This window comes from Streptomyces tardus (assembly GCF_018101125.2).
Lineage (GTDB): Bacteria > Actinomycetota > Actinomycetes > Streptomycetales > Streptomycetaceae > Streptomyces > Streptomyces tardus.
Window position 1 is genome coordinate 71071 of the sequence record NZ_JAELVF020000005.1, and the last position, 47027, is coordinate 118097.

23 protein-coding genes (1 of these 23 running past the window's edge) are annotated in these 47027 nt (G+C 71.3%); 15 read left to right on the forward strand and 8 right to left on the reverse strand.

The window, feature by feature from the left end; all coding sequences use genetic code 11:
• A protein-coding gene (locus JGS22_RS25600; protein WP_216815184.1) for a type I polyketide synthase crosses the window boundary here: on the reverse strand, positions 1-11641 show its 5' portion. The gene continues 16952 nt to the left of window position 1, outside the view; 11641 of the gene's 28593 nt are visible here — the first part of the coding sequence; it begins with the start codon at positions 11639-11641; the stop codon falls past the left edge of the window.
• Positions 11642-11925: 284 nt separating this feature from the next.
• A complete protein-coding gene (locus tag JGS22_RS25605; RefSeq protein WP_211039004.1) occupies positions 11926-12960 on the reverse strand; it encodes a GDP-mannose 4,6-dehydratase in 1035 nt (344 codons plus the stop codon).
• Positions 12961-13641: 681 nt separating this feature from the next.
• Here JGS22_RS25605 and pglW point away from each other — a divergent pair.
• Positions 13642-18321 carry a BREX system serine/threonine kinase PglW gene (pglW, locus tag JGS22_RS25610; RefSeq protein ID WP_211039003.1) on the forward strand — a complete coding sequence of 1560 codons (4680 nt, stop codon included), beginning with the start codon at positions 13642-13644 and terminating at the stop codon, positions 18319-18321.
• Positions 18322-18427: 106 nt separating this feature from the next.
• Positions 18428-22144, forward strand: coding sequence for a BREX-2 system adenine-specific DNA-methyltransferase PglX (gene pglX, locus JGS22_RS25615; protein WP_211039002.1), 3717 nt, complete (start codon positions 18428-18430; stop codon positions 22142-22144).
• A gap of 46 nt (positions 22145-22190) precedes the next feature.
• On the opposite strand, the gene JGS22_RS25620 is transcribed toward pglX, so the two are convergent.
• Positions 22191-22373: a DUF397 domain-containing protein gene (locus JGS22_RS25620; protein WP_211039001.1), complete on the reverse strand. Its 183-nt coding sequence runs from the start codon at positions 22371-22373 to the stop codon at positions 22191-22193.
• Entirely contained in the window at positions 22370-23224 is an 855-nt protein-coding gene (locus tag JGS22_RS25625) for a helix-turn-helix domain-containing protein (protein ID WP_211039012.1), read from the reverse strand. Before JGS22_RS25625 ends, JGS22_RS25620 begins: the two co-directional genes overlap by 4 nt.
• 109 nt (positions 23225-23333) lie before the next feature.
• On the opposite strand from JGS22_RS25625, the gene JGS22_RS25630 reads away from it, so the two are divergent.
• From JGS22_RS25630 to JGS22_RS25640, 3 genes are all read left to right on the forward strand, one after another.
• Entirely contained in the window at positions 23334-23690 is a 357-nt protein-coding gene (locus JGS22_RS25630) for a hypothetical protein (RefSeq protein WP_211039000.1), read from the forward strand.
• A gap of 157 nt (positions 23691-23847) precedes the next feature.
• Entirely contained in the window at positions 23848-24156 is a 309-nt protein-coding gene (locus tag JGS22_RS25635) for a hypothetical protein (protein ID WP_211038999.1), read from the forward strand.
• On the forward strand, positions 24153-24602 hold the full coding sequence (locus tag JGS22_RS25640; RefSeq protein WP_308405901.1) for a hypothetical protein: 450 nt from the start codon (positions 24153-24155) through the stop codon (positions 24600-24602). The genes JGS22_RS25635 and JGS22_RS25640 overlap by 4 nt, the downstream gene beginning before the upstream one ends.
• Positions 24603-24805: 203 nt before the next feature.
• On the opposite strand, the gene JGS22_RS25645 is transcribed toward JGS22_RS25640, so the two are convergent.
• A complete protein-coding gene (locus tag JGS22_RS25645; protein WP_211038998.1) occupies positions 24806-25057 on the reverse strand; it encodes a hypothetical protein in 252 nt (83 codons plus the stop codon).
• Positions 25058-25091: 34 nt separating this feature from the next.
• Positions 25092-25394: a hypothetical protein gene (locus tag JGS22_RS25650; RefSeq protein ID WP_211038997.1), complete on the reverse strand. Its 303-nt coding sequence runs from the start codon at positions 25392-25394 to the stop codon at positions 25092-25094.
• A gap of 260 nt (positions 25395-25654) precedes the next feature.
• Here JGS22_RS25650 and pglY point away from each other — a divergent pair, with 260 nt between their 5' ends.
• The 4 genes from pglY to JGS22_RS25670 all read left to right on the forward strand — a co-directional run bounded on the left by pglY (position 25655) and on the right by JGS22_RS25670 (position 36134).
• Positions 25655-29548, forward strand: a complete 3894-nt coding sequence (pglY, locus tag JGS22_RS25655) for a BREX-2 system ATPase PglY (RefSeq protein WP_211038996.1) — start codon at positions 25655-25657, stop codon at positions 29546-29548.
• Positions 29548-32502, forward strand: a complete 2955-nt coding sequence (gene pglZ / locus JGS22_RS25660) for a BREX-2 system phosphatase PglZ (RefSeq protein ID WP_211038995.1) — start codon at positions 29548-29550, stop codon at positions 32500-32502. Before pglY ends, pglZ begins: the two co-directional genes overlap by 1 nt.
• A gap of 79 nt (positions 32503-32581) precedes the next feature.
• Positions 32582-33934 (forward strand): BREX system ATP-binding protein BrxD, encoded by a 1353-nt coding sequence (gene brxD, locus JGS22_RS25665; protein ID WP_211039010.1) that lies wholly within the window; start codon positions 32582-32584, stop codon positions 33932-33934.
• 52 nt (positions 33935-33986) lie between these two features.
• A complete protein-coding gene (locus JGS22_RS25670; RefSeq protein ID WP_211038994.1) occupies positions 33987-36134 on the forward strand; it encodes a DEAD/DEAH box helicase in 2148 nt (715 codons plus the stop codon).
• Between the two features lie 828 nt (positions 36135-36962).
• Here JGS22_RS25670 and JGS22_RS25675 read toward each other — a convergent pair.
• Positions 36963-37499 (reverse strand): SMI1/KNR4 family protein, encoded by a 537-nt coding sequence (locus tag JGS22_RS25675; protein ID WP_211038993.1) that lies wholly within the window; start codon positions 37497-37499, stop codon positions 36963-36965.
• 389 nt (positions 37500-37888) lie between these two features.
• Between JGS22_RS25675 and JGS22_RS25680 the strand changes: the two genes are divergently transcribed.
• The 5 genes from JGS22_RS25680 (at position 37889) to JGS22_RS25700 (ending at position 43000) form a co-directional block, all read left to right on the forward strand.
• Positions 37889-38380: a Pycsar system effector family protein gene (locus tag JGS22_RS25680; RefSeq protein ID WP_211038992.1), complete on the forward strand. Its 492-nt coding sequence runs from the start codon at positions 37889-37891 to the stop codon at positions 38378-38380.
• A gap of 43 nt (positions 38381-38423) precedes the next feature.
• Positions 38424-39083, forward strand: a complete 660-nt coding sequence (locus tag JGS22_RS25685) for a Crp/Fnr family transcriptional regulator (protein WP_211038991.1) — start codon at positions 38424-38426, stop codon at positions 39081-39083.
• A gap of 102 nt (positions 39084-39185) precedes the next feature.
• Positions 39186-40001 carry a hypothetical protein gene (locus JGS22_RS25690; RefSeq protein WP_211038990.1) on the forward strand — a complete coding sequence of 272 codons (816 nt, stop codon included), beginning with the start codon at positions 39186-39188 and terminating at the stop codon, positions 39999-40001.
• A 51-nt stretch (positions 40002-40052) separates the two neighbouring features.
• On the forward strand, positions 40053-42302 hold the full coding sequence (locus tag JGS22_RS25695; protein WP_236074458.1) for a hypothetical protein: 2250 nt from the start codon (positions 40053-40055) through the stop codon (positions 42300-42302).
• 89 nt (positions 42303-42391) lie between these two features.
• The gene (locus JGS22_RS25700; RefSeq protein ID WP_308405902.1) at positions 42392-43000 is read left to right on the forward strand and encodes a hypothetical protein; all 609 of its coding nucleotides are present in this window, start codon (positions 42392-42394) and stop codon (positions 42998-43000) included.
• A 729-nt stretch (positions 43001-43729) separates the two neighbouring features.
• On the opposite strand, the gene JGS22_RS25705 is transcribed toward JGS22_RS25700, so the two are convergent.
• The gene (locus tag JGS22_RS25705; RefSeq protein ID WP_211038989.1) at positions 43730-45073 is read right to left on the reverse strand and encodes a class I SAM-dependent RNA methyltransferase; all 1344 of its coding nucleotides are present in this window, start codon (positions 45071-45073) and stop codon (positions 43730-43732) included.
• Positions 45074-45518: 445 nt separating this feature from the next.
• Between JGS22_RS25705 and JGS22_RS25710 the strand changes: the two genes are divergently transcribed.
• Positions 45519-47009 carry an SDR family oxidoreductase gene (locus tag JGS22_RS25710; RefSeq protein ID WP_308405903.1) on the forward strand — a complete coding sequence of 497 codons (1491 nt, stop codon included), beginning with the start codon at positions 45519-45521 and terminating at the stop codon, positions 47007-47009.
• Positions 47010-47027: the final 18 nt, after the last annotated feature.

The window sequence follows — 47027 nt, forward strand, 5'->3', positions numbered from 1 at the left end:
GGAGTTCGGCGCCCATGCCGGCCCACTGGGAGCCCTGGCCCGGGAAGACGAAGACGGTGCGGCCGTCGGTGTCGGCGGTGCCGTGCACCACCTGGGCGGTGGGCGTGCCGGTGCCGAACTCGGTGAGCGCGTCGAGGAGTTCGGCCGTGTCGGTGCCCAGGGCGACGGCCCGGTGCTCCAGGACGGAGCGGGCGGAGATCAGGGTGTGGCCGACGTCGACGGAGTGCGGCGCGGTGCCGGTGGCGAGGTGGGTGGCCAGGTGCGCGGCCTGGTCGCGCAGGGCGGCCGGGGCGGCGGCGGACAGGATCCATGGCAGGGTGCCGCCCGCGGGGAGGGTCGGCTCGGCGGCCGGGGCGGTTTCCTCGACGGCGGGCGCCTGCTCCAGGACGGCGTGCGCGTTGGTGCCGCTGATGCCGAAGGAGGAGACGGCGCAGCGCAGCGGCCGGTCCTCGTGGCTCCACTGCGTGGGCTCGGTGATCAGGCGGACGGTGCCGCTGGTCCAGTCGATGTGCCGGGAGGGCGCGTCGGCGTGCAGGGTGCGCGGGAGCTGCCCGTGGCGCATCGCCATGACCATCTTGATGATGCCCGCGACGCCGGCGGCGGACTGGGTGTGCCCGATGTTGGACTTCACCGAGCCGAGCAGCAGCGGGTGTTCGGGGTCGCGGTCCTGGCCGTAGGTGGCGAGCAGGGCCTGCGCCTCGATCGGGTCGCCGAGCGCGGTGCCGGTGCCGTGGGCCTCGACGACGTCGACGTCGGCGGTGGTGAGCCCGGCGGCGCCGAGGGCCTGCCGGATCACGCGGATCTGGGAGGGGCCGTTGGGCGCGGTGAGGCCGTTGGAGGCGCCGTCCTGGTTGATGGCGGAGCCGCGGACGACGGCGAGGACCTCGTGGCCGTTGCGGCGCGCGTCGGAGAGCTTCTCCAGGACGAGGATGCCGATGCCCTCTGCGAGGGTCATGCCGTCGGCCTCGTCGGAGAACGCCTTGCAGCGGCCGTCCCGGGCGAGGGCGCGCTGGCGGCTGAACGCGATGAACGGCATCGGGTTGGTCATGACGGTGGCGCCGCCGGCCAGCGCGAGGGTGGACTCGCCGTTGCGCAGCGACTGGCAGGCCAGGTGCAGCGCGACCAGGGAGGAGGAGCAGGCGGTGTCGACGGTGACGGCGGGGCCTTCGAGTCCGAAGGTGTAGGCGAGGCGCCCGGAGAGCACGCTGGGGCTCGACCCGGTGACGGCGTGGCCAGCGGACCCGTCGTCCATGCTGACGCCGTAGTCCTGGTAGGTGGAGCCGATGAAGGTGCCGGTGGGCGTGGAGTGGACCGACGCGGGGTCGATCCCGGCGTGTTCGAAGGCTTCCCACGCAGTCTCCAGGAGCAGCCGCTGCTGCGGGTCCATGGAGACGGCTTCGCGGGGCGAGATGCCGAAGAACCCGGCGTCGAACTCGCCCGCGTCGTGCAGGAATCCGCCCTGCGTGGAGTAGGTGGTGCCGTGCCGGTCGGGGTCCGGGTCGTAGAGGGCGTCGGCGTCCCAGCCGCGGTTGACGGGGAACTCGGAGATGGTGTCGGTGCTGTCGGCGACGAGCCGCCAGAACGCGTCGGCGGATCGGGCGCCGCCGGGCATGCGGCAGCTCATGCCGACGATGGCGATGGGCTCGTCGGCGGCGGGCGCCGGGAGGACGACGGCGGCGGGGTCGGCGGTGCCCAGGAGTTCCCCGCGCAGGTGGCGGGCGAGGGCGACCGGGTTGGGGTAGTCGAAGACCAGGGTGGTGGGCAGGGCGAGGCCGGTCAGGGCGACCAGGCGCTTGCGCAGGTCGACGGCGGTCAGCGAGTCGAACCCGGCGTCCCGGAAGGCGCGTTTGGCGGGAACGCCCTCGGCGGAGGTGTGGCCGAGGACGACGGCGGCCTCGGAACGCACCAGGTCGACGAGGAGGCGCTCCTGCTCCTCGCCGGTGAGCCCGCCGAGCCGGACGGCGAGTTCGGAGGCGGTGCCGGTGGCGGTGCCGCCGGCGGGGGCGGCCAGGGCGGCGACCGAGTCGAGGGCGTCGAAGAGGCGGCTGGCGCGGGAGGCGGTGAAGACCGGGTGGTACTGCTCCCAGTCGACGTCGGCGACGGTGACGGTGCTCTCGCCGCGCACGACGGCCCGGCGCAGTTCGGTCATGGCGGTGCCCGGGTCGAGCAGCCGCAGACCGGTGCGCTCGAAACTGTCGGAGACCGACCGGTGGGCGCTGGCCATACCGACCTCGGCCCAGGGGCCCCAGGCCACGGAGGTGGCGGCGAGGCCGCGCGCGCGGCGCTGCTCGGCGAGGGCGTCGAGGTAGGCGTTGGCGGCGGCGTAGGCGCTCTGCCCGGCGCTGCCCCAGACTCCGGCGATGGAGGAGACCAGGACGAAGAAGTCGAGGTCGTGGCCTTCGAGAAGGGCGTCGAGGTGGGCGGCGCCGAGGGTCTTGGCGGCCATCGCGGCGGCGACGTCGTCCAGCGGGGTCGCGGCGAGCGGCGCGGCCTGGCCGACACCGGCCGCGTGCACGACACCGGTGAGCGGGGCGTCGTCGGGGACGGCGGCGAGGACCGCCGCGAGGGCGTCGCGGTCGGCGCTGTCGCAGGCGGCGAGGGTGACCCGGGCGCCCGACTCCTCCAGTTCGGCGCGGAGTTCGGCGGCGCCGGGGGCGTCGGGTCCGCGGCGGCTGGTGAGGATCAGGTGGTCGGCTCCCGCGTCGGCGAGCCAGCGGGCGGCACGCGCGCCGAGGCCGCCGGTGCCGCCGGTGACCAGCACGGTCCCCGAGGCGGTGAAGGCGTCCTCGCGGGGCAGTTCGTCGCCGGGGTGGCGCACCACGCGGCGGGCGAAGGTGCCGCCGACACGGACGGCGAGCTGGTCCTCGCCCTCGCGGGTGGCCAGCACGCTGACCAGGCGCTGGGTGGCGGGCGCGTCGAGGACCTCGGGCAGGTCGACGAGGCCGCTGAACCGGTCGGGGCACTCCAGGGCGGTGACCCGGCCGAGGCCCCAGGCGGCGGCGCGCGCGGGGTGGGTGAGCGGGTCGCCGGGACCGGTGGAGACGGCACCGCGGGTGACGGTCCACAGCGGGGCGGTGGCGCCGATGTCGGTGAGGGCCTGGGCGAGGACGACACCGAGGGCGAATCCGGCGGGCAGCGCGGTGTCCGGGCGGGCCGGGTCGGCGAGCGGGAGCAGCGAGATCACGCCGTTGACGCCGTCGGGGGTGTCGGTGGCGGCGCGCAGGGCTGCGGCGAGTTGGTCGCGGTCGCGGTGGGTGTCGTCGAGGTCGAGGCGTTCGACGACGGCTCCGTGGCCGCGCAGCGCGTCCAGGACGTCGGTGCCCGCGCCGCCGGTGGTGACGGCGAGCCAGGTCCCGTCCAGGACGGGGGCGCCCTCGGCGGCGGCCGGGTGCCAGCCGACGCGGTAGCGGGCGGCGTCGAGGACGGCCCGCTCGTGGCGCGCGCGCCGCCAGGAGGACAGCGACGGCAACAGCGCGTACAGCGAGGCGTGTTCCTCGTCGCGCAGGCCGAGCAGCCCGACCAGGGAGGCGGTGTCGCCGGACTCGACGGCGCTCCACAACTCGGCGTCCGCGGGGTCCGCGGCGTCCGCCGGGCCGCCGGCGCGGCGGACGGTGGGCGCGGCGGTGTCGGGCCAGTAGGTCTGGTGCTGGAAGGCGTACGTGGGCAGTTCGACGGCGCCGGCGCCGGTGCCCCGGTGGACGGCGGTCCAGTCGACGCGGACGCCGCGCACGTGCAGGCGGGCGAGCGCAGTGAGGGCGGCCTCGTCCTCGGGGCGGTCGGTGCGCAGCAGCGGGACGGTGTCGGCGTCGCTCCCGTCGCCGAGGGTGTCCTGGGCGGCGGCGCACAGGGAGCCGCCGGGGCCGAGTTCGAGGTAGGTGGCGGCGCCCGCGGCGCGGGCGGCTCGCACGGCGTCGGCGAACCGGACGGTGGAACGGACGTGCCGGACCCAGTGGTCGGCGGTGCGCAGATCCTCGCCCTCGGCGAGACGGCCGGTGAGGTCGCTGACGACGGGCACGGTCGGCTCGTGGTAGGTGAGGCTCTCGGCGACCTCGCGGAAGGCGTCCAGCATGGCGTCCATGCGGGGCGAGTGGAATGCGTGCGAGACCTTCAGACGGCGGGTGGTGCGGCCGAGTTCGGCGAAGTGGGCGGCGATCCGGTCGGCGGCGTCCTGCTCGCCGGAGACCACGACGGCCGAGGGCCCGTTGACGGCGGCCAGGGAGACCTGGTCCCGCACCTCTTCGAGCAGCGGCAGGACCTCGTCCTCGGACGCCTGGAGCGACCACATGGCGCCGCCCTCGGGCAGGGCCTGCATCAGACGGGCGCGGGCGGCGACGAGCGCGCAGGCGTCGTCGAGGGAGAGGATGCCCGCGGCGTGCGCGGCGGCGACGGAGCCGACGGAGTGGCCGAGCAGTACGCCGGGACGCACGCCCCAGGAGCGGACCAGCCGGTACGCGGCGGTCTCCAGGGCGAACAGCGCGGGCTGGGTCCAGCCGGTCTCGTGCAGGGCGTCCGCGCCGGGGGTGCCGTCGGCGGCGAACAGTACGTCCCCGAGCGAACCGTGCGGGGTGTCGGCGGGGGCGTCGAGGAGCAGCGGGTCGAGCCGGGCGATCACCTCGTCGAGGGCTTCGGCGAAGGCCGGGTACCGCTCGTACAGGGCGCGTCCGGTGCCGGGGCGCTGGCTGCCCTGGCCGGTGAAGAGGAACGCGGTGCGGCCCGCGCCGCCGGTCTCGCCGAGGACGAGGGCGGGGTCGGGCCGGTCGGCGGCGAGCGCGGCGAGGGCGCGGCGGGCGTCCTCGGGGGTGCCGACGACCACGCCGCGCTGTTCGAACGCGGGCCGGGTGGTGGCCAGCGAGAGGGTGAGGTCGGCGGCGGCGCCCTCGTGGGTGTCGAGGTGGGCGAGGAGCCGGGCGGCCTGGGCACGCAGCGCGGGGCGGGTGCGGCCGGACAGGGTCCAGGGCAGCGCCGCGGGCGCGGCGGGTCGGGGGGCGTCCGGGTGCGCGGGTTCGCCCTGTTCGAGGACGAGGTGGGCGTTGGTGCCGCTGATGCCGAAGGAGGAGACGGCAGCACGACGCGGGCGGCCGGTCTCGGGCCAGGCGGTCTGCTCGCGCAGCAGGGTGACGTCGCCGCTCTCCCAGTCGACGTGCCGGGAGGGCGCGTCGGCGTGCAGGGTGCGCGGGAGCTGCCCGTGGCGCATCGCCATGACCATCTTGATGACGCCCGCGACGCCCGCGGCGGCCTGGGTGTGGCCGATGTTGGACTTCACCGAGCCCAGCAGCAGCGGCTGTTCGGCGGGGCGGTCCTGACCGTAGGTGGCCAGCAGAGCCTGCGCCTCGATCGGGTCGCCCAGCGGCGTACCGGTGCCGTGCGCCTCGACGGCGTCGACGTCGGCGGTGGTGAGCCCGGCCGAGCCGAGGGCCTGCCGGATGACGCGCTGCTGGGAAGGCCCGTTGGGCGCGGTGAGCCCGTTGGAGGCACCGTCCTGGTTGACGGCGGAGCCGCGCACCACGGCCAGTACGCGGTGACCGTTGCGGCGCGCGTCGGAGAGCCGCTCCAGGACGAGGACGCCGATGCCCTCGGACCAGCCGACGCCGTCGGCCTCGTCGGAGAAGGCCTTGCAGCGGCCGTCGGGCGACAGGCCGCGCTGGCGGGAGAACTCGATGAGCGAGGTCGGGGTGGACATCACGGTGACGCCACCGGCCAGCGCGAGGGAGCACTCCCCCGCGCGCAGCGCCTGCATCGCCCAGTGCATGGCGACCAGCGAGGAGGAGCAGGCGGTGTCGACGGTGACGGCGGGGCCCTCGAGGCCGAGGGCGTAGGAGACCCGGCCCGAGGCGATGCTGGGGGCGGTGCCGCTGCCCTGGTGGCCCTCGAAGCGTTCGTCGGCGAGGGTCGCCGAGTAGTCGCTGTACATGACACCCGCGAAGACGCCGGTCTGGCTGCCGCGCAGCGCGACCGGGTCGATCCCGGCGTGTTCGACGGCGGTCCAGGACGCCTCCAGGAGCAGCCGCTGCTGGGAGTCGGTGGCGAGCGCCTCGCGGGGGCTCATCCCGAAGAACCCGGCGTCGAACTCGCCCGCGTCGTGCAGGAATCCGCCGTAGCGGGTGTAGGAGGTGCCGGGGTGGTCGGGGTCGGGGTGGTAGAGCCCGTCGAGGTCCCAGCCGCGGTTGACGGGGAGTCCGCCGATGGCGTCGGTGCCCTCGGTGACCAGGCGCCACAGGTCGTCCGGCGAGCTGACGCCGCCGGGGTAGCGGCAGCTCATGCCGACGATGACGATCGGGTCGTCGGCGGTGGCGCGGGGCTTCGGAGCTGTGGCCGCGGCGGCCGGCTCGGGGGCGTCGCTCAGCTCCTCCAGGAGGTGCGCGGCGAGGGCGGCGACGGTCGGGTAGTCGAAGATGACGGTCGCGGAGGTGCGCAGGCCGGTGGCGGCGGCCAGGCGGTTGCGCAGTTCGACAGCGGTCAGGGAGTCGAACCCGAGGTCCTGGAAGGGCCGTTCGGGGTCGATGTCGGTGGCGGAGGCGTGGCCGAGGACGACGGCGGTCTGGGTGCGGACCAGCTCGACGACGGTCTCGGTGCGGGCCTCGTCGTCGAGCCGGGCGAGCCGCTGGGCGAGGCCGAGCGCGGCTTCGGAGCCGGTGCGCACGGTGCGGCGGGCGCGTCCGCGGATCAGGCCGCGCAGCAGCGGGGGCACCTCGCCCCGGCCGCGCAGCGCGGCGAGGTCGAGGCGTACCGGCAGGACGGCGGCGCGGGGCAGCGCGAGGGCGGCGTCGAAGAGGGCGAGGCCCTGTTCGACGGTGAGCGGGGGCGTACCGGAGCGGGACATGCGCTCCAGGTCGCGGTCGGCGAGGTCGCCGGTCATGCCGCCGGTGGGGACCCAGGGGCCCCAGCCGAGGGAGAGACCGGGCAGTCCCGCGTCGCGGCGCTGCTGGGCGAGGGCGTCCAGGAAGGCGTTGCCCGCCGCGTAGTTGGCCTGGCCGGGGGCGCCGGTGGTGCCGGCGAGGGAGGAGAAGACGACGAACGCGGCGAGGTCGAGGTCGCGGGTGGCACGGTGCAGGTGCCAGACGGCGTCGGCCTTGGGCCGCAGCACGGCGGCGAGGCGTTCGGCGGTGAGGGTCTCGACGGTGCCGTCGTCCAGGGTGCCCGCGGTGTGCACCACGGCAGTGACGGGGTGTTCGGCCGGCACGGCGGCGAACAGCCGTGCCACCTCGTCGGGTTCGGCGACGTCGCAGACGGAGAGGGTGACCTCGGCGCCCGACTCGCGCAGTGCGGCGGCGAGTTCGGCGGCGCCGGGCGCCTCGGGTCCGCGCCGTCCGGCCAGCACCAGGCGGCGGACGCCGTGTGCGGTGACGAGGTGGTCGGCGAGGACGGCGCCGAGACCGCCGGTGCCGCCGGTGATGACGACGGTGCCGTCCGGGTTCCAGGCGGCGGCGGTGGGTTCGGTGCCGGGACGGACGCGGGCGAGGCGGGCGGCGAGGACGGTACCGGCGCGTACGGCGGTCTGCGGTTCCTCGGCGGCCAGCGCGACGGCGAGGGCGTCGAGGTCGGGGGCGTCCGCGGCGGGGTCGAGGTCCAACAGGCCGAAGCGGTGCGGGTGTTCGGCCTGCGCGGAGCGGACCAGGCCCCAGACGGCGGCGGCGGCCGGGTCGGTGAGCTCGCTGCCGCCCGCTGCGACGGCGGCGCGGGTGACGAAGACCAGTCGGGCCCGGTTCGGCGCGGTGGCCAGCCACTCCTGGATCTGGCCGAGGGCGCGCGCGGTGACGGTGTGCACGGCGGCGGGGACGTCGTCCGTGCCCGGGGCGACCGGCGCGAGGGCGAGGCCGGGGGTGCCGGCGTCGGAGGTGCCGGCGTCCGAGGTGCCCGCGGCGAGTTCGGTGCCTGCGGCGGTGAGGGCGGCGCCGAGCCCGTACGGGTCGGTTCCGAGCAGCGTCACGGCGGCCGGGAGGGCGGCGTCGGCGGGACCGGCGAGACGGGTCCAGTCGAGGGCGAAGAGAGCGTCGCGCTCCAGCGCGGAGGCGGCGGCGCGGGCGTCGGGCGCGGAGCGCAGGACGAGGGAGCCGACGGAGGCGACGGGCGTACCGGTGGTGTCGGCGACGGCGAGCGCGACGGCGTCGTCCCCGGCGGGGGTGATGCGGACGCGGACCTCGGCGGCGCCGCTCGCGTGCAGAGTGACGTCCTGCCAGGCGAAGGGCAGCCCACCGCGGGCGTCCTCGCCGAGCGGCGCGAGGGCGGTGGCGTGCAGGGCTGCGTCGAGCAGCGCGGGGTGCAGACCGAACTGGGCGGCGTCGCCCGCGGGTCCGGCGTCGAGGGCGACCTCGGCGAAGGTCTCCTCGCCACGCCGCCATACGGCGCGCAGGCCGCGGAAGGCGGGGCCGTAGCCGAACCCGGCCTCGGCGAGGCCGTCGTAGAAGCCGGCGAGGTCGACGGGCTCGGCGTCGGCGGGCGGCCAGACGGCGGCGAACCCGTCGGCGTCGTCGGCGCGGTGGGCGCCGCTTGCGAGGGTGCCCTCGGCGTGCCGGTTCCACGGCCGGTCGTCGTCGCCGTCGGGGCGCGAGTACAGGCTGAGGGGACGCCGGCCGGTCTCGTCGGGGGTGCCGATCCAGACCTGGACCTGCACGCCGCCGTCCTCGGGCAGGGCGAGGGGCGCGGCGAGGGTGAGGTCCTCGACGCGGTCGCAGCCGACCTCGTCGCCCGCGCGCACGGCCAGTTCGAGGAAGGCGGTGCCGGCCAGCAGGACGGTGCCGCGCACCGCGTGGTCGCCGAGCCAGGGGTGGGTGCGCACCGAGAGGCGGCCGGTGAGGAGCATGCCGTCGGAGTTGGCGAGGGTGACGGCGGCGGCCAGCAGCGGGTGGTGGGCGGCGCCGAGTCCGGCCGAGCGCATGTCGCCGGTGAGTCCGGAGACGGCCTTGGGCCAGAAGCGGCGGTGCTGGAAGGCGTACGTGGGCAGGTCGGCGCGGCGGGCGCCGGTGCCGTCGAACCAGCGCTGCCAGCGCACGGCGGTGCCCCGCAGGTGCAGTCCGGTGGCCGTCTCGGTGAGGGTGGCGGCCTCGGGGCGGTCCTTGCGCAGGGCCGGCAGCACGGCCGCGCCCTCGTCTCCGGCCGCGTCGAGGACGGTACGGGTGAGGGCGGCGAGGGTGGCGTCGGGGCCGAGTTCGAGGAAGACGCCGGTGCCGTGCCCGGCCAGCCAGTCGATGCCGTCGGCGAAGCGAACGGCCCGGCGCACGTGGTCGGTCCAGTAGTCGGCGGAGGTCAGCTGCTCGACGGTGGCGGGCGCCCCGGTCAGGTTGGAGACGACGGGCAGGGTGGGTGCCTGCGGGGAGAGTCCGGCGACGACCGCGCGGAACGGCTCCAGCATCGGCTCCATGAGCGGCGAGTGGAAGGCGTGCGAGACCTTCAGGCGGCGGGTGCGGCGTCCGGTCTCGTCGAGGGCGGCAATCCGCGCGGCGATGTCCTCGACGGCGTCTTCGGCGCCCGCGACGACCACGGCCGAGGGGCCGTTGACGGCGGCGATCGACACCTGTCCCGGGTGGTCGGCCAGCAGCGGCGCCACCTCGTCCTCGGTGGCCTCGACGGAGACCATGGCGCCGCCCTCGGGCAGGGCCTGCATGAGGCTGCCGCGGGCGACGACGAGGGCGCAGGCGTCGGCGAGGGAGAAGACCCCGGCGACATGGGCGGCGGCGATCTCGCCGACGGAGTGCCCGGTGACGTGGGCGGGGGTGACGCCCCAGGACTCGACGAGCCGGTAGAGGGCCACTTCGAGGGCGAACAGGGCGGGTTGGGCGTAGCCGGTGCGGTCGAGGAGGGCGGCCTCGGGGGTCCCCTGTTCGGCGAACATGAGGGGGCGCAGCGGGCGGTCGAGTCCGGCGTCGAGGTGGCCGAGGATCTCGTCGAGCGCGGCGGCGAAGACGGGGAAGCGGACGTAGAGGTCGCGGCCCATGCCGGGACGCTGGGAGCCCTGGCCGGAGAAGAGCACGGCGAGCTTGGTGCGGCCGCGGAGCTGGTGGGCGGAGAGGCCGGGTACGTCGGCGGAGTCGGTCCCGGCGGCGAGCGCGGTGAGGGCGGCGACGGCGGTGTCGCGGTCGGAGGTGGTCAGCGCGGCCCGGTGCTCCAGGGCGGAGCGGGTGGTGGCGAGGGCGTGCGAGACGTCCAGGGCGGGGAGCGCCGGGTGGGCGGTGAGGTGGTCCAGGAGACGGGCGGCCTGGGCGCGCAGGGCGTCGGGGGTGCGTCCCGAGAGCAGCCAGGGCAGGGCGCCGGGCTCGACGGCGGGCGCGTCGGGCTCGACGGGCGCCTGGTGCGGGGCCTCTTCGATGATGGTGTGCGCGTTGGTGCCGGAGAGGCCGAAGGACGAGACACCGGCCCGGCGCGGGGCGCCCTCGCGGCGGGGCCAGAGAGCGGCCTCGGTGAGGAGGCGGACGGCGCCCTCGGTCCAGTCGACGTGGCTGGAGGGCCGGTCGACGTGCAGGGTGCGGGGCAGCAGGTCGTGGCGCATCGCCATGACCATCTTGATGATGCCCGCGACGCCTGCGGCGGCCTGGGTGTGGCTGATGTTGGACTTCACCGAGCCGAGCAGCAGCGGCCGTTCGGGGTCGCGGCTCTGGCCGTAGGTGGCGAGGAGCGCCTGCGCCTCGACGGGGTCGCCCAGGACGGTGCCGGTGCCGTGCGCTTCGACGACGTCCACATCGGCGCCGGTGAGGCGGGCGTTGACGAGGGCGGACTCGATGACGCGCTGCTGGGAGGGGCCGTTGGGCGCGGTGAGGCCGTTGGAGGCGCCGTCCTGGTTGACGGCGGAGCCGCGCACGACCGCGAGGATGTGGTGCCCGTTGCGGCGCGCGTCGGAGAGCCTCTCCAGAGCGAGGACGCCGACGCCTTCGGACCAGCCGGTGCCGTCGGCCCCGTCGGCGAAGGACTTGCAGCGGCCGTCGCCCGCGAGGCCGCCCTGCCGGGCGAACTCGACGAAGGTCGTGGGGCTCGCCATCACGGTGACGCCCGCGGCGAGCGCCAGCGAGCACTCCCCCGCGCGCAGGGACTGTGCGGCGAGGTGCAGGGCGACGAGGGAGGAGGAACAGGCGGTGTCGACGGTGACGGCTGGGCCGACGGCGCCGAAGAAGTAGGAGAGCCGCCCGGACAGGATGCTGGTCGCGTTGCCGGTGAGCTGGAAGCCCTGGACGTCGTCCTCGGGGCCGACCCGGTAGTCCTGGGGCATGGCGCCGACGAACATGCCGGTACGGGAGCCGCGGACTCCGGCGGGGTCGATACCGGCCCGTTCGAAGGCCTCCCAGCCGGTCTCCAGGAGCAGCCGCTGCTGCGGGTCCATGGACAGCGCCTCGCGGGGCGAGATGCCGAAGAAGTCCGGGTCGAAGGCGGGCGCGTCGTGGAGGAAGCCACCGGCGAAGTCGGCGGGCCCGTCACCGATGGCCGCTTCCCAACCGCGGTCGTCCGGCATCGCGGTGATGCCGTCCTCGCCCGCGACGAGCATGCGCCACAGCTCCTCGGGGCTGCTGACACCGCCCGGGTAGCGACAGCTCATGCCGATGATCGCGATGGGCTCGGTGGCCGCCGCCTCCAGTTCGCCCACCCGCTGCCGGGAACGCTTCAGATCAGCGCTCGCCCGCTTGAGGTAGTCCCGGAGCTTCTGTTCCTTGTCCATATCAACGCAACCCATCTGGGAGAAGACCGGCGGACGGCTGGTGGTTCGGCGTGGGCACCTGGAGCCGGGGGTGACCTCGGCCGGCCCGGGCCGCTTCGCCGGGGCACCCGCCATGGGCGCGTGCCGTGCACACGGTTCCGCAGATCATGGGCTCAGTCTGCGACGCTCCGTCTTTGGAAATCCCTAGTCTGTGACGACAGTTCGGGCAGGCCCGGACGCGAGGAGGCCCGCACACGGCCGTGTGCGGACCTCCTCGGAAGCGGATGCGGATGCCGTACGGGCTCCTACCAGCTGACGGTGGACAGCAGACGGCTGTAGTCGCGCTCGCGAGACGCCTGCTGCAGGTCGGACTCGACCATCATGCGCATGAGTTCCTCGAAGTCGACCTCGGGCTCCCAGCCGAGCTCCCGGCGGGCCGCGGAGGGATCAGCGCACAGGGTCTCGACCTCGGCCGGGCGAACCAGGTCGGGGTCGACGACCACATGCTCCTCCCAGTCGAGACCGACGTGGTCGAAGGCGATACGGGCCGCGTCCTTGACGCTGTGCATGGCGCCGGTGCCCACCACGTAGTCGCCGGGCTCGTCCTGCTGGAGCATCAGGTGCATGGCGCGCACATAGTCGCCGGCGAAACCCCAGTCGCGCTGGGCGTCGAGGTTGCCGAGGCTCAGCTTGTCCTGCATGCCGAGCTTGATCAGGGCGACCGCCAGGGAGATCTTGCGGGTCACGAACTCGGCGCCCCGGCGCGGGGACTCGTGGTTGAACAGGATGCCGGAGACTCCGTACATCCCGTACGACTCGCGGTAGTTGCGGGTGATGTAGTGGCCGAAGGTCTTCGCCACTCCGTAGGGGCTGCGCGGGTGCAGGAAGGTGGTCTCCCGCTGCGGGCTCTCCGCCACCTGCCCGAACATCTCGGAGGACGACGCCTGGTAGAAGCGGATCTGGCCGCCTCCGGTGCTGCCGGTGGACTTGCTGAGGCCCGACACGATGCGGACCGCCTCCAGCATGCGCAGCACGCCGGTGCCGTTCACCTCGGTGACCAGTTCGGGCTGCTGCCAGGACATCGGCACGAACGAGACGGCGCCCAGGTTGTAGACCTCGTCGGGCTGGACCAGGTCCACCGCCGACACCAGGCTGCCCTGGTCCATCAGGTCGCCGTCCACGAAGGACAGGCCGGGGATCAGTCTGGCTATCCGGTCCTTCCGGGGGTTCGCCTGCCCCCGGCACAGCCCCCAGACCTGGTAGCCCTGGCCCAGCAGGTGTTCGGCCAGGTACGAGCCGTCCTGTCCGGTGATTCCGGTGATCAGTGCACGCTTGGACATCTTCCCTCTTTCCACCGCCACGGTGAGGACCGGTTGGGCGGGAGCCCGCACCCGCGGGGCGGACCGATCGACACCCAGCGCGTGCTGTCGTGCCCGGGCCGGCGGCCAGAGCAGCGTCCATCGCAGAAGCACGAGACGCCTGACTGCGCTCACGAGCCGTCCTCGTCGCGCCATGCAAGCACGGGCAGAGCTAAGGAATTTGCGAGTATTTCGCGCCGCGGGAATTTCTTTCGGACCGGCTCCGCCCGGGCGACATGCAGCCCACATCACCCTTTTGGGACGACGCGTCACCCCGTCCTTCGTGCCCGCAGCCCCGGCCGGACCGACGCCCCTCCCCCGTGGTCCGGCGTTCAAGGGCAGCTGCACACCCCTCGGACCCACCGCACCGCCCAACCTCCGAGCCGCAGCCCGGACTTCGCGGTCCGAGCCAGTGCCCCCGACCGCGCCACCCCTCACCGTCCGGCGGGCATCCCCTGTGCACTCCTCCGCGGCCCCAGCCACCGCGACCTGCGTCCACGCTCTCCGACCTGCCGCTGTACGGCCGTTGTCGCTTCTGGACCACCCGGTGTCAGTGTCACCGTCTAGGATTTCCTCCGGGGAATTCAGCCGGGCTGCCTGGGCCGCGCCAGCAGGATCGCGACCGGTACGCACGGACATGAGCTGACACGGGGCGGGAGCCGCATGAGGGATGGCCGGTGGACGACGGTCACCGAGTCCGAGTTCGAGCACGAGCGCCGCGGTCTTGAGGCGATCCGCAGGCTCCTTCCGGACGAAGAGCCTTGGCGTGCCTGGTCGAACTTCACCTTCACGGCGAACAGCGGGCACGTCCGCGAGATCGACCTCATGGTCACCGCGCCGGCCGGTGTCTTCCTCGTCGAGTTGAAGGACTGGCACGGGTCGGTGAGCGGCGCCGGTAAGAGCTGGGTGCAGAGGACACCCGGCGGCACCAATCGCCGGCACGGCAATCCGCTGCACCTGACCAACCAGAAGGCCAAGGAGCTGGCGGGCCTCATCGGGAACGTCGTGGGGCGTGGTCCCGGGCGGCCCAGGATCTGGGTGGGTGAGGCGGTCTGCTTCACCGACGACAAGTTCCGGGTGGATCTGGCGGGCGCCGACCTCAACGGCATCTTCAAGATCAGGCAGTTGGTCGAGATGCTCGCTGTTCCGCCGGAGGACACCCGGGGGCAGGTGACCGCGGCGATCGCGCGCCAGGTCGACGGCGCCCTCAAGCAGCTCGGCATCGCGCCCATCCGCCGTCAGCACGAGGCGGGGTCGTACCTCCTGGAGACGAAGGCGTTCGACTCCGGCCCCACCTGGGCCGACTACCTGGGGCGTCACACTCAGTTGGACGACTCGGCGCGAGTGCGGGTCTTCCTCAGCGAGCGGGGCGCTTCGGACGCGGAGCGCGCTTCGGTGGAGAGGGCCGCCGCGCGTGAGGCCACGGTGCTCAGCCGGTTTCGGCATCAGGGCGCCGTCCAGCTCAAGAGCTATCTGCCGTCGGGGCATCCCGCGGGCCCGACGATCCTCTTCGACTACCACCCGGAGACTCAAAGGCTCGACGACTACCTGGCGGAGCACGGCGAGCGCCTCGACCTGTCCGGCCGTCTCGCGCTGGTCCGCCAGCTCGCCGAGACGCTCCGTTCCGCGCACTCCAAGCGGCTTCATCACCGCACGCTGTCGGCGCACGCGGTGCACGTGATCCCGCGCAACCGCGGTCCGCGCGGGCAGGAGCTGGGCGAGGAGCAGCGCTGGCTGAGCCCCTGGCTGCAGATCGCGGACTGGCAGATCGCTTCCGGGCACAGCGCCAGCCGGGGCAGGCCGCTGACGCTGGCCGCCTCCCGTCTGTCCGGTCTGCACGTCTCCGAGCAGGCCGACCCGTATCTCGCTCCCGAGCTGCGGGTCCCCAAGGCGGACCCGGTCCAGCTCGATGTGTACGGGCTCGGCGTTCTCACCTATCTCCTCATCACCGGGCAGGCGCCGGGTGCGACGCAGAGCGAGGTCCTGTCCCGTCTGGAGGCGGGCGAGAAGCTCGCCCCCAGCGCGCTGGTGGACGGCCTCAACTCCGACCTCGACGAGCTGGTGGAGGCGTCCACCGCCTACGACCCGAACCGCCGCCTCTCCACGATCGACGACTTCCTGGAGATGCTGGAGTTCGTCGAGGAGGCGTTCGCGGAGCAGGCCGCGTCCCTCGGCGGCACCGCGGACGGAGATCCGCCTTCCGGCGCTTCCTCGGGCCGGGAAGCGGGCGGAGAGCCGGAGAAGGACCCGCTGGAAGCCGTGGCCGGTGATCTGTTCGCCGGGCGCTGGGAGATCGTGCGCCGTCTCGGTACGGGCTCGACCTCGCGCGCGTTCCTGGTCCGTGACCTGGCCGGTGAGCCGCGTCGCAGCGGGAGTCTGCCGGTGGCGGTGCTCAAGGTCGCGCTCAGCGAGGCGAAGCACGTGGTGCTCGACCGGGAGGCCGATGTCCTGGGCCGAATCCACCGGGATTCGAGCATCATCGCGCTGTACGAGCGGGAGCCGCTGACCCTCGCGGGCCGCAGGGTGCTCGCCCTGGAGTACGTGGGCGACAATCGCGCGCTGGACACGGGGGGCACGGGCAAGGCCGCACGCAGGCGGGAGGACACCGTCGCCCGCCAGCTGCAGGACTACGGCCGGCTGCGCATGGACCAGTTGGAGAGGTACGGGCAATACCTGTTCGGCGCGGTGGAGCACCTGGAGGCCGAGGGCATCTGGCACCGGGACCTGAAGCCGGACAACATCGCCATTCGGATCCGGCCCAACGGCACCCGCCAGCTCGTGATGATCGACTTCTCGCTCGCCGGTTATCCGGCGAAGGAGATCGAGGCAGGCACCGAGGGCTATCTCGACCCGTTCGTCGGGATCATCACGCGCGGTTCGTACGACGGCCACGCCGAGCGGTACGCGCTGGCGGTCACGCTGCACGAGATGGCCTCCCGCGAGCTGCCCCGCTGGGGCGACGGATCGGTCACGCCCCGGCAGACCGATCCGAAGGAGTGGCCGTACCCGCAGCTCGCCTCCGACGCCTTCGACGACCCGGTGCGCGAGGGCCTGGTGGCCTTCTTCCACAAGGCCCTGGCCCGGGACGTGAAGAACCGCTTCCCGGATCTGAAGCCGATGGAGCGCGCCTGGAACGCGATCTTCCTGGACGCCCAGCGGACGACAGCGCCGAGTTCCGGGCACGGCAACAAGGCGGTGGCGGTGGAGAGCGCCGCGCCGGAGATCGGCCAGGGCGACGACGACACCTCGGCCGAGGCGATCCGCGACGAGCAGGCGGAGCGGGCCGACCGTTCCACCCCGTTGTCGGTGGCCGGCCTGACTCTCGCGGCGCAGTCCCAGCTCTTCGGCCTGGGCCTGAACACCGTGGGGGACGTCCTGGACTACTCGGTGCGCAAGTTCCTGACCGCGCCGGGCATGGGCGCCCGGACCCGCACGGAGATCCAGAACCGGCAGAAGCAGTGGAACCTGCGACTCGGCAGGACGCCGGTGCCGATGAGCAAGGAGGCGCTCAAGGCCGCCCGCGAGGAGGTCACCGAGCTGGAGAAGGCCGCCGCCGAAGCGGTCGCCGCCGGCGGCGACACCGGCCCTGAGGTGCTGCGCGCGCTGAGCCTGGACGCCCTTGCCTCCCGTCTGGTCCCGCGCCCCTCGGGCGGCAGCGCCCGTTCCAACGAGAAGGAACGCGAGGCCGTCCGGCTGCTGCTCCGGCTTCCCGACGAGAACGGCGAGCTGCCCGAGGGTCTGCCCTGGGTCCGGCAGACGGACGTCGCCAAGGCCCTTGACCTCACGGTGGGCCGCATCCCGCAGATCGTGAAGAAGTCGCGCGAGCGCTGGTACAACGATCCCGCGCTGGGGCTGCTGAGCGAGCAGGTGATCGAGCTGGTCGCCGAGCGCGGCCGGGTCGCGCCGGTGCTCGAACTCGCCGACGCACTGCTCCCCCTGCGCGGCAGCGAGGTCCCCAAGCGGCGGGACCGGCGTGCGCTGGCGCTGTCGCTGCTGCGTGCGGTGGTGGAGCGCGAGCAGTTCCGGGAGCAGTACGAGCAGACGCCGCCGCGGTTCCGCTACTTCCACGCCCGGCTGCCCAAGGGTGCCGACCCGGTGCTCGGACTGATCGTCATCGACGTCCGCGACGGACAGGACAGCGCAGGCGGTTCGGACGGGGCGGACACCCCGAGCCTGCCGGCCCTCCGGGAGTACGCCCTCAAGCTGGGCACGCAGGCGGACGAACTGGCGGGCCTGGAATCCCTGCCGACGGCGAGCACGGTCCTCACCAGGCTGGCCGCGGTGCGGCAGCCGCCGGGGGTGCTCGGCTGGGACGAGCGTCGGACGGCCGAGATCGCGGTCGCGGCTTCCCCCGGGGCCGCGCTCACACCCCGTCTGGAGATCTATCCGCGCGATCTGGACCTCGTGCGCGCACTGCGGATCACCCAGGCCGGTGTGGTCGCCGAGCAGCCGGGTCTTGAGGAGGAGCGCCAACTGGGGCTCACTGTCCGCGCCCTGCACAAGCGGGTCGCGACCCGCTTCCCCGAACTGGGCGCCGATCCCCTTCTCCCCCGCGAACTGCCGGGCGGCAGCGCGCTGGTGCGGTTGCTGAAGCAGGCCGGTTTCGAGCTGAAGCTGGCGACCCGCTACGACAAGGTCCTCCGGCTCGTCCCGGACCGGCCCGCCGGGGCGTTCACCAGCGGTCTGACGTCCGCGAGTTGGGGTGTCACGGCCTCTGCGGCGCGGCGGTCCGCGCCGACGCAGTACGACGCGGACGCGGCGGTCGCGGCGGCGGTGAAGGCCGAGCAGCGGCTCGGGCACTCGGCGGGGCAGGACGGGTTCCGGGTCCTGACCGTGCCGCAGCAGGGCGCGGAGACGGCGGTACGGCGACTGGCCGCTCCGCCGTACGGGGCAGCGGTCGTCTCGCTGACCAAGCTGTTCCTGGCCGAGCTGCGCGGCGTGATCGCCGAGGCGGCGAAGCCGACCTGGGAGACCGTCCTCAAGGCGGACGCCGCCGAGCCGGGCTCGCCGCTTCACCAGCGGTTGCGGGTCCGTACGGACAAGGCGTGGGGGCGCGTCGAGCCGCTCCTTCGCGAGCGTCTGGCGGCCACGGGCGGCGGCCCGCTGCTCCTCACCGACACGGCGGCGCTCGCCCGCTACGACGCGTTCGACCTCCTGGGCCGGCTCGCGGAGGAGTCCCGGCAGGGCGGCAGCCCGCTGTGGCTGCTCGTCGCCCAGTCCGACCCGGCCCGCGCGCCGAGGCTGGCCGGCCGGAGCGTTCCCTACCAGGCCGCGTTCGACGAGTGGATCGTCGTGCCGGACGCGTGGGTGGCGCGCAGACACCTCGCGCCGGACGCCGTCTGACGGCCGGTGTGCGGGCGGCGGGCCGTTGGTCCGCCTCGCACACTTCTCGCCTCGCATTCCCCTCGCCTTTGGGCACACCTCTTAGTCACCACCTCAGGAGCAGTCCGTGATCGACCGCAAGAGCCTCCTCCGCGATCTGCAGAAGCAGGTCAAGGCGGCAGAGACCGACCTCGACGCGCAGGTCAAGGCCGTTCCCGAGGTCGGGGAGCGACTGCGCGGCGAGTACGACCAGGCGAAGAAGCTGGGGCGTACGGCGGCGACTTGGAACAGTTGGCTCGGGGAGCGGGTCACGCAGGTCGCGGTGGCGTGGGTGCTCGGCACGGTCTTCGTGCGGTTCAGCGAGGACAATCGGCTGATCGCGCAGCCGTACATCACGGCGCCGGACGTGGCGGGGCGGGAGGTCGCCCAGGCGCGGTACGAGGAGTACATGGCGAAGGACGCCGATCCGACGTATCGCGGGTGGCTGGAGGCCGCGTTCGAGGAGTTGGGCGCGGGGCAGGCGGGACGGCTGCTGTTCGACCGGGACCACAATCCGCTGTACCAGATTCCGCTGTCGCACGACGGGGCGGGAGCGCTGCTGGCGTTCTGGCGGGAGCAGAAGTCGGTGGACGCTGAGGCGGAGGCGGAGGGTTCGGAGGACGGCTCTGGCGGCGGCAGCGCGTCGGTGCTGGTGCACGACTTCACGGACCCGCTGAGCGAGGACGGCACGGAGGGGTGGGACACCCGGTTCCTGGGCGACCTGTACCAGGACCTGAGCGAGGCGGCACGGAAGACGTACGCGCTGCTCCAAACCCCGGAGTTTGTCGAGGAGTTCATCCTCGACCGGACGATGACGCCGGCGGTGCGGGAGTTCGGCTTCGAAGAACTGAAGATGATCGACCCGACGTGCGGGTCGGGGCACTTCGTACTGGGCACGTTCCGTCGCCTGGTGCGGATGTGGGGCGAGGAGCGGCCGGAGGTCGGCCCGTACGAGCGGGTGCGGGCCGCGCTGGAGTCGGTGCACGGGGTGGACCTGAACCCGTTCGCGGTGGCGGTGGCACGGTTCCGGCTGCTCGTCGCGGCGATGGCGGCAAGCGGAATGCGGACGTTCGCGGCGGCGCGGGAGTACGAGTGGCCGATCCAGCTGGCGGTGGGTGACTCGCTGCTGCCGACGGAGCACCAACAGGAGGGTCTATTCGGGGACGAAGGGCTAGAGGGAGCTGACAACGGTCCAGAATCGGGTGATACCGAGACCCCGTACTACGCACTAAGCACTGAGGACGTTCTTGACCACCCGGAACTCCTTTACAAGGGCAGCTTCCATGTGGTGGTCGGCAACCCGCCGTACATCACGGTCAAGGATAAGACGCTGAACGAGCGTTACCGCAGGCTGTACAAAGCCTGCTCCGGCAAGTACGCACTGTCGGTCCCTTTCGCCCAGCGTTTCTTCGAACTCGCCAAGCAGGGCGACAAGAAGACCGGACGCGGCTACGGCATGGTCGGCCAGATCACGGCGAACTCCTTCATGAAACGCGAGTTCGGAACAACCCTGATCGAGACCTACTTCCGCGACCAAGTCGAGCTCACGGAGGTAATCGATACTTCGGGGGCCTTTATCCCGGGGCACGGCACGCCAACAGTGATTCTTGTAGGGCGATCGAGGGACCACAGAGGGACTCGCCAGACCACGATCCGTACCGTACGCGGCGTTCAGGGCGAACCTTCGGCTCCAGAACACGCCCAGTGCGGGCTGGTCTGGCAGGCGATCATGGAACATATTGACCGGCCCGGGAGCACAGGGCGATGGGTAACGGTGGATGACTTGGAGCGGGTTCATCATTTCAGCACTCACCCCTGGGTGCTGACTGATGGAGGAATCGAAATGATCTCCACAATGACGGAGAGCTCCAAAAGCAAACTGAGCTCCATCGCATCATCTGTTGGAATCACGAGCTTCACCCTCGAGGACGACTTGTACCTCCTCCCTACCCGCAGTGCACAGCGTCACAGAATCCCTCGTGCATTTCAGCGCCCCATGGTGACAGGTGACCTACTGCGTGACTGGAGTGGCGCCGATTTCGAGACCACACTATTCCCCTATTCCGACGATTTCTCCGCCATCGACGTGGAAGATTTCCCATCCCTCTACCACCATATGTGGCCGTGTCGCACCGTGATCTCGCGGAATCTAATGTTTGGCGGCAGGACCAAGGTTGAGTCTGGTCTGCGATGGTCAGAATTTGGCCGCTTGGCCAGCGGTAAACTTCGGGTTCCCATGTCAATCACTTTTGCCGAGGTGGCCACACATAACCACTTCGTACTAGATCGAGGCGGGAAGGTGTTCAAGCAAACTGCTCCTGTAATAAAATTGAGGAGTGAGGCTACCGAGAATGATCACCTGTCCCTCCTTGGGCTGCTAAACAGCTCTACCGCCGGATTGTGGCTCAAAATGGTGTGCCACGACAAGGGAATCCGCGGCGAGGGTGGAGGGTTCACCAGCAATGACTGGGAGCGGTTTTACCAGTTCAACGGATCGAACGTCCAAGATTTTCCCCTGCCCGGCGAGAACCCCACTGCCCTCGCCTCCCAACTCGACGCCCTCTCACAGCTTTACGCGACAAATCTCGCCGCCGAAGCCGTCCCCACCGCCTCCACCCTCCGTGAAGCCCAGACCCGCTACAGCTCCACACGTGCCCGCATGATCGCCCTCCAGGAAGAACTCGACTGGCAGGTCTACTCCCTCTACAACCTGCACTCCGAGGACCTGCGCCTGCCCGACTCTGACGCCGTCCCCGAACTTGCCCTCGGCGAACGGGCCTTCGAGATCGTGCTCGCGCGCCGGGTCGAGGCCGGTGAGGCCAGCAGTGAGTGGTTCAAGCGGCATGGCTCCACTCCCATTACCGAGATTCCGGCCCACTGGCCCGACGACTACCGCGCCCTCGTGCAGAAGCGGATCGGCGTGATCGAGTCGAACCGGGCCATCGGCATGATTGAGCGTCCCGAGTACAAGCGGCGCTGGGCCACCGAGGGGTGGGACTCGATGCGTCAGAAGGCGCTGAAGTCCTGGTTGCTCGACCGGATCGAGGACCGCTCGTACTGGTTCGACGCGAACGGCAACCCCACCGTCGCCACCCTCGCCCGGCTGACCGAAGCGCTGTCCGCCGACGAGGACTTCACCTCTGTCGCCGACCTCTACGCTCCTCGGCAGGACCTCGCCAAGACTGTCCGCCATCTGCTGTCCGAGGAGCACGTCCCCTTCGCGTCCGCTCTCCGGTACAAGCCTGCCGCGCTCAAGAAGCGGGCCGACTGGGAGCACGTCTGGGATCTCCAGCGCGAGGAGGACGCCGCGCCGGACGAGCCCGCCAAGCGGAAGATCCGAGAGCGGACGCCCGTACCGCCGAAGTACACCTCTGCCGACTTCCTCAAGCCCAGCTACTGGCGTGCACGGGGCAAGCTCGACGTACCCAAGGAGCGCTTCGTCTCGTACGGCACTGTGAACGCACAGTCGCCCGAGTTGTACGGGTGGGCCGGCTGGGACCACCTGGAGCAGGCGCTCGCGCTCGCCTCGTACATCCAGACCGCCGGTCTCGACAGCGAGGAGATCGTGCCGTTCCTGGCCGGGCTGCTTGAGCTCCAGCCCTGGCTGGACCAGTGGTATGGCGAGTACGACGCCGATTTCGGCGCCTCCCCCGCCGCCGAGATCCTCGCCTTCCGGCAGCAGAAGCAGGGCGAACTCGGCCTGACCGACGACATGTTGCGCGCCTGGCGGCCCGCCCCCGCCACCCGCGCGAAGAAGGCAGCCGCCCCGAAGAAGAAGGCAGCGGCCTCCACAGAGTCCGGCTGAGACGTGTGTCTGTGAGGCGGCTGATCCGCCGCCTCACAGACGACAGTCAGGAACCCGACACGTGCGCGGTGAAGGCCGCCCAGGCACCGGGAGCAACGGCGAACGAGTCGCGGCCGAGGTCCTTGGAGTCCCGGACGTGGACCGCTTCGGCGTCCACCGCGACCTCGATGCAGTTGTCGCCACCACTGCCGCTGTAGCTGCTCTTGACCCACTCAAGTTCAGTGCTCATAGCGCTCCTTGAATCTGCTTCAGCAGGCCGACTGTGGCCTCGTGGCTCAGCGCCTGTGAGCGCATCTTGCCATAGCGCTGAAGCATGGCACTGACCACTTTCGGGTCGGCCATGAGAGTGCTGCTGTCGTGGCCTTCGACGTATCCGAACCAGCTGTTGGACGAGGTCTCAGCGAGGTACATCTGGCCGTCGATGCCCGAGTGGTCATGCTGCTTGAGTGGCATGACGAGGATTTCTACGTTGCGTCGACGGCCGTGCGCCAGCAGGTTGTCGACGAGGGCCGAGGTTACCTGGGGCCCTCCCAACTGGCGTTCCAGGACAGCTTGCTCGACCAGAAACGAGAACGAGGTGTTGGGTCGCGCGGCCAAGAGCTCCTGTCGTTCGAGGCGCGCAGCAACCTGCTGTTCGAACTGCTGCTCCGACAAGGGCGGCAGGCGTCGATCGAACACCGCCCGGATGTACCCCTCCGGCTGCAACAGGCCCGGAATCCCCCGGCACTCATACGCGTACAGCGTGATCGCTTCTTCCTCGATCCCAGCCCACTGCAGGAACCAGGACGCCAGCCCCGCTTTCCTTCGCAGGCTCTTCGCCGCTGCTGCGAGGACCTTGCCCGCCACGAGCCCCAGCGTCTCCTCCGCCCTGCCGGGCAGCGCCTCCGGCGGGAACCGTTTGCCCTGCTCGATCTTCGCGACGTACGCCGCCGAGTACCGCACCCGGTCCGCGAGCTCCTCCTGTGTGAGCCCTCCCGCCTCCCGCAGCGCCTTCAAGACGGCCCCGAACGTCTTGAGACTGTCCGACAGTTCGGGTTCACCACCCGCCGCCGTTCCGCTGCCGTCCTGGTCCGCCGTCATCGCCGCTCCGCTCTCCGTGCTCTGTGCTCGCGCCCCGTACGCCGCGTCGGTCAATGTGTCCAGGATCACGCGGAGTCACCCGCCCAGTCCAGAGCGTGAACCAGTACAGATGGATCTGTATGGGTTGCGTGCCTGTCGGCACGGCGAACGCCGCCGGAAGGCTGGGACCTCGTCGACACCGCAGGTCGAACCTCCCCTGGCTGCCCACGAGTTCACGTTCGCCTCCCCCGCCACCCGTCTCAGCGCGAGCCTCGCCCGCCGGGCCGCCGTCGCCCGGCTCGACGACTGGGACGTCCCGCCCGGCAGCCCGCTCTCCGACACCGTCGCCCTCCTCGTCGCCGAACTCGCGGCCGACGCAGCCCGCCAAGGCCGGGCAGCGGGGCGGAACTTCGAGCTACGCCTCCTCCTGCACACCCACCCGCGACCGGTCGCCGAGCCCACCACGGTCGCCTCGTCGCGGCGGTAGCTGACGACGGGCGCATCGAGGACCGCACCGGCCCCGGCAAGACCGTACGGGCGCAGACCGGCCTGGCCGCCCCGGACCCGAGCGGATCGGGTCGCCCCTGACACCGGCATCGCCCACCGACGACTTCCTGCGTATTACGGAGTGGCACGCTCTGCGTATGGCCAGGACTCGAATTTCGATCAGCCTCGACCCTGAAGACGCCGAAACGATCAAAGCGGTCGCCGCGGAGAGCGGGCTCGACGTGTCCGCCTTTCTCGTGATGGCGGGCCGCAGGGAGGCCGCCCGCCTCGCCCGGATGAGCAAAGCCTTCTCCGAGCTCGACGCCGCCATCGACAGGGCCGACACCGATGCCGAGCAGCTTCCCTGGCCACCGGAGTCCGACACCGACGCGGTGGACCGCGCCAGGTCCGAGATCGCCGCCGCCCGCGCCGAGGCCGCGGCCCGTCGACGCGAGGCCGCCGCGTGAACCTCGGCTGCCCCACCTGTCCCGACCTGGACTCCCTCGGGGACATGGTCTACGACGCCGGCATGTTGATCGTCCTGGCCGACGAGCGACCGGGGGTCGCGCTCGGCTGCCACCGGGAGTTCTGCCGGACCGGTTTGCCCGTGGTACCCGCCCCCGTGGTCGCCCCGGCATGGCGCGGCGGGGCACGGCTCGCCCATCTGGCCCGCGCACTCCGGGAGTGCGCGGTGGTGTGCTGCTACACGCAGCGGGAGTGGCGCCGCGTGGGTGAGCTCATCGGCCGCGCGCGCCTTCCGGCGAAGAAACGGCCCGACCCGGTCGACGGCCTGGTGGCCCTGACCGCGCTCCAGACCGGCGCCGCGCTGATCGCGACCTCCGACGTCGATGACGTCCAGGCGTATTTGGATCAGATGCCGGGGGCAGGGTCGATCATCCCTGTCCGCATCTGACGGTTCCCGACCCACCCGCGACGGCCCGACCCCACGACGGTCGCCTCGGCCGCCGTGGGCGCCCACGGCGGCCGAGGGCGAGCCCTCGTCGCGGCGGTCGCCGACGACAGCGCGTCGAGCACCGCACCGGCCCCGGCAGGACCGTACGGACTCAGACCGAGCCGACCGCCTGCACCAGGCCGCCCGGCCGGGATTCGGTCGGCTCAGAGCAGTACGCGCTCGCCCTCAAGGAATCCCGCCAACTCCGGCACCGGCAGAGCCCGCACGCCCGTACCGCCTTGCCCCAGAGCGTCCCGGTAAGCGCACAGGTCCCGAGGGGCGGACGTGACCACGACCGCCTCCGGGTGGTGTGCCGCGAGGACGATCGCGAGCGCGTCCACCGCGTCAGCGCACTTCTCGTCCAGCGGGCCGGCCAGCGCGAGCAGCTGCCCGGCCCGCTCGGCGTCATCGGTCACATGTCCGCCCTGACACACGCCGCACGGCGGCGGCTCAGCGCTCCGGGTGCCGAACACCACACACTCCGGGATCAGCCGGGTCAGCGGTGTCCACCTCCCGGGCCGCCACGCCTGCGCGAGGACGGGCAGCGAGATCACCGGCGGGCGGCCCGGCATGGTCGACCGTCGCGGTCAACGCCCGGGCCATGCCTGCCCGTGCGGCCGCGACATCCTCGTCGGTGAGGTTCGCGTCGGTGGAGTCCACGGCCTCGCCGGGCGGCGCGGGCGCGGCGTCCGTGGCCGTGATCGCGGCATCCACTTCCGCAAACCGGCGCACCACGACCTCGCACTCGGTCATCTGTCCCCGTACCCCTGCCGTGATGTACGCCGGGACATCGAGCCCAGCGCTTGGGAGGGCTCCTTGCCTGCCGCGCGCAGCACGGGCCCCGGCTGATGCTGAAACGTGCATGCGCAGCCAAACCCCAGAAGGTAACGCCGTGTTACACCGTTCTCGCCAATCACAGGACGCGCTGTCAGTACCTGCCTCTACGATTGCTCCGGCAGTGCAGCTCGGGATCGAGCTGAAGGACCGGGCGGGCGAGGAGCATCACAGACACCATGGCGTTCATGAGCAGGAACACTCCGCGTCCCGAGGACCGTCCCCTCCTGCGCGAGTTGATCCGCATCCCTGAGCGCGTGTCGACGTCCGACTTCGTGTTGAAGCTCGGTGAGGCCGTCACACCCGAGGGCGCCGAGGCCGCCCTGCGGGACTACGTCGTCACCGACCGTCTGCGCGGCAACTTCGACGAGGCGCTGGACCTGATCAAGTCGGCGCTCGACAGCCACTCCTCCAAGGCCGCCTATCTGCACGGCTCGTTCGGTTCCGGCAAGTCGCACTTCATGGCGGTGCTCTACGCCCTGCTCTCCGGCCACCGGGCCGCGCACGCCAAGACGGGCCTCGACCCCGTCCGTGCCCGCCACTCCTGGGTGGACACGGGAGACCACAAGTTCCTCCTCGTCCCGTACCACATGCTCGACGCCAAGTCCCTTGAGCAGCGCATCCTCGGCAAGTACGTGGAGCACGTGCGCAAGGTGCACCCCGGCTGCACTCTGCCGCAGGTCTACCTGACCGACGGCCTCTTCGAGGACTTCGCCGCCCATCGCCGCAGCAGCGGCGACGACCGGGTGATCGCACAGCTCACCGAGGCGAACAGCGGCGAAGTCGACGAGTGGGGCGAGGCGTTCGCCTGGACCGGCGAGCTGCTCGACCGGGCCGTCGCCGCGCAGGAAGAGCACGAGAACACCAAGGGCTTCGACCTGGACAACCCGACCACCCCGCAGGAGCTGCGGGCCCGGCTCGTCCAGGACCTGACCAAGACCCTCTTCCCGTCCTTCGCCCGCAACGCCTCGGAGAACGCCGACGGTTTCGTCTCCCTGGACAAGGGCCTCGGCATCATCGCCGCGCACGCCAAATCGCTCGGCTACGACGGCCTCGTCCTCTTCATGGACGAGCTGATCCTGTGGCTGGCCACCCTCATCCACGACCAGAAAGCGCTGGGTCGCGAAGCGGCCAAGGTCACCAGCTTCGTGGAAGGCGCCGACGAGCGCCGCGCGATTCCCGTCGTCTCGTTCATCGCCCGCCAGCGTGATCTGCGCGAGCTCGTCGGCGAGGAGATGTCCGGCGCCGCCGAAGCCGCCGTGCAGGACACGCTGAAGCTCAACGGCGGCCGGTACGACTCGATCGTCATGGAGGACCGCAACCTGCCGACGATCGCGCAGGCCCGTCTGCTGTGTCCCGTCGACGAAGAGGCCGAGGGCAGGGTCGCGGCAGCCTTCGACGAGGCCAAGAAGCTCGGGCCGGACGTCTGGCAGACCCTGCTCGGCCACAGGAACTCCACCACCGGCGCCGACGAGGACACCTTCCGGCGCACCTACCCCTTCCCGCCGGCGTTCATGGACACCCTGGTGCACATCTCCGGGGCGCTGCAGCGCTCCCGCACCGGCCTGAAGCTGATGAGCCAGCTCCTGGTCGACCACCGGGACGACTGGCGGCTCGGCCAGCTCGTACCGCTCGGCGATCTGTACCCGGCGATCGTCGGCGGCGGCGACAAGGCGTTCAGCGGCGAGACCAGCGTCCACTTCGAGGCGGCCGACAAGCTGTACCGCGAGAAGCTGCGCCCCTACCTGCTGAAGACCAACCAGGTCATCGAGGACGACGTGGAGACGTACAAGCGCCGTCCGGAGGAGATCGACGACCCGCAGCTGAAGGCCCGTTGCCGGGACTTCACCGGTGACAGCCGGCTGATCCAGACGCTGCTGCTGTCCGCACTCGCGCCGAGCGTCCCGGCCCTGTCCGACCTGACCCTGGCCCGGCTCAACGCGCTCAACCACGGGTCCATCACCACCCGGATCGCCGGAACCGAGATCGGCCGCCTGGAGCAGAAGGCGAAGGAATGGGCGGCGACCTTCCCCGAGATCAAGGTCACCGGCACCGGCCCCGGCGCGGTCGTCCGCCTGGAGCTGACCGGTGTCGACCTCGACGCGGTGCTCGCCAACGCCCAGGTCCACAACAACCTGGGCAACCGCCGGACCAAGATGCGCACGCTGCTCAAGGAGGCGCTCCGCATCACCGACGGGGTTGGCGGGTTCGACCCGTACGACTTCCTCGACCTGGTGTGGAAGGGCACCGAGCGGCAGGTCGAGGTGGTCTTCGGGAACGTCGCCGACATCGACTCGCTCTCCGACGCGGCGCTGCGGCCCAGCCAGGAGGACGCCTGGCGGCTCGTCGTCGACCTCCCCTACGACGAGGGCGAGTTCGGGCCGATGGACGACCTCCAGCGGCTGCGCGGGCTGCGCGAGAGGACGGGCGGCGGCTCGCGAACCCTGGCCTGGCTGCCCACTCACCTCACCGACGCCACCCGCGGCGACTTCGAACGTCTCGTCGTCATCGACAAGGCACTGTCCGACGAGGCCCGTTTCGACTCCGAGTTCGCGCGCAGTCTGGGCGCCGACGACAAGGCCCGCGCCAAGGGCATGCTGCAGTCGCAGCGCGACGTCCTCACCGAGCGCGTCCTGGGCGCGCTGAAGCAGGCGTACGGACTCGCGCAGAAGCAGGAAGGCGTCGTCGACCTCAACTTCACCGACCACCTGGAGGCACAGCAGCAGGTGGCGGACCTGCAGTTGCCGATCGGCGCGCAGCTGGGCGACGCCGCGCGTCAGCTCTCCGGGAAGCTGCTCGCCCACCAGTTCCCCGCCCACCCCGAGCTGGACCCGGAAGGCACCGGGAAGCCGCTGCGGGCCGCCGAGATCAAAACCGTCTTCGAGTACGTGCGCAGGGCCGCAGAGGACCGGGACGGGCAGGTGGAGGTCGAGTCCAGGGACCGCGGGGTCATGACGCGGATCGCGGGCGGCCTGGGGCTCGGTGTGATGCAGGAGGCGTACTACCGGCAGTCCAACGCCTGGCTCGACCACTTCAACGCGCAGGCCCGCCGGGACGGGGTCGCCGAGCCGACCCTGGTCAAGCTCGCCGACTGGAGCGACCAGCCCGACCCGCGCGGCCTGCCCGAGCCGCTGCGTCGGCTGCTCGCCGCCGCGTACGCGGAGATGTCCGACCGCGTGTGGGTGCGCGGCGGGGTCGCGGTCGAGCCCGCACCGGCGCCGAGCGAGCTGAGGCGTGACTACGCACTGCGCGAGCAGCCGTTGCCCACCGAGGCGGACTGGTCGGAGGCACGCAAGCGGTTCGAGACGGTGTTCGGCACGCCCGCACCGCAGTTGCGGCGCGGGCGGATCGTGAACCAGTTCGCCGGGGAGATCCGCAAGGCGGCGAACGCGTTCGCCACCGACGCGGGGCGGCTCGTCACGGAGTTGGAGAAGCACCGCAGCTTCCTGCACCTGGACGACGCCTCGCCCCGCCTCGTACTCGCCCGGCGGGCCCAGGAGTTGGTGGACGCGGTGCGGGCGGAGAACCTCGGCGCCAAGGCCGTGGTGGACCGGCTGGCCGGCTTCGACCTCGGCGGGTTCACCGCACACCGGTACAGCATGTCGCTGACCAGCGCGCGGACCGTGGCCGATGCGCTGCAGAACACCAGTTGGGGTGAACAGCTGGAGCTGGCCGACACGCTCGGCCGGGACGGTGCGGCGATCCTGGAGCGAGTGCGCGACGCCGCGGCCGGCGACCCCGGCGACTACCCCGACCTGCCGGCCGTACTGAAGAAGGGCAGCCGGGAGGTGATGGCGCTGCTGCGATCCAGGCAGAGTCCGCCGCCGGCCCCGCGGCAGCCCGACGCCCCGGCACCCAGCTCCGACACCGTTCCTCTGGACAGCGGCTCCGCCCACCCGCAGGTGCTGCCGACGCCGCCCCCGCCGCGTGATCCGGCCCTCCCGGTGGCCCGCTCCGGCGGCGGTCGGACAACGGCGGCCCGAGCGGCCGCGGAGCTGCAGGCCGAGATCGCGGCACTCGCCGCAGCACACCCCGACGCCACCGTCGAGGTCACCTGGAAGGTCGTCGACTGATGTCCGGCACGGTCACCACCGCGCCCGCCTCCGGGCCGGAGCCCGCAGCTGCGGGCCCCGCCCGTCTGTCGGTGAGCACGGTCCGCCAGTTCGTCGCGGCGCGCAGCAGGCTCTGCGACGGCACGGTCCGCGTCATGCTGCTGCGGGCCGCCCCACAGTGGGACGGGGGCGCCGTGCAGCAGTTGGTGGGCGGTACGCAGGTGCGGGTGGCCGCCGCGCCGTCCGTCCTCGCGGTGCACGAGCAGATCCTGGCCCACCTGGAGGCGCAGGACCCGCCGGAGCCGCGCGTCCTCGTCGTCCTCACCGACCGTGAGGCCACCGAGCTCGACCCCGGTCTGCTGGCCCGCGTCTACAGCCGCCGCATCAGATCCGTCGACAACTGGCAGGTTGTGCAGGAGGCGTTCGGTGCGAGCGGCCTCGACATCCGGCTGCGCGGCGAGACCTGGGCGGCCGAGGCCCTCCTGGACGCGGCGGGCACCCGGGGCTGGCGCTCGATCGGCAGGGGCGTGCTCTCCCGCGACGAGGCCCTCACCCGGCTGGCCCGACGGCGTCTCCGCCTCGACGACAGCAGCGGGAACACTCCGGGGGGACGCGTCCTGCCGGGAGAGCCGGACCGGGTCGACCCCGTCGCCCTGTTCCAATGGACCCTCACCCCCGGCGGCCCGGACCTCCTGCGCGAGCTGCGCGGACCGGAGAAGGCGGGGCTCGCCCGCTTCCTCGCCGCACCCGAGCAGGGCGGCTCCACGGGCACGGTGATCACCTCCCTGGTCGATGCCGAGCGCGGCTCCGACGCAGCCGCGTACGCGGTGGTCTGCGCCACCCTGTGGGGACACGCGGAGGCCGACCACGATCTGTACCGCGCGCGCGGTCGGGCCGAGCGGTGGCTCGGCGAGCAGCCGCCGGCCCAGGGCGACGAACTCGACCGGCTTCTGGCCTCCTTCGCCCGAAGCGGCGAGGCGTACGTACGCGATCTCGTCGACCGGGGGGAGCACCGTCTCGCCGACCCGGTCCTGACCCGGGCCGCGCAGCTGGTCGCCCAGTTCGGGGCGCAGGCAGCCGCGACCGCCAGTCCGCTGCTGCCCGCCGGGCTCGACGCCCGGTTCACCGCCGCCGGTCACGCGCTGACCGACGGCTCCGGCGAGGCGGTCACGGACTCCGTCACCGCGCTCCGCGCGCACGCCCTGGCCACCGGCGACGGTGAGACCCGGGCCCGGATCGAGCGCGTCCGGATGGCCGTCCGGATACAGCGGTGGCTGGCCGGGGACCCGTCGGAAGAGATCGAATCGGTGGCCGACGGGACGAAGCGCCAGATCCGCGAACTCGGCTGGGCCGACCGCGCCCTGGAACATCTGGAGGCCGGAGGCGACCCCGACTCCGTACTCGCCGCCGCGTACAGCCGGATCGGCGAGCAGGCGCGGCGGGCTCGCCGCACGCTCGACCACGCCTTCAGCGAGCGGCTCGCGGTGTGGACGGCGGACGGCAGCACCCCCCGTTCCCTGCTCACCGTCGAATCGCTCCTGACCCGGATCGTCGCGCCGGTCGTCGCCGAGCCGGGGCGCCGGGTCCTGCTGCTGCTCCTGGACGGGATGAGCGCGGCCATAGCGGCCGAGCTGGGGCAGGAACTGCGCGCGCAGTGGGCCGAGTTCGACCCGCTTCCCGGCGCTGACGGCCCCCCGGTGCGCCGTGCCGTGGCAGCGGCGCTGCCCACACTCACCGCCGTCTCGCGCACCTCGCTCTTCACCGGAACCCTGATGAAGGGCGACCAGGCAGACGAGAAGCGGCTCTTCCCCCGGCACTCCTGCTGGCAGGGCGCCCCGGCGGCCGTCTTCCACAAGGACGACCTGCGCGGCCCCGACACCGGCTCGCCCTTCTCCACCGCCCTCGGCGAGGCACTGTCCGACGAGCGCATGCATGTCGCCGTCGTCCTCAACACCGTCGACGACCGCCTCGCCAAGGAGCAGAAACTCGGGGACGGCACCTGGCAGACCAAGGAGGTCGGCGGTCTCGAACCGCTCTTGCGGGCCGCCCGTACGAACGGCATGACCGTGCTCCTGACCTCCGACCACGGCCATGTCGTCGAGCGGCGGGGCAGCAAGCTCAACGCGCCCGCAGGCACAGTCGGTTCGGCCCGTCACCGCGACCCCGGAGACCCGGTCGCGCCCTCCGAGATCGAGCTGGCCGGCCCGCGGGTGGTCTGGCCGGAACCCGGCTCGCGCATCGTCGCTCTGCGCGACCACGACGCCCGGTACACCAGCCTCAAGGCGGGTTACCACGGCGGCGCGACCCTCGCCGAGTTCACCATTCCGCTGCTCGCCCTGCTGCCTTTCGGCGCCGAACCACCGCAAGGGTGGCGCGAGTTGGGCGACCCGGCTCCGCCGTGGTGGTCGGACGCGACAGGCATCGAGGCGGAATCCGGCGCCGAGGCCGTCACCTCGTCCGGCGCCCCTGCCTCCGGCGCCGCTGCCTCCGTCGTCGCGCCGTCGCGTTCGGGCACCAAGCAGTCCAAGCGAGCCACACCGCCCGTGGCGGCGGGCGTCATCGGTCTCTTCGGTGAGGAGGAAGTCGCCCCTCCTGCGCCCCGGAAGCCCTCCGACTCCGCGCCGGAGGCCGAAGCCCCCTCAACTCCGGCCCAGCCGCCCGCCGTCGGGCTCGTGGAACGTCTCGTCGCCACCGAGCTGTACGCCGCGCAGCTGGAGCTGCTCGCCCGGAAGCCGCGAGATCCTTCCGTCCTGCACAAGGCGCTGGTCGCCCTCGTCGAAGCGGGCACCCTGACCATGACCGCCCTGGCCGAACGCGCGGGCCAACCCGCCGGCCGCGCCCCCGGTTTCGCCGCGACGCTGGCCCAGCTCCTCAACTACGACGGCGCCCAGATCCTGGAGATCCTCCCCGACAACCGCACCCTGCGCCTGCACCGAGCCCAGCTGATCGACCAGTTCGGACTGCACGCCCCGTGAGCACGACGAACGGGATCCTTCCGTCGGCATTCCGGGCAACCGGCGACCTCCCTGATGGGAGACTGTCCGGGTGAACGCGATCGGACCCTCCGCCCCTCGTGCCGGTGCGCCCGTCGGCGCCGTACGCCGCCGCGCCGTCGTCGACGCGCTGCGACGCGGCGCCGTCCCCGAGAGCGGCCTCGACCTGCTCGCCACCGGCCTGGGCCGCTTCGAGCAGGCGGTCGACGAGGAACTGGACACCGTCGCCTCCGGCGGCTCGGTGTTCAAAGCGGTGCGCGGTGAGTACGGCTCGGGCAAGACCTTCTTCACCCGCTGGCTCGGCGAGCGCGCCAAGCGGCGCACCTTCGCCGTGGCCGAGGTGCAGGTGTCGGAGACCGAGACTCCGCTGCACAAGCTGGAGACGGTCTACCGGCGGCTCACCGAACGCCTGACCACCGCGAGCTTCCCGCCCAGCGCCCTGCGGCCCGTCGCCGACGCCTGGTTCTACGCCCTGGAGGAGGACGCGCTCGCCGACGGCGCGGCCGAGAGTGAACTGCCGCATGCCGTGGACCGGTTGCTCACCGCCCGCCTGGCCGAGGTGTCCCGCCAGGCCCCCGCCTTCGCCACCGCCCTGCGCGGCTACAAGCAGTCCCTGGACGCCGGCGACGAGGCGACCGCCGCCGCGGTGCTGGCCTGGCTCGGCGGCCAGCCGCACGTCGCCGCTGCCGCACGGCGCAGTGCCGGTGTCCGCGGCGACCTCGACCACTTCGGCGCCTTCGGCTTCCTGCAAGGCCTGCTGACCATGCTCAAGGACGCGGGGCACGCCGGGCTCGTCCTCGTCCTGGACGAGGTGGAGACGCTGCAGCGGGTCCGCTCCGACGCCCGTGACAAGGCACTCAACTCCCTGCGCCAGCTCATCGACGAGGTTCATTCCGGCCGCTTCCCCGGCCTCTACCTCGTCATCACCGGCACGCCCGCCTTCTACGACGGACAGCAGGGCGTTCAGCGTCTCGCCCCGCTCGCCCAGCGCCTGGCCACCGACTTCACCACCGATCCGCGCTTCGACAACCCGCGCGCCGTGCAGATCCGGCTTCCCGGATTCACCGAGGAGTCCCTGACCGGTCTGGGTGTCACCATCCGAGACCTGTACGCGGACGGCGTCTCCTCCTCCGAGTCCGCGGAGCGGATCAAGCGGCTCGCCGACGACGCCTACCTTGCAGACCTGGCACGGGCCGTCGGCGGGGCGCTGGGCGGGAAAGTCGGAGTGGCGCCGCGGCTGTACCTGAAGAAGCTGGTCGGGGACGTACTCGACCGGATCGATCAGTTCGACGACTTCGATCCGCGGACGCACTACAAACTGACTCTCGGCAGCGGCGATCTCACTGCCACCGAGCGCAACCTCGCCGCGCCGCCGGCAGCCGCGTCGGCCGACGACCTCGATCTCGACATCTGATCCGTCGCCTCCCCTCCCGTTCCCGAGAGACCAAGCGCAGGGAGCCACGCACGTGCAGGACCAGCCGTCCGGCCCCGACCCCCTCGATCGCCTCGATCCGGTCGTCCTGCACCACATCGTCAACAGCCTCGGGTGGCCTGATCTGCGCCCCCTGCAGAAGGCCGCCGTGGAGCCACTGATGGACGGCGAGGACGCGATCCTGCTCGCGCCGACCGCCGGCGGAAAGACGGAAGCCGCCACCTTCCCCTTCCTGTCCGCCATGCGGAACCAGCACTGGACCGGCACCTCCGTCCTCTATCTGGCTCCCCTCAAAGCCCTCCTCAACAACCTCGTCCACCGGGTCGACACCTACGCCCAGTGGCTCGGTCGCCGCGCCGCGCTCTGGCACGGCGACACCCCGGAGTCCGTACGCCGCCGTATCCGCGCCGAGTCGCCGGACTTCCTGCTCACCACACCCGAATCGCTCGAAGCGATGCTGATCAGCGTCAAGACCGACCACAGGCACATGCTCGGCGGGGTACGTGCCGTCATCATCGACGAGGTGCACGCTTTCGCGGGCGACGACCGGGGCTGGCATCTGCTCGCCGTGCTCGAACGGCTGGAGTGGCTGGCCGGTCGCCGACTCCAGCGGATCGGGCTCTCCGCCACCGTCGGCAACCCCGACGCACTGCTCACCTGGCTGCAGGGGGCACGCCCCGCCGAACGCCCGGGACGCGTCGTCGCGCCCGGTCTCACGCTGCAGGGCACAGCTGGGGAAGGCCCGCCGCCAAGGCCCGCCGGAGACGTCGAACTCGACTACGTCGGCTCGCTCGCCAACGCCGCCAAGGTGATCTCCGCCCTGCACCGCGGCGAGAAGCGCCTGGTCTTCTGCGACTCCCGCAAGCAGGTCGAGGAACTCGGTGCGGCCCTGCGGGCCCGCGACGTCACCGTGTTCCTCTCGCACGCCTCGCTCTCCACCGATGAACGGGCCCGCTCCGAGCAGGCGTTCGCCGAGGCGCGCGACTGCGTCATCGTCTCCACCTCCACCCTGGAGCTCGGCATCGACGTCGGCGACCTCGACCGAGTCATCCAGATCGACTCCCCCGGCACCGTCGCCTCGTTCCTGCAGCGGATCGGCCGCACCGGCCGCCGCGACGGCACCTCCCGCAACTGTCTCTTCCTCGCCACCCGGCCCGCGTCGCTGCTACAGGCAGCCGGTCTGCTCACCCTCTGGGCCCGGGGCTGGGTCGAGCCCGTCACTCCGCCACCGTCGCCCCGTCACCTGGTCGCTCAGCAACTGCTCGCGCTCACCCTGCAGGAACACCGCATCGGCGACCGGCTCTGGCCGGACCGTTGGAACGGCCTCGCGCCCTTCGACCGGTCGGCCGCCCCCCTCCTGAGGCACCTGATCGACGAAGGCTTCCTGGACCGCGACGGCGGCATGCTCTTCATCGGCGCCGAGGCCGAGAAGCACTTCGGCCGCCGCCACTTCATGGAACTCACCGCATCCTTCACCGCGCCGCCCGAGTTCACCGTCCTCGCCGGACGCACCGAGATCGGCACCACCGACCCCACCGTGCTCACCGAGGAACGTCCCGGCCCGCGCCGTCTGCTGCTTGCCGGGCGCAGCTGGCAGGTGACGTTCATCGACTGGGCCCGCCGCCGTGCCTTCGTCGAACCCGTCGAGGACGGCGGTGTGGCCAAATGGCAGGGCAGCGAGGCCCGCGGCCTCTCCTTCACCCTGACCCGCGCCCTCCGCGACGTCCTCCTCGGAACCGACCCGGCCGTCCGGCTCACCCGCCGCGCCACTGCGGCCCTCGCCGAGCTGCGTACCGATCGCGCCCCTCACGAGGTCCACCCGGCCGGCACTCTCGTGGTCCGCGACGCGGATGCCACTCGCTGGTGGACCTGGGCCGGATACCGCGCCAACGCGACCCTCGCCGCCTCCCTCGGCAACCTCGCCGATCCCGTCCAGCGGCCCACCGACACCCATCTTCGCCTGCGCCAGGACCTGTCCCCCGCCGACTGGAAAGCCGCCCGCACCGAACTCCCGAACGCACTCACACTGCCCACCGTCGACCCGCGCGCAGTCCGCGGCCTGAAGTTCTCGGCGGCCCTCCCGCAGCGCCTGGCCACCGCCACCCTGGCCGAACGTCTCGCAGACTTCGACGGGGCACTGACCACGGCGCGAGAGCCGGTACGGCTCGAATGGGGGATGTGAACTCCGCTCCTGATGGCGTGAGTTCCGCTTCCGCCCCAGGTCCGTTCGCCTCTCCTCCAGGCGTCGCTGCCACCTCTGCCACGTCCGCCGGCACTCGGCCGTCAAGGCCCGCGAGAGCCTCGGCCTTACGAAGCCCGACCTGTCTGCGTGCGTCACACCCAGAAGCTGCGTGCTGTCTGATCGATCCCGAGGATCACCGAGGCTTTCAGGGCCGCTGCCCGTACAGCCAGCCGCCCGGCGCCCGGCGCCCGGCGCCCAGGGACAGTGCCCAGGCCGCGCGATGAGGGCAGTGGCCAGTTGTCGGCATTCTTCTTCTCTGACCCAGGAGCGGCGGGCGAGCGTCGGTCTCGTCCTGTTGGGCGCCCACGGGGTTCGTCACCAGCTCGTGCACGTGTGCGGCGTCCTCTCGGCCGGGACGGAAGAGGACGCCGCCGACGGGCACACCCAGCCGTGAATTTGCCCCAGCTCGGGCACACGCTGGAAAGACGGTGGATCCGGAACGTGCCATTGCGCCCGGCCGTCATCAACTCGTCGGCGGGCCGCCACAGTTGTCGCTGTGTCAGGTCACGGTCTGCAGCTGGATTCCCAGTCCCGTCCGACACGAGGGCCCGGGCACTTCCGCGAAGCCGGCTGACGAGCCGAGGCCGGGCGGCTCCGACACGGCAGCGAATCAGGGGCCGGTCACATGAGCGGGCATCTCATGGGGTCGGCGTGGGGCGGGCGAAGAGTTGCCGGCGTTCGTAGGGCGCCATGGCGCACTCGACGGCTTTCGATGTCGTGTGAGGTGTGGCGCGTGAGCGTGCAGACCCTCGGAGCGGTGGTGTGGCGTCACATCTCCCGGACGGATCTGAAGGTGTGTTCCTCGAGTGGGAATCGCGACCACAGGATGTTCGAGGTGATGTTCCGGTTGAGCACCGACGCGAGGAACTCGGTGCATGTCATGCCGTACGTTTCCCACACCGTGCTGCTCGCATCGTTGATGAGGACGCGCCATTCTTCCGGCGGCACGCCCTTCGCTGCCGCCCAGTACAGGTACTCGCCGTTGTCGGTGGTGGCCCAGGGAATCAGTCGCGCGTTGTCTTCTGTGACTTCGGGCGGGGGTGGCTCGAGGTCCCAGAGGATCTCGTTCGCCTCGAGCCGCTGGCCGAGAACGCGCTCCAGATCGTAGGCGCGGTGGCTGCTGCCGGGTTCGAGCAGCAGCAGGTACTCGTCGACCAATCCGCCACCGCAGGAGTCGATCAACTCCTTGTAGTCGCGCGGGAGAGAGCTGCAGATCCCGGCCTCCACCCGCCCCCAGTCCATGCGGCCGCCGCGTGGTTCTCCGAGTGGGAGAAGTGCCCGCAGGGTTTCGATGTGGTTGTTCACGACGTCGGACCCTTCGGATGCTCTGCGGCTGCCGGCTCAGCATTACGGCATGTCCAGGATGGAGACGGCGTTGAACTCTGAGCCGCCGGCTCTGTCAGTGCATGGCAATCCATTGGAGCCGTGGGCTTCGATTGTCACGCCCACCGGCCCTCCCCATCAGCGTCGACTCGGCGTCACGACAACGCCCGCAAAGCCGACACCGCACCTTATGAGCGCTGACCCAACAGCAAGGTGCCCCCCATCTCATTGACTTCGGACCACGGAAGGCCTTGGAGTGAGGAACCTTTCGCTCCTCCCGCCCTGCGGTAGGCAGCGCTCCTCGACGGCTGAGAGCAGGCTGGCAACTGGCACGACAAGCAGGCGACGGCCACAGAGGGATGCGGGGCGACATGCACGAGCCAGGCGATATTCAGTTGGAGATGGAGCGACTGCAGGGGCACGCCGAACGCGCCTTCGTCGAGGTACAGCGGGCGGATACGAAAGCAACGACTTTGTGCGGAATAACCGGTGGCTTGCTGGCTGCAGGGGTTGCCGTGCTGTCAAGTGCGCACGACATGGCCCCCATCGCGGTGTTCTCGTTAATCATGATGTGTCTTCTGCTGATGGCCGCGATAGGAGCTGCGCTGCTCGCACTGCGACCCGTGGTCCCGAGGGCGGGACTGCATACCGAATTGATGAACGAAGCGCTCGTACACCACCGGGTCGGTGTGAGCACGGCTGCGCACGGGGAGCTTGAACGGCATGTCGAGGGCCGCCGATTACAAGTGCTGGCCTGGCTGGCGGACAGGAAGCTGCGAGCGGCCCGCCTGGCCGTCGACTTTGCCCTAGCAGCACTCCTGATGGCTGGAATGTGTCTATTGAGCAACATTCTGGTTGGTTGAGACGATCGACTAAGTGTGTCGGGGCCGCATAGCAGGGGGACGCATGTATCAGCCGCATGCCACGGTGATCGGCGACGAGTTATGGGCACGCCTGAAGGCGCTCGCACCGCAGCGCGTCAGGCCCGCTCGGAGTGTGCTGCTCCGCCAGGGAGACCCAGCAACTCACGTGATCGTCCTGGAGTCCGGGTCAACGTTGATCACCCTGGCCGGGGCCTGCGGAGAAAGGACACTTCTTGCCGTGCGCGGCGCCGGTGAGCTGCTCGGCGAGCTGGCCGTGTTGGACTCCCAGCCGCGCACGGCCACGGTAATCGCCGCCGAGACCTGCCAGATCCGCATCATCCCTGCTGCCGCCTTCCTCAAGTTCGTTGAGGAGCATGCTCTGCTGGCTCCACTCCTGCGCCATGCCATCGCCCGGGTCAGGGAATCAGAGGCCGTTCGACTCGAACTGGCCACCGCTTCTGTGCCGCTGCGTCTGGCATCGGCTCTCTCTCGACTGGTCGAGGCCGCATCCGCTTCGGCTTCGGATCTCGCCGTGCGTCTGACCCAGACGGAGCTGTCTCAGATGATTGGCGCTTCCCGCAACGCGGTGGTCAACGCGCTCAGACCCTGGCGCGAGCGTGACTGGGTCCGCACGACCTCCAGTGGTGGTCTCCTCGTTCGCGACATCCATTCGATTCAATCGCACGCGCGTACGCAGGCGTGACGGGCCGCACTTCAGGCGTGCCCACTACTGGGCAGCGGCAGCCGTCCCACCCGATCAGCATGGGCACTTCCCTGACCGCCTGTGCTGGAAGGACGGTGTCCGATGGTTGTGCCGCTGCACGCAATGCCCTTGGATATGCCCGCCGAACTCGCCCTCGTGGCGATCGACATGGAGAAGTACAGCCAGATCCCCGAGGCGAAGATGGCTGCCGCCCGGTGCGCCGTGGACGACATCGTGGCGACCGTGCTCACTGATTGCCAGTTGCCCGACCCGCGGGAACTTCCCGGCGGCTACAAGGACAGCGGCGACGGGGCGATCCTGCTGTTCCCGCCCTCAGTCCTGACACGACTCGTGGACCCAGCGCTGGGCCGGCTCAATGCGGCTCTGGTGCGCTACGAGCGGCGGCGGCTGGCCAGTAGCCCCGTCTTGCGGCTGCGGGTCAGTGTGCACGTCGGCCCGCTGGCCGTGCCCGACCACCGCGGTAACGCCATCAATGACACCACCCGGCTGCTCGACAGTCAGGCCAATCGCGACGCGCTGTCCGCCGCGAGGGACAATGGCGGCTTCGTTGCTGCCGCGCTCTCCGAGATCGTCTACCAGCGCACCGTGCACTCAGGACACACGCAGGATGTGGGCGCACATCACTTCCTCGAGGCGGTTGCTCGCGTCAGCGACAAGCCCGGCTTCGAGCAGCCCTGCCGGATTCATGTACCGGGCCTGACCGGTCCGGCCGTACATCCCTATGTCGCATACGCCGCGTCGTCGGCCACTGCTCCATCCCCTCCCGCGCAGCAGACCGCTGCTTCGGCTGCTGCTGCTGCCAGCAGTGGCGGCACATTCCAGTTCCACGCTCAGGTCAGCGACGCCACGATCGCGAACAGCATCGAAACCTTGCGAATCGATCGCCGCCAGCGGTGAAGCGTCTGGCCCTTCCGCCCCCGCAAGCCCGCACTCACTCTGGAGTTCCAAATGACTGACGTACCGTTCGACCCCACTTGCTCCGACGCCACCCCACCGAACAACGAAAGTGATGAGAGCCGGTCCAACGGCTCCGGCGGCTGGCTGCATCGATTGCGCACCGGAACCGGCTCCGCCGATCGGCTGGGTGCGAATCCTGACGACCCGTCCGCTTCTCCAGCTCTCCCACAGCCGGGCCCTTTGCCACCCACGCCCCGCGTGCACGAAACGCACGGTGCAGCGACACACGTGTACGGGGACCCCGAAGTTGTCGCCCACTACATCGAGCAGGTGATCCTGGAAACTCGGAAACGGGACCTACTGGAAGGCTTGGAACAAAACCGTGGGCGGCTGCTGGACCAGCCTTTCGTACGGGGCCCGCACTGGGACCTGGTCTGGGAGCAAATCGTCAATCCTGTAACCAGCCGTCCTCGCCAGCCGATCATCGTCATCGTGGCACCGCGTTCGTGTGGCTCCACCACTTTCGCTCTGCGCCTGCTGGCCGAGCACACTGCTGATGAAACCACCCTGGTCCAGCTGGATGCGGACTGGGACACTCCCCGCCAAGGGCGCCTGCCTTTGGAGAAGGCGCATGCGTACCAACTCGATCTCAAGCATCCGGAGAACGACGAGGTATCCACCGACTTCCTGGACGCCCTGTCGAAACACGCCTCTCACCTGCGCGACTGCCACTCCTACCTCGCGCTGACCGTCGCACAGGGCCTGTGGAAGGACCACCGACTCAGCGATCGTGACGGCATCCAAGTCGTTCATCTGCAGCAGGCACCCGATGCCCAGCACGTGGTCGAGGCGCACCTGGCCGCCCACGGCTACGACCAACTCGTCACGTCACTCCGCTCCTTCCCTAAGACCACCACGTCCTTGCGCGGACTGACAGCTGTGGCCGCTGCGCGGGCCGCGCACACCGTCGTGATGGCCTGGAACGAGCACAGCCGCACAAGCACCCAGCAGTCGCCCCCGCAGGTGGAAGGCGAAGGTACCGGGAACACCCTCGAAGACCGCATCATCGCGGCGTTGACCGACTGGCGCGGTGAACTCGACGACCTATTCGGCGAGCTGAACAGGCTGCACGCGCATGGCAATCCGTCACTCACCGTGGAAGACCGTTGCCTGCTCCTGGCCTTGGCCGTGCAGCAGTCAGCACCCATGCCCATCGTGGCGCGCAGTGCAACTGCTCTGCTCGCAGCCATCGGAGACGCGCCCGGCGCCGCCAACACAGCACCAGGGTTCTCACCGCCCCTCAGCGCCCTGGCAGGACGAGGAATGCGTCGGCGTATCCAGGACGTCGGGGGTCAAGTCGACCTGCAGGACACCGTGGTCTTCGACCGGCCCGCCTACGGGCGCGCTGTGCTGGAGTATGTCTGGGACAACTACGACGTCATGCGCAAACCGTTGCTGACCTGGCTCGTCGCGACAGCCCAGAGCACCGATCCGGAAGACCACGCCGTGGCGGCACTGGCCGAACTCACCGTGCGGCACGGAACGGTGAGCTACCTCACCGAGCTGGGTGAACTCGTAGGCAGCAGCCAGCCAGAGGTGCTCGGTGCGGTCCTGGAAAAGGCCGTGCGCAACGAACACGTCGGGCGCCTGGCATGGGCCGCGCTCTACGGGTGGGCGGAACAGAAGAGTTACGCGCCCGCGGTAATCGCGCTGTGCCAACGAATCCTGGAGGACCCCGCCACCGCCACGGTTCTGGCCAAGCGGGCCATGGTGCGGCTGCGTCGCGTCGCGCACAAGAACACCGACGCAGCAGGCCAAGTCCTGGCTGCCTACGACGACCTTGCCCAACACCCCACCGTGGCAGCGCGGCTGGTAGCTGAGGTCCAAGGCTGGCAACAGGGCAAAGTTTCGGCGCGCGGCGGAGCGCTGGCCTTCCTCGCGCTGATGACCGTCCGCCGTGACGACGCACCGTGGCTCGTGTGCGCGCCTCCCCCGGACGTCGACGTGCAGCGGGCCCTCAACAACCTGCTCTCCTCATCGGACACCGCTGCCCAGGCCATTTCGCGCCTGACGGGCTGGATCCGCTCGTGCGCCGGCGATCCCAGCACGTACACACAGTTGCGCAACCAACTCCTGCCTGCGCTACGCGGCCACAACATGTTCGAGGCCGGCATGAAGCTCATGAACGAGCTGCGCGGCATCTCCACCGTTGAGGGCGTCAGCGTGGCTGACGACCTCTACAACCACCTCGTTGACAGCCGTCTACGCACGGTCTTCCCGCTCGAAGAGAGCCTCACGTGAGGTGGCCATGGAGGCGCGCAGTTCGTAGGAGTACGTCTGTCCAGCCACGTCTGCTGCCGAGTTCCACGGGCGGCATCTCGTTCGAAGCGGTGTACACGATCACCTGGCGACCACTGTGGCGTGTGCCCGCCAACACGGAGGAGACAGTACGCGCCGCCGTGCATGCCACTGCCTCCGCTACAGCGGCGCATATGCCGGCCCCGGACGTACCTGCTGCCCAGGACGCCGTCAACGCCGCTCTCGGCTGTCTGCCCCGCCGCGCCTCGAACTACCGCCTGTTGAGCATCTACGCGGCTCTCGGACTGCCCAGCACCGCCAAGGACCTACTGGCACAGCGGGCAGCGGACGAGCAACGCGTCCGTCGCCTGCGGTTCTTGAAAGACAACCTCTACGATCACCCGGACCTCGTCGTCCTGGACCGACTTGAGCGCCACGCCCCCGGTGCCCTGGCTGACGAGCATGTAGCCGAGCTCCAGCGCCTCGCTCGCCTGATCTACTCCTGCAACCGCTGGTGGTTCCCACTCCTGCAGCAATGGGAGCAGGTTGGCCAAGGTTTCACAGACGTCGAAAAGCGTCAGCAGGCAATGCTCGTACTGTCCGATTCCCTCGAGGCGCTCAGCGGCGGCAGTCTGCCCAGCAGCATCCCGCCGATGGGCATACCCGGGGCCGACACGACAGCTCGAAGGGAGCATCCATGAAGCTCTTCTTGTGGCGAGTACTGCTGGCCCCAATGACCAGCCTCCGAGCACTCCTCGTTCAATGGCGCAGCGCAACACCCCTGTCCTACGACGCTGCCTGGCGTCGCGCCCGCCTGGACCGTTGTCCGGATGAAATGGTCTATCGACTCTATGGCCACCAAGCCGCCGGCACCTCCGATCACGCGACCGGCGCCCAGACGCCTTCCGGTCCGCCCAAGAGCGACGAGCCAACCGACCGGCGCCCGTAAGGCGAGCATTTCAGGAGCAGACAACTCCTTCGCCCTGGCACGGAAGCTCACGTCCATTGGGGCGGCCCATGCCTGAGGACGAGGTTCACCTCAGCTGGGGCATCTGACGGATCCACATCCTGCGGAACGAGGGCCCGCAGCCGCCGAGGCAGGGGACCTGGCCGATTCCCCCCGGAGCCGGTCAGGAGCCAACCGAGATGACCGCCAGGGACTGGACCGCATCGCACCCGGGCCCGCCGCCCAGTTTCACGGCCTTCGTCCTCATTCACCAGTTCACATAGGGGTTGTTCACTGAGTGAACAACCGGGAACCTCGTAAGGAGTGAGGACCTACCGCGCGACGGGGCGGTCCCGCTCGGACAGCGATACCGGGCCACAGCCCTGTCAGCAGTTGGAGTCCACTGGGACTTCCGACCCCATCAAGCGGCACGATCACACGTAACGCCCACGCCGCACATACTGCGCATGCACAAACCCGCAGCTCAGGCGTCCTTCTTCGCCGGCTCCAGGATCGCGAGGCACTCCATGTGGTGGGTCATGGGGAAGAGGTCGAAGGCGCGGAGGAAGCGGGGGGCGTAGCCGTTGTCGGCGAAGTACTTGAGGTCGCGGGCGAGGGCGGCCGGGTCGCAGGCGACGTAGGCGACGCGGCGGGGGCCGAGAGCGGCGATACGGGCGACGGTGTCGCGGCCGGCGCCGGCACGCGGCGGGTCGAGGACGACGAGGTCGGCCTCGGTGATGCCGGTACGGGGCAGGACCTGCTCGACCTTCCCCTGCTCAACCCTGACCCGGTCGAAATCGGCCAGGTTGTGGCGGGCGTCCTCGACGGCGCGACGGCTGGACTCGATGCCGAGCACCGCGCCCTTCTCGCCGATCCGGTCGGCGAGCGCGCCCGCGAAGAGGCCGACGCCGCAGTAGAGGTCGAGCGCGGTCTCGCCCTTGCGCGGCAGCAGCCCGCGCATGACGGCGTCGACCAGCACGTCCGCGGCCTGTGCGTGCACCTGCCAGAAGCCGCCCGCGCCCACCCGCCACGTACGGTCGTCCGCGCGCTCGCGCAGGAAGTCGCGGCCGTGCACCCGGTGCATACGGCGCGGTTCGGTGCGCTTCTTGGACTCCCCCACGCGCAGTACGGAGACCGGCTTGTCGAGTTCGACGATCGGCAGTCGGCCGCCGGGACGCGGGGTCAGGACGACCTGCCGGTCGGCGGAGCCGGTCGCGGCGCTCGCCTCGATCCCTGCGATCTGCGGCCAGCTGCGCTTCTCGATGCCCAGTTCGCTGACGCCGGGGGCGGCGATCATGCAGTGGTCGATGGGCTCGACCTCGTGGGAGCGGTGGCGGCGCAGGCCGGCACGGCCCTCCTCGTCGACGGCGTACTGCACGCGGGTGCGCCACTGGGGCACCTCGCCCGCGGGCACCTTGTCGCCGGGAGCGGGCTCGACGGTGCCGTCCCACTTCACGTCCTCGGGCGTCAGCCCGGCCAGCCGCTGCAACTGCTCGGTGAGCACGTCCGCCTTCAGCCGCCGCTGCGCACCGGGCTTGGCGTGCTGCCAGTCGCAGCCGCCGCAACGGCCAGGCCCGGAGAACGGGCAGGGCGCCTCGATGCGGTCCTTCGACGCCTCCAGCACGGTCACCGCGTCCGCGCGCAGGAAGCGCGAGTCGCTGTGTCCGTCGGTCACCCTGGCCACGACGCGCTCGCCGGGCAGGGCGTGGCGCACGAAGAGCACCCGTCCCTCCTCGGTGCGGGCGACGCAGTGGCCGCCGTGCGCGACCGGGCCGACCTCGACCTCGTACTCCTGTCCGACCAGTGACTCAGTGGCGGTTTCGGACATGGTGCGGCGCTCCAGGAGTGGGGTGCGGTGTGGAGGCGGTTCGCCTCGACGGGCCTGCGGCAAAAGGCCAAGTCTACGCGGCGCGAAGGGGTGCCCCTGCCCCGCGGCCGGGCCCGGTCGGACGCCCGCGTCCAGGCCCCGCCCGCGTCCCCGACCCGCCGGTGGGCGGGGCGGCGAGGAACGCGAGATCGTGGCAGCGGGAACGTACGCGCCCCGCTGTGGTCGTACGCGGCCGACACGGGTCGCTGTTGCGGCACCCGGCAGCGGTGGCTGGGCCGCCGCGAACCGGGTACGCGGGTACGCACCGGGAGTGGCCCGCCGGGAGCGGCGGATCGGGCCGGCGGCGACAACGCAGTGGCGGACGGGTTCGCCGACGCGGCGACAGCGCTGGCGCGGTGCGGCCACCCTTCCGAGCGGGCGAGTGAGAAGCAGGAGAGGAGCGGCTGTGCACACTCTGGTGACCGGAGCGAGCGGTTACGTCGGAGGTCGGCTGGTGCCGGAGCTGTTGGCGGCCGGGCACCGGGTGCGGTGCCTGGCCCGTACGCCGTCCAAGCTCGCGGACACGCCCTGGGCGGACGAGGTGGAGGTGGTGCGCGGCGACGTCACCGATCCGCGGTCGCTGGCCGAAGCGTTGGACGGGATGGACGCGGCGTACTACCTCGTCCACGCGCTGGGCAGCGGCAGCGGCTTCGAGCGCGCCGACGCCGAGGCGGCGCGCACCTTCGGACGGGCGTGCAGGGAGGCGGGGGTCGGCAGGATCGTCTACCTGGGCGGACTGACACCGGCCGGTGTGCCGGAGCGCGAGCTGTCACCGCATCTGCGGTCGAGGGCGGAGGTCGGACGCATCCTGCTGGATTCCGGGGTGCCGACGGCGGTGCTGCGCGCGGCCGTGATCATCGGCTCGGGTTCGGCCTCGTTCGAGATGCTGCGCTACCTGACCGAGAGGCTGCCGATCATGGTCACCCCGAGTTGGCTGCGCACCCGGGTCCAACCGGTGGCGATCCGCGACGTGTTGAGGTGCCTGGTCGGCTGCGCGGAGTTGCCCGCGGAGGTGGCGCGGACGTTCGACGTCGGCGGGCCAGACGTCCTGACGTACCGGGACATGATGCGCCGGTACGCGGCGGTGGCCGAGCTGCCGAGGCGGATCGTGGTGCCGGTGCCGGTGCTGACGCCGTCGCTCTCCAGCCACTGGGTGGGGCTGGTCACGCCGGTGCCCAGCTCGATCGCCCGGCCGCTGACCGAGTCGCTGCGGCACGAGGTGGTGTGCCGGGAGAACGACATCGAACGGTACGTGCCGCCGCCGGCGGGCGCGCCGTACGGCTTCGACGAGGCGCTCCGACTGGCGCTGCGACGCATCAAGGAGGCACAGGTCAGTACCCGCTGGTCGTCGGCGAGTTGGCCGGGCGCGCCGAGCGACCCGCTGCCCACCGACCCCGACTGGTCGGGCGGTTCGCTCTACACCGACGAGCGGGCCAAGGACGTGGACGCCTCGCCCCAGGAGCTGTGGCGGGTCATCGAGGGGATCGGCGGCGAGAACGGCTGGTACTCGTTGCCCCTCGCCTGGTCGCTACGAGGCTGGATGGACCGGCTGACGGGCGGCGTGGGACTGCGACGCGGCCGGCGGGACGCGGCACGTCTGCGCACCGGGGACGCGCTCGACTTCTGGCGCGTCGAGGCCATCGAACGCGGCCAACTGCTGCGGCTGCGCGCCGAGATGAGGCTGCCGGGCCTGGCGTGGCTGGAGCTGCGCGTGGTGACGCGCTCCGACGGCGGCACCGAGTACCGCCAACGGGCACTGTTCCATCCGCGCGGCCTGGCGGGGCAGTTGTACTGGTGGAGCGTGAGCCCCTTCCACGCACTCGTCTTCGGCGGCATGGCCCGCAACATCGCCACCGCCGCGAACAAGTCCCGGGACACGACGGTCAAACACGGCTGAGCCCGCCCGGCGTCGAAC

Coding starts and splice junctions, on each gene's coding strand:
- JGS22_RS25605 (WP_211039004.1), bottom strand. CDS start 12,960: ATGTCCAAGCGTGCACTGATCACCGGAATCACCGGACAGGACGGCTCG.
- pglW (WP_211039003.1), top strand. CDS start 13,642: ATGAGGGATGGCCGGTGGACGACGGTCACCGAGTCCGAGTTCGAGCAC.
- JGS22_RS25620 (WP_211039001.1), bottom strand. CDS start 22,373: ATGAGCACTGAACTTGAGTGGGTCAAGAGCAGCTACAGCGGCAGTGGT.
- JGS22_RS25625 (WP_211039012.1), bottom strand. CDS start 23,224: ATGACGGCGGACCAGGACGGCAGCGGAACGGCGGCGGGTGGTGAACCC.
- JGS22_RS25630 (WP_211039000.1), top strand. CDS start 23,334: ATGGATCTGTATGGGTTGCGTGCCTGTCGGCACGGCGAACGCCGCCGG.
- JGS22_RS25635 (WP_211038999.1), top strand. CDS start 23,848: ATGGCCAGGACTCGAATTTCGATCAGCCTCGACCCTGAAGACGCCGAA.
- JGS22_RS25650 (WP_211038997.1), bottom strand. CDS start 25,394: ATGACCGAGTGCGAGGTCGTGGTGCGCCGGTTTGCGGAAGTGGATGCC.
- pglY (WP_211038996.1), top strand. CDS start 25,655: ATGGCGTTCATGAGCAGGAACACTCCGCGTCCCGAGGACCGTCCCCTC.
- pglZ (WP_211038995.1), top strand. CDS start 29,548: ATGTCCGGCACGGTCACCACCGCGCCCGCCTCCGGGCCGGAGCCCGCA.
- JGS22_RS25680 (WP_211038992.1), top strand. CDS start 37,889: ATGCACGAGCCAGGCGATATTCAGTTGGAGATGGAGCGACTGCAGGGG.
- JGS22_RS25685 (WP_211038991.1), top strand. CDS start 38,424: ATGTATCAGCCGCATGCCACGGTGATCGGCGACGAGTTATGGGCACGC.
- JGS22_RS25690 (WP_211038990.1), top strand. CDS start 39,186: ATGGTTGTGCCGCTGCACGCAATGCCCTTGGATATGCCCGCCGAACTC.
- JGS22_RS25695 (WP_236074458.1), top strand. CDS start 40,053: ATGACTGACGTACCGTTCGACCCCACTTGCTCCGACGCCACCCCACCG.
- JGS22_RS25705 (WP_211038989.1), bottom strand. CDS start 45,073: ATGTCCGAAACCGCCACTGAGTCACTGGTCGGACAGGAGTACGAGGTC.